This window comes from Marinomonas sp. ef1, from assembly GCF_002806845.1.
GTDB lineage: Bacteria > Pseudomonadota > Gammaproteobacteria > Pseudomonadales > Marinomonadaceae > Marinomonas > Marinomonas polaris.
In genome coordinates this window covers 1-57,399 of sequence record NZ_NHTT01000014.1, presented here as the reverse complement: position 1 = coordinate 57,399, position 57,399 = coordinate 1, and the positions used below count along the sequence as shown (strand labels likewise).

Below are 57,399 nucleotides of genomic sequence, written 5' to 3'. Positions count from 1 at the left end.
AGTTTGTTAAATCATCTTGTAATGCTAACGAATGCAGAGCTGCGCTGGTTTTTTGGCGTTGCACTTCGTAAATATGACAAACGAGCCAAATAGAGCAATACACTAGAGTGAAGTTGAATATCGTTCTATAAGGCATGAAGACTTGAGTGTCAGTACGAAAGAATATAACCATCGCAGCCGATAGCACAATGATGGCGCTGAAAATGAAACCTTTTCTTAAGCCAAATAAACTGTAGTACCAAAAAGGTAAAGCTAATCCCCAATAGGTTGCTCCGGCTACAAGCTCCATGACTGCAATCGACAGAAGAATATTTGTGGTTAAGGAAATGAGAAGAACGTAGCTGTGCCAAGGTCGATAAAGGCCATTGGATGACTTATAAAGACAAAAGCCAGCAAAGGCAGCGACAGCGAGCTGCATCGTGCCAAGCCCAAGTTTCTGCAATGTGATCATATTGAGCACAAAGTAGACGCTATTCAAAACACAAATTAGCGTGCTAAGCCATTTGTGGAATTCTTCTGGTGACACAGAGGAATGTGGGTAACGACGTGTACTCATTGATGATTCAACTTAAGAGCAATGGAAGTAAATAATGGTCAGTTATAAGGTGTGCTCTTAAACCGCCTCGGTAACACTTATCGATCCATAATGTACTAAGTTGCGTCCTTCATTTTTTGCAGTGTAAAGGTTTTTATCAGCGACGCGTAAAAACTCTCTGAATGATTGCCCTTTTTTTAGTTGTGCTATGCCAATGCTCACGGTGATTTTGATGTTTTGTTGGTGAGTTCTAAAAATAGAGTTTTCTACTGTTTTGCGAATAGTTTCCGCAAAATCAAATGCTTGAGTTTGGGTGTAATTATTTAAGACAATAAGAAACTCTTCTCCGCCTATACGATATACTTGATTGCTATTTATACAGTAGTGTAGCAGTTCGGTCATTTCAATTAGTACTGAGTCGCCAACATCATGTCCAAACTCATCATTGACGCTTTTAAAATGATCGATATCTATAATCAGCAGGCGGGTTTCTTCTTGCTCTTCTTTCTGAAAAGGATCTACAGCTGCTTTATTGAAGTGATCAAAAAAAAGTCTTAACGCGTGACGATTTTGCGCCCCCGTTAGTGGGTCTTGGAAGGCCATTTTTTCTAGTAGTAGGCTGCTTTTTGCATGTTGGGTTTCATATAAATAACAAATAGCGTAAGACAGAAAATAGGCTAATACGAAGTTAAGAACAGATCGATAGGGAATGAGATCCTCGTTGTCGGATTTAATGAATAAAATAGCAAGAGCTGGTATGGATAAGAGAATAGTATAGAAAAGTCCAAGTTTTGGACCTGCAAGTAGGCAATATAGCGGTGGTAAGACAAGGAGCCAGTAAATAGAGCCAGCTCTTAGATCGGCAAAGTAAAAAGCATAAATGACAGCAGCAGTCATTGAGATTATTAGCATGTAGGTATGCCATTTTTTTGTTTTTTCTTGCAGAGCTGTTCTAAAAAAATACAGATTCAGTAGGCCAAAAACAGCATCAATAATGCCAATGGTAATTTGATTTAAGATGACAACATTAAGAAAGCAGTAAAAGATCATGATGACACCCGTGACTAGGCTCAGCCACTTATGCAGGGTGTCTCTTGTTTCCAATAATAAGAAGTTTGTTTGAGTCGTCATTTCGTCACTTTCTGTATATAAAATAATCAGCAAGGATTCTTAAGGGGACATATTCTCTCTTAAAAATATAGACGAGTTTTATCTATTTAAGTAACAATTTGTTACCGATGGCGGTAAAAGAATCGGCAGCATTGATTAATGACTGTGCAGTTAAGGATTCAACGCCATAGACTTCTACTTTAGTTTGGTATTTTTCCCTGAGTGTTTTAGCGAGAATATCGAAGTCGCCATCGCCAGAAAGCAAAACAAGGACATCGCTGTCTTTACCATGCTCTATGCCATCGATAGCAATACCCACATCCCAGTCGCCTTTTGCTGAGCCATCCGAGCGTTGAATGAAGGGTTTCAATTTCACTTCAAAGCCAATCGCTCGTAGGATATTTTGAAATTGTCGTTGTTTCTCATCGCCTCTGTCTATGGCGTAAGCGATGGCCTTTACGACATTTCGACCTTCAGTCGCTTGTTGCCAAAAAGTGTTGTAGTCGAAAGAGCGTCCAAACGCTTGTCTCGTGGTGTAATAGACATTTTGAACATCGACTAAAATCGTCACATTTGTCATGGTATTCCTAGGCAGTATGAGTGAAAAACAGAGTGGGGAAAGAACACGTTACAAGCATTCGTATTGAAAAGAAATCATAAAACTGGATAAGAAGAGGGCGATAATTTTAAAAGCATCCCCATTATGCTTATTAGACAAATTTTTATTGAATAACGGAGTGTTTATATATGTCCGGATTTGAACCAGATAATCGTCTTAGACCGTTAACGCCACGAGAGGAAAACGCAAAAAGTAATGTGGTGATTGCCTATGTTTTTATGTTGTTAGGCATATTCACGGGTGTCTTTTGGTTTATTGGTGCCATTTGGGCCATGGTAAAAGCAGACGAGGCCCGGGGAACATTCTTTGAAGATCATTACGCCAATATCATTGGTACTTTTTGGTGGGGGATCTTTTGGAGCGTTATTGGCGTGATACTGACGTTATTTTTTATCGGCTATATTTTGTTGTTTTGTGTTTGGATTTGGTCGATTTTTAGGATGGTGAAAGGTATTGCCAGAGCAACGTCTAATCAGTCTTATCGGGAAATGTTTAATCCTTTTTAGATTTTTGATGGTTTTTACAGCCCATGCGTGGAGACACTTGGGCTGTAAAATAGAGTCTTGTTAATATAGTAGCGCCTTGCTAATTGTTCAGTAACGTCATTTTACTGTCTTTATAAAGCGTACCTTTGTTTGCCATTAACACTAGCTCTTTTAGACTGAGAGCCGAAGAAGGTTGCATAGTTAGGCTCAGTTTTTCAGGCTGCATTAAAAACGTTAATAATGTTTCGGCAACGTGTTTCGCTTCTTCCGAATCTGCTGGTGCAAGCCCCAATGCTTGGCTTGCGTATCTCAGACTGTTCGACTGATTTTCTGGTGAATCTCGCAAAACAGCCGATTGAGGAAACAGATGAGTGATTAGTCCTGATTCTTCGTATTTCACCTCTAAAGAATGCAATTCAATGGCGTCACCATAGATGATGGGTAGCGCTTCGGGTTGGCCTAATGCAAACGATGCGAGTACGTCAGAACGTAGATCAGACATGACGATGCCATGATCCAATACGTTGATTTTAGAAGACAGATCTAGCTTGCCAATACCCTTTATGTCTAGTTTGAATTGAGACGAGACTTTTTCACCCTCAATCTTGGAAGTAAAAGAGCCTTTACCAAGTAAGGTTTCAATTCCACCTGCACGCATTAGATTTCGTGTATCACGGGATAAGCTGCCGATTGGGCTTTCTTGTATCCAAAATTCTACATCTAAATCAGGGTATTTGATTGGGTAGCTATTAAACGAAATTCTAGCGAAGCGTAGCCAAGGTGCATTTTCATTACCAAAGCTGACATTTTCTAGGGAGGGCGTCAGAGTGAATGGATCAAGGTGAATGCTTTCATAATGGACAAAAGGCGCTAAACCAGATTGATTAAGCTGTTCTTGAATTTTGTCTTTGGCGTATTGCGTCCCAAAGCGCTGAACAAGATAGATGATAAAAATTGCCATGCAAGACAGTAAAATAAAGTAGGTTATGGCTTTGCCAAGACCGTTTTGAAGCTTAGTTGAGATGTTCAATTTTAAATCCTAAATTTTAAACATGTTTCTGTGTTGGAATAAAACATGCAGGTATTATTAAGCAATGTCGCTGTCAAAAAGCGACCTATTCGGAACATTATCTAATAAAGGACAATCGAATGCAGTTTAAAAAAAGTGTCTTATTGGCAGTATTAGCAACGACGACTTTTTCAGCGCCATCATGGAGCGCCGAGTCTGTTGATTTGTTGATCAAAGATGCTACCGTTTTGACTATGGATAACAGTAAAACGCTATATCACCATGGTGTTGTTGCGATTAAAGGAAATAAAATTTTCGCTGTAGGTGATGCGTCATTAGCCGCACAATTTGATGCGAAAAAAGTATTGGATGTGCAAGGCGATATCGTAATGCCAGGCTTAATAAATACTCATACCCACGTATCTATGGCGGTTTTACGTTCTTTAGCAGATGATGTGCCAGACCGTTTGCATCGTTATATTTTCCCTCTGGAAAACAAGCTAATTACCCGTGATATGGTGCGTATTGGCGCTAATCTTGGCAATGTCGAGATGTTGCGTGGCGGTGTTACTACCTACGCCGATATGTATTATTTTGAAGATGAAGTCGCCAAAACCGTTGATCAAATCGGCATGCGTGCTGTGCTTGGTGAGACTGTGATTAAGTTTCCTGTTGCAGATGCTAAAAACGCCGAAGAAGGTATTAACTACGCGTTAAGATTCATTGAAGAATACAAAGACCATCCGCGTATCACACCAGCGTTTGCGCCTCATGCTCCTTATACAAACACCACTGAAGTGTTGCAGCGAGTAGCTGAATTATCCAAAGAGAAAAACGTGCCAGTGCTGATCCATTTAGCCGAATCTCACACCGAGCAAGAAAAAATTGCCGAGCGAGCTGACGGTAAAAGCCCTGTTCAATATATGCATGATATTGGTGCTTTGAATGATCACTTAGTTGGCGCTCATATGATTCTAGTAGACGATCATGATATTGAGCTTGTTAAAGAAAGTGGCATGGGCGTGGCGCATAACATGAGCGCAAATATCAAGTCGGCGAAAGGTGTTTCGCCTGCTCTAAAAATGTATGACGAAGGCGTGAGAATTGGCTTAGGGACTGATGGCCCAATGTCTGGCAATAATCTAAGTACTATTGCTGAGTTTGGGCAGGTAGCTAAAGTCCATAAATTGGTTAACCAAGATCGTGCGGCTATGCCACCTATTAAAGTCATTGATATGGCAACCATGGGTGCAGCAAAAGCGCTGCATATGGAAGATCGTGTTGGTTCATTAGAAGTTGGAAAATTAGCAGATATTATCGTCGTGGATACCAAGGCTCCGCATATGGTACCTATGTATAATCCTTACTCTGCCTTGGTTTATTCTGCTTATCCTAGCGATGTTCGACACAGTATAGTTGACGGCAAAATCCTTATGGAAGACAAGAAAATACTCACCGTAGATGAAGCTGCGATTATTAAAGAAGCCGTGGAATACACTCAAATTGTGCGTGATACTGTGATAGCGAATGGTGACGAAGTTCTATAGATACCTTTGCACGACTGCTGCTAGTCTTCGATCATGAGGCCGTGCACAGCTCTTTACTACTTCATAGTTCTTATTTTTTTATCTCGAGAAAACCTCTTTTTACCTCAAAAATAGAAAGAGGTTTTTTATTTTGGGCTTCTTTTATCCAATCGTTACGAGCACGCTGGGATATTCACGAAAAATGCGTACCATAGAGATAATTGACTAATATCCAGTCTGTATTTACAAGGAGCGCGTTATTTCATCTTTGATTCCCTCGCAAGACGACTTATGGTTTTTGCCTTTAGGCGGCACCGGTGAGATCGGTATGAACATGAACCTTTATGGCCATGACGGGCAATGGTTGATGGTCGATTGCGGCGTTTCCTTTAACGAGCCATTGACGCCTGATGACCTGCGTACCTCCGAAATCGTTTGTGCTGATCCGAGTTTTATTGCTGAACAAAAAGAACGTTTAGCCGGCATCGTCATTACTCACGCCCATGAAGATCATGTGGGGGCTTTGCCTTTTTTGTGGCGACGTTTCAAATGTCCGGTTTACACCACGGCTTTTACTGCAGAAGTTTTGCGTCGTAAGTTGGTTCAAGTAGGCTTAACCGATCAAGTGCCGATTATCGAAGTGAAAGAAAACGAAACCAAAAAGATTGGCGTGTTTAATGTCAAATGGTTGGGATTGACTCACTCGGTTCCAGAGCCTTATGCGATGACTATCGACACGCCTGCAGGATGTATATTTCATACAGGTGATTGGAAAATTGATAAAAAGCCAATTTTGGGTGATGCGTTTTCTCCCGCAGCCTTTCAAGCATTAGCCAAAGAAAACATTCTCGCCATGGTGTGTGATTCAACCAACGCGCTAAAAGAGGGTTTCTCGCCATCTGAAAGTGATTGTTATCAGGGCTTATTAAAAACTATAGAAGCAGAAAAGAACCGTGTTGTAGTCGGTTGTTTCAGCAGTAACGTCGCACGTTTAGTGGCATTGGGATTAGTCGCAAAAGAAACCGGTCGTTATCTTGCTTTGATCGGAAGATCGCTGACAAACATGGTCAGTGCTGCACGTGCTACAGGTCATTGGCAGGATGATTTACCGATTATCGACGCTACGCATCTCGGCTATTTACCAAGAGAAGAAGTCTTGGCGGTGGTCACAGGAAGCCAAGGGGAACCAAGGGCGACCTTGAACCGATTGGCCGCCGATAATTGTTTTGATTTGAGTCTAGAAGCCGACGATTTGGTAATTTTTAGTTCCATGCGCATTCCCGGCAATGAGCAGGCCATAGACAGATTAGCCGAGCAATTTAAAGGTCGGAAAATCCGCACCTTGCAAGCTCATGAAACCGACTTGACCATTCATGTGAGTGGCCATCCTTGCCGCGAAGAACTCAAACAGCTTTATACTTGGGTGCAGCCGCAATTGGCGATTCCAGTTCATGGCGAGCCGAAACATTTGGATGCTAACGCTGACGTGGCGAAACTCAGCCATGTGCCGGATCAGTTAATCGGTCGAAATGGCGACTTATACCAGCTAGCGCCGAACGTTAGTATTCGACGTCAGCAAGTAAAAGTCGGTCGTATTGCGTTGCTCAGGTAACGCTAAATAAAACGAATGACAAGGCGAGAAGCTACTTATCGAGTTCATTGAAAATCGGTGCAAACACGCTTTTCGCTGGTTTGCCAGGGATCTCCTTGGCTAGCCTTGGGACTAAATAACCTGGCAGCTCGACAGCCACTTTCCCCATCAAGCGTTGAGCATCTTCGATTGAAATATCAAAGTGCGCCGCGCCTTCAACTGGATCTAACGTGAACATGTAGTAAGGCAAAATCCCAGCATCGAATACAGCTTCGCTCAAATTGACTTGAGCTTCTACCGAATCGTTGACGCCTTTTAATAGAACACCTTGATTGAGCAAGGTAACGCCCGTTCTTTTCAGCTTATAGGCTGCCTGAGCGAGCTCTTCGTCCATTTCATTGGCATGATTAATATGCCACACCATCACGATGTCGAGGCGACTTGCTTTGATCCACGCTAGCATGTCATCGCAAACGCGAGATGGAATCACCACGGGCAAACGCGAGTGAATGCGTAGGCGTTTTATTTGTGGCAACGCATCAAGCTTGCGGACTTTATCGGCGAGTAAAGCGTCTTTCATCATCAAAGGATCACCGCCACTTAAGATCACTTCGTTGATTTGAGGATGGGCTTTTAAATAGTCGATTACCGAGTCCCACTCCGCTTGCGCTAGTTGATTGTCACCGTAAGGAAAATGACGACGGAAACAGTAACGGCAGTTTACTGCGCAAGTGCCAGTGGTAATAACCAACAAACGACGTTTGTATTTATGCACTATGGCTTTTTGTGGATTGTGTTCGGCTTCTTCTAATGGGTCTTTTGTGTAACCCACGACTTTTTGCATTTCAGCTGTACTAGGCAGAATTTGCAGCAGCAGAGGATCGTTAGGGTTGCCATATTCAATGCGCGACAAATAAGGGCGCGGCACCAGTAATTTGAAGCTCTGATGTGCTTCTATGCCTTGTTGAGCAAGACTTTTTGGCAGACCTAAGTGCTCAACCAGTTCTGGTAAGGAGGTTAGGGCCTGCGACAGGTGCTGCGACCAGCTTAAATTGTTCTTTGTTTGAATAGGGATCACGTCAAATATCTGCAAAATTGTGTTCATTTGGGTTATGATTGCGCCAACTTATTTTGGCCTACTCGGCCAGTGGCTCTCAGAGATCTTTGCAAACGCTCTTTTTACTTGTCTATTTAACGGTTCTAAATGACATAAAAAGAAGTTTGCAGAGATCTTGGGACTGACATGATACGCCAGTCAGAGCCTTTTCTCTAAAAATATACTGTGAGGATGTATGGCTAATATTTCTACCAGCGAAATGCGCAGCGGTTCTAAAGTAATGGTCGACGGCGATCCATGTGCGATTATCGATAACGAACACGTTAAACCAGGTAAAGGCCAAGCCTTTAACCGCATCAAGCTGCGTAACCTAAAAACTGGTCGTGTTTGGGAGCGTACTTTTAAATCTGGTGATACGCTAGAAACAGCTGACGTAATGGACACCGATATGGAGTACTTGTACACCGATGGCGAGTTCTGGCACTTCATGGCTGTAGATGGTTCTTTTGAACAACACGCAGCAGATGAAACAGCAGTAGGCGACACGATTAAGTGGCTGAAAGAGCAAGAAAAATACGTTGTAACTCTATACAACGGTGCGCCATTGGCGGTTGCTGCTCCTAACTTCATCGAACTGGAAGTAAAAGAAACGGATCCAGGTGTAAAAGGCGATACGGCTAACGGCGGTTCTAAACCTGCTTTCTTGGTGACTGGCGCTATGGTTCGTGTACCACTGTTTATCAACATCGGTGAAGTTCTTCGTGTTGATACTCGTACTGGCGACTACGTTTCTCGCGCAACAGGTAAGTAATTCCTGAATTTGCATAATTAATATGAAAGCCCCCGATAGGAAACTATCGGGGGCTTTTTTTGCTTCGCTGTTCCGTCCTGAAATAGGTTATGCCTAGGCTTTTGGTTGGTCTGAATGGTTTAAGAGTAGTTATGAAATGAAAATTTAAGGTGCTTGGTAGGAAAAGCTAATTAAAAAATTAAGAAGCTATGAGGAAGTGTTTCTCATCATAACTTCTTAATAAAAGGGAGGCCTATCAAAAATGCAGTTTAATTAGCAGGTTTCCATTTAGCTGCTTTATCAAAGAAGTTTAGTGTTTCAGCTTCTGCTGCATCCATTTGGTCTTGAGGGAAATAGCTCGTTTTGACAATGACAGTATTTTCATCTTGGTTCACGTAAATGAACTGACCTTGTAAGCCGATTGCTGAATAAGCATTTGTATTTGGCATGGTCCACCATTGGTAGCCGTATCCACCTAATTTAGGGTCTTCTTTATCTACCGGGGCTGTTGATAATTTAACCCATTCTGGTGAAACAATTTGTTTGCCGTTGATCTTGCCGTTATGCAGCATCATTTGACCCACACGAGCAAAATCACGAACGGTTGCATTGAAGCCTGCGCCAGTGAATTCTCGTCCAACACCTGGCTGTCCATCCATGATGAAGAAGCCATTTGATTCAGCACCTATTGGCTCCCATAAATGTTGCTGCATGTAAGAGGCCACATTACTGCCATCGCTGACACGTTCAAGCAACAAGCCTAACACTGCCGTATCGATGGTTTTATAGGCTAAGAAAGTACCTGGTTTATGAAGGCGCTTGATGGTTTTTGCTGGCTCAACAAAGCGCGCTACGTTTTTAACTAAAGCCAAAATATGGTTCTTAGCTGCTATGCCTGGATTGGCAAAGTCATAACGCTCTTCGTAATCGACACCGGATTTCATAGCAAGTATTTGACGAATAGTCACGCCTTTATAGGCACCTTCAGATAATTCAGGTAGGTAAGTGGTGATATCGTCGTCTAATGATTTAATACGACCTTCTTCAAGGGCAACACCAACCAAGATAGAAACCATAGATTTGGTCATTGACCAAGCCATGAAGTGCGTATCTTGGTTGCTGTTGTTGCGATAGTTTTCATAGACGACTTTGTCGTCTTTAATAATGATCATCGCATTGGTATAGGTTCTGTCTAAGAATTGCTCTGGTGTATAGTTGTTACCTTCATACTCGTAGGTAAAATCTAGTGGCTTATCATTGTGAACAAATGGGGTGACGTTTCCTGAATGGCCAACTTGGCGGGTTGTGAATAACGTATCCATTGAGCGAAATGTTAGCGTATTAACATCGCCATCGAGCATTGCCCAGCGTAAGTTTTGGATGGCAATAGGAACTTCAGATACTGGACCAATTCCCGCAACCATTGGGTCTACTTCTGATGCTGCGTGTGCAGCTATTGGGAGTAGAACGACTGAAGATAGTAAGCTTGCGCCCATAAAACATTGCATGTTTTTTATTTTTGTTTGCATGTCTGTCTCTCTCTCATTTTGATTAAAGTTTATCTAGACAATTGTTTGTCTATAAAACAAATAATGCTCAGTTCGCTTCAGCTTGTCATATCCCAAATAGGATAGACCAAACTATCATTAGCTTATTTTTTGTGAGAAAGGCGTATTTTCTAGTTGGCTTACATGGGGAAGTATTGAAGACCACAGTATTTTTACTAGTTCTGGTTGGCGGGTGACTCCCATTTTTGAAAAAATACTTTTTAGTTGGATTCGTGCGGTGCCAACGGTTATGCCTTTTTCTATAGCGTATTCCGTCAACGAAAAACCATTTGCTAAAGCGCTCGCTAGTTTTACTTCTGCAGGTGTAAGGCTGAATAAGCGACCAATATTCTGCTCTGAAAGTATCACTTCATTATGGCTATTGGATAAAAATAGGGCAAAAGTGAGAGGCTGTTTGGATTGTATCAGGCCGACTGATATAGAAGACAAAATAGGGGTAAGTAGCAACTGTATTGGACTAGTTTGATGCTCCCCAATTCTAGCAAGAGGGTGAGATGTTATTCCTGTAGGCGATTGTGTTTGGCGCAATAGCTGTATGAAAATGTTTCTGTCTGCCTTGTGTTCAAAGCGCAATTCGTTATCTATCAATTCTAGGTAATCTGATTCCGATATTATGGAAGCTGCACTGCTATTAAACCAGCTAACTTTGCCATACTGATTTATTAGCATGATCCCTGTGGTTAATTTATCTGCGATTTGTTTAATAATAGTATTGCTGCTCGATAGCGTCTGAAATTGATCATACAAAAGAATGGTTTGTTGTATATGAGGTGCAAGTTGCTGAAGTAATGATTCGCAGTTGTGGTCAAAGATGCGCAAATCACCGTGTTTACGGTGAGCAATTAAGTTGAGATAGCGATTAGGAGAAATTTTCATTTCTAGGGAAATCGCCAATCCTAATCCTGCCTTCGCGAGCCGCTCTTGGAAATCAATATATCGTGGACAGGAGTCAGAGAAGAGCTCTTCATCGCGGATTATGGCTGGGTATTCGCTAAAATCATAATCTAGACGGGGATTATCAGAATTATTAACCCATTTATCGTGCAAGTCTGCATTTATAGTCGACTGGGAATCGCGCATCAGCCAAATTTCAGATGGATTAGAGTTGTCCGATAGTTCGTGTATTTGAGCAGCAATGCTTTCCACTTCTAACTTTTCACGTAGCTCATCAAGAATACTTATCCATCGATTTGGGTGCTGTACGCAACTATAAATCTTCGGTAAAAGTTGATTCAAAAAGCTTTCAATCATGATGGCCTCCGCGTTGTCAAACAACTAGGTGCCAGTATTTTCCTTAAAGATGAATCAGTTCTCTATCAACAAGATGGCGACTGTATTTCCGTAAGTGTAGATCGATTTTAGGCACTTTGTTTATTATTTTTAGTTCGACCTTTCTAAAACATACCTCATGAAACTATTAAAGAGAAGTATTGTTTATAAAATAAACTATTTATATTTTTGATTATTATTTTTTATTACATCGATGTTTTTTTACCATAAAGGTAAGACATTGTTCCTGAATCGATTTTGCTGTTTTTAGATAGCGTGTATATGAAAAAGCTTCGATAGCGGACCATCGAAGCTTTTAAAGTAATGTATTATTAGGCTAGTTTTTAGCAGAAATCGCTTTATCTACAGAGAAAGAGCCGGCGCCGCTGAATACTAAAGAAACGGCAACAATCAAAAGTGTTAGTGCGTATTCATAGCCGTTGTTTGCCATGAACAAACCGTTTGAAATATGCACAGAGAAGATTGCCATTAGCATAGTGAAAGCAATAACTGCAGAAGCTGGACGAACAAGCAAACCGATAACAAGTGCCAAGCCACCAAAGAATTCTGCACTACCTGCTAAAAGAGCCATCAGATAACCAGGTTCTAGACCAATAGATGCCATCCACTGACCAGTGCCTTCAAGACCGTAACCGCCAAACGCACCAAACAATTTTTGCGCGCCATGTGCCATTAGGATTAGACCCACTGGAATACGCAAAATTGTGCTAGCGATACCAGAAGTTGTGTTAGTGATTTTTTGGATTAACGATGTTGTCATTTTGATTTACCTTAGTGTTGGGTTGGTGTTACTTAATATGTAGGCACTATATATAAAAAAAACAGAATAGTGTAACGGAGTATTTTGAGGTTAATGATCAAAAAAATTGAACTATCGAAATGATCTACGATTTTGATGCCAATATTTGACTGAAACCCTCTTGTTATTGAGAATCTCTACTAATTTTATTGGATTCTCTGTCACTATGTATTACGACGGCTTAAAGGCTAATTTAGATCAGTTATAGGCAAAAAAGTAGCAGAGTTTGCAGTCTATAGAATGGTAGCGTGTTGTTATCTCTATAAATAACAATAAACAGGATAAAACATGTCTAAAGCATTAATGGGAAAAGTCGCCGTTGTGACTGGTGGCGCATCAGGAATAGGTCTTGCTAGTGTCGAAGGCATGATAGCTGAAGGTGCTCGGGTCGTGATCGTGGATCGTGATGAGACAGCATTACAAGCTTTGCAAGACAAACATGGCGATGCAGTCATCACCCTTGCAGTAGATTTGTTGGATCCTGCCGCTTGCTCGGCGATGGTTCCGCGGATTTTAGAAAAAGCCAAAGTGATCGATATTTTTCACGCCAATGCCGGCTTGTATGTTGGTGGTGATTTAGTTGATGCCGATAACGACGCCATAGACCGAATGCTAAATCTGAATATTAACGTTGTCATCAAGAACGTGCGTGATGTTTTGCCGCATATGATTGAACGAGGTGTGGGCGATATTTTAATAACCAGTTCCTTAGCGGGTCATTTTCCGACACCTTGGGAACCGGTTTATGCCTCATCAAAATGGGCGATGAATTGTTTTGTGCAAACGGTGCGTAGACAAGTCAGCAAGCATGGGATTCGCGTTGGCTCGGTATCTCCCGGCCCAGTTATTACTTCTTTATTATCTGATTGGCCTGCGGAAAAACTCGCAGAAGCCAAGTCAAAAGGTAGTTTAATGGAAGCCAGCGATGTGGCTGAAGCGCTCATCTTTATGCTTACGCGTCCTCGTCATGTGACGATTCGGGATGTTGTGATGCTTCCGTCACAATTTGATTTATAACTCACCATTAAGCTTATTAAATCTATTTAAATTAAAAAGGGAATGGTCATTCGACCATTCCCTTTTACTTTTCTACTGTATCTTATTCTGGAGAGCTTATAGCTTAACAATCAGCTTGCCGGTATTTTTACCGTCAAATAACAGGTTAATGCCACTAGTTGCGTTTTCGATTCCTTCAATAACGTGGGTACGATATTTCAATTCTCCTTTGCCTAACATAGATCCCAGCGCTTGGCCGTATTCAGGGATACGATGGAAATGATCTGGCATGGTGAAGCCTTGGATCGATAGGCGGCGTTTGATGATGCCAACCCAACTTGGCCCTGGTGCTGGTTCGGCTTTTTGATAGTCAGCGATTAGGCCACACACAGCAATGCGACCATGAGGATTCATGCGTTCAAAGATAGGACCTTGTGCCAAACCACCCGTATTTTCAAAGAAAAGATCGATGCCGTTTGGCGTCGCTTGCGTCAATTGTTCGACAAAGTCTGTATCTTTGTAATTAATCGCATGATCAAAACCAAGTTCTTTTGTTAACCATTGGCATTTCTCATCAGAGCCCGCCACGCCAACAACCGTTAAACCAAGGTTTTTAGCCATCTGACCGACAAGAGATCCAACTGAACCTGCTGCCGCTGTGACGATAAGCGTCTGACCTGCTTCTGGTTTAAGCACTTCAAACACACCGTGATAAGCAGTAATACCGGGTAGGGCAATGACGGATAAAATTGCTTCAGCAGGCAGCTCTTTTGGAATGACGTTTAAGCCATTACCATCACTGATCGCATATTCAGTTAGACCCATAAGCCCCATAACACGAGCGCCAACTGGGAATCTTTCATTGTTGGATTTAACGACTTCACCTATGCCACTGGCGCGCATGGTGTCACCTAATTTTACGGGGGGAATGTAGCTGTTTTCATCCGCGCTCATCCAACCGCGCATGGCTGGATCTAAAGAAAGATGAGAGAGTTTTACCAATACTTCGCCTTCTGCTGGCGTTGGAATGTCTTGAGTAACAATATTGAAAATATCTTCGGTGATTTCTAATTCAGGACGTTTTATCAGTTTTACGGAATGGTAAGACATAGAGATGAATCCTTTTGTGCATGAATTTCTATTTATCCTGAAATACAGTCTAGAGCATTTTTGTTGATCTAAAGGTTAAGATTAAAGAAGTAAATGTGCAATCGCTCCAATTTTGTTAAGTCTCTGCTCTCATCAGACTGTTGATTATGTCGCATAAGCTGATCAATTGTTGATAAGTACTGTGTTTATCCCCAGTATTTTCCAGCGGCCAACCGCAGTTTATACGGAAGCAATCGTGATAAAAGTCGTGGGTACTGAAACAAGCACCGCTGCGTATGTCGATGCCCTGTTTATTAGCTTCTTTTTCAAGCTGTACAGCATTTAAACTGGGGATCTGTACCCAAAGTACGATTCCGCCTTGTGGGGCACTGATTTTTGCATTGGTGGGCAAGTATTTGATTAAAAATTGTTGATAACTGTGTATGTGTTGATTCAAAACCGTACGTATTTTATTCACATGAGAGCGATATTCACCGGTGTTGATAAACTCCGCCATACAAGACTGTATAAGTCCATTCACACCAAAGCTGGTTAAGGAATGTTGATTGATATAAGACGTTAAATATCGACCCGGAACACACCAACCAAGTCGCAGTCCAGCGGCTAAGGTTTTTGAAAAAGATCCGCACCAAATCACATATCCCTCTTTATCCCAATATTTTGCTGGCAGCGTTTGTTGTTTCTGGTGGCTTAATTCGAAATAGACGTCGTCTTCTATCATCGGTGTTTTGTATTGCGCGGCAAGTGTTGCTAGAGCTTGTTTTTGTTCAACGGGCAGTGTCATTCCAGTTGGATTCATGTTCGATGTGCTAAACAGAGAGGCTTTTATCAAACCTTGTTGCATCAAGGTTTCTAGATGGTCTAAATCTAAGCCTTTCTCACTAATAGGGATTTCAATCACTTTGCGAGATAGGGCACTTAGTAAATCGAGCAAGCCACTAAAACAAGGGGAGCTAATGGCAATAGTGTCGCCTTCTTTGGTAACGCTTTCTATCGCCAGTCTTACTGCATCAATACAGCCATTGGTGATCACAAAGTCGGCTGCTGAAAAGGCTAGATTGTCATGGCGGAAATGTTCCGCAAGGGCGCTTCTCAGGCCTTTGTCGCCTTGTGTTTCTGGGTATTGAAAGAGATGCTTTCCTGCTCTTTGAGTGACACGTTTAATGCTGCGTTGCAGTGCGACACTAGGTTGTAATTCTGGCGAAATCATCGAGGTGCCAAGCGGGCTAAAAAGCGCCGAGGCAGGGTTATAGCCATTTAACGGCGCAAAGCGTTTTGGATCCCGTTGTTCAATACTTTTGATGTTAAGACTTGGAAAGCTGATTGCTTCAATTTGGTTGGCAACAAAGTACCCAGACTGCGGCTGCGCATAAATCCAACCGGTTTGTTGAAGGTAATCATAGGCTTTAGTCGCCGTGGTCATGCTGACTTGATGCTGCTTCGCCATGGTTCGTAGTGCTGGCAAACGGCTTCCCGCAGGCAGTCGTTGTGCTTGTATGTCGTCGATATAATGCTGAGCAAGTGTTTCGTAAAGCGCCATAACATTCCCCCAAAGTATTTCCTTTCTTTGAATTGTACTCTTATTTTTATCAAAAATTGAATCTGTGTTCTTTTTGGTTTTCTAGTGATACTTCTTTCTAAAGGAAATGCTTAGTTATGTTCAGTTACACGCGGTGTTTCTGTGAGATAGGCGGTAGTTTCGAATAGAAACACCGCGTGTAATTGAGCGCCTTCGTTATTGTTTACAACAGATTTTATTTACTAGGAACGAATAATGAAACTACGAGACTTTGGGTTGCTGTTTGCCTTGATGGCGTTATGGGGATTGAATTTCAGTGTGATCAAGCTTGGCGTGAATAGTGTTCATCCTTTAGTACTCACCGCGTTGCGATTTAGTTTTGCGGTGTTTCCTTTGATCTTTTTTATTAAGAAGCCAGATGTGCCGTGGCGTTATTTGATCGCTTATGGCTTATCTTTTGGTGTCGGCGTTTGGGGATTAACGACCTTATCTATTGGCGCTGGTGTTTCGGCAGGAATGGCCTCTTTGTTATTGGATATGAGTATTGTTAGTAGTTTGCTGGTGGGTTGGTTGTGTTTAAACGAAACCATTACTCGCAATAAGTTGCTTGGCGCTGGATTGGCTTTACTTGGACTTGCTTTGATCATCTACTCCGAAGGTGGTTCGGTGACTGGAAAAGGTTTAGTGCTGGTATTAATGGCGTCGGTGTTTTGGAGCATTAATGGCTTGATTGTAAAACGCGCGAATACCAAAGCTATTTTTGCCTTTAATATCTGGGGAATGTTGTTTGCACCTTTGCCTTTGTTGTTACTAGCGGTTATTTTTGAAGGAACGCAAGTCGTCACTGAGTTGCCGAATCAATTTACCCAATGGACGCTGTTTTCCGCTTTGTTCCAAGCTTACCCGACGACACTATTAGGGTACTGGTTTTGGAATAAGATGATAATGAAATACTCAGTATCCAGTGTCGCGCCAATGACGTTACTGGTACCTGTGTTTGGTATTTTTGGTGGTTATTGGTTTTACAATGAGCCAATAGAAACGAATCAGATAATCGCTGCTGTGCTGATTTTATTAGGTCTGTTTGTCGGGCAAATGGCATTGCCGAAATTGAGTTTCTTTAAAAGACTGAGAGGTGATTCATGCAAGAAATCCACTATGTCCTGATATTAATTGGTGCTTTTGTCGCTATGGCGAGTCCTGGGCCTGCGACATTGGCGATTGCATCTACGTCAATGAGTCAGGGGCGAGTGCAAGGTTTGGCGTTAGCATCAGGCATACTCACAGGCTCGCTATTTTGGTCTTGTTCGGCTGCCTTTGGTTTAGGTGCTGTGCTGTATGCAAATGTCTGGCTATTCGAAAGCTTACGTTATGTCGGCGCAGTCTATTTATTATTCTTAGCTTACAAATCTTGTCGTTCGGCAATGACGAATAAATCAGATACGAGCAAAATGTTGGCCACGTTAGAGACTAAACAAACGTCTTTGCGCACTGCTTATTTTCGTGGTTTGGCTATCCACTTAACCAATCCTAAAGCGATTCTGTTTCTAGGATCGTTATTCGCCATGGGTATGCCGAGTTCGGTTTCCACACAAGGCTTGTTGTCCGTGATTGTCTTATTAACGATTCAAAGTGCCTGCATAAATTTCGGCTACGCTGTGTTGTTTTCGAATCCAAGAATTCGCCAAGGCTATTTTAAAATGAAACGCGGCTTTGATGCTGTCTTCGCACTTATGTTTGGTGTGGCTGGTATTAAAATCTTGCTGAGTAAAGTAAATATGTAACTCTGAATTTGTTATCATACATTCTATTTTCAGAGTGCTTTTCTATGTACGACGCTTCTTTATGGCAACCTAGCGCTGATCTTTCGATTTTGCAAAAGCGTGCGCAGTTACTGAAAGCTATTCGCGCTTTTTTCGATGCGCGTGAGGTGATGGAGGTGGATACTCAATGTCTGTCTCTGGGTAGTATTACTGATCCACATATTGAAGTCTTAACCAGTAAGACGCGCTCCCAAGGTGAAGACCTTACTTACTATCTTCAAACTTCCCCAGAGTTCGCCATGAAGCGTTTATTATGCGCAGGCTCTGGTTCTATCTATCAGTTGGGAAAAGTGTTCCGAGCCGAGGAAATTGGTCGCCGACATAGTATCGAATTTACTATGTTGGAATGGTATCGAGTCGGTTTTGATCACTGGCAATTAATGGATGAGATCCAACAGTTGCTGTCGGCACTATTGAATGAAGAGGCGCTGACTTGCGAACGACTCAGTTATCAAATGGCGTTTTTACGTCATACCGGACTTGATCCTTTCACCGCGACATTGTTCCAGTTACAAGAGTGTGCTCACGAACACACAGAATACGGTTTGCAGGAAGATGATCGCGATACCTTGCTTGAGTTACTTTTCTCGAGCGTGGTAGAACCGGCTATTGGTAAATACGTCCCTTGTTTTATTCATAGTTATCCTGCTTCTCAGGCCGCACTTGCCAAGACTCATCTTGATGAAAAAGGGCTGTTAGTAGCCGCACGATTTGAGCTTTACTGGCAAGGAATGGAGCTAGCGAATGGCTACCATGAACTCACTGATGCTAAGGAACAAGCAAGACGATTTGCTGAAGATAAAGAAACACGCAAGGAAATGCGCTTGGCGAATCGACAGTTTGATGAGCGATTAATCACAGCACTAGAAAACGGCTTGCCAGATTGTGCTGGCGTTGCGTTAGGAGTGGATCGCTTGTTGATGTTAATGTGTCATAAATCGCATATTGCTGAGGTGTTGCCCTTTGCTCATGCTAGGGCTTAATAATTTTACTCAAGGTAGCGCTTTTTGAGTTGAAATAAATGTCGAGATAATAATAACAAGGTATTTTAGGTGAGTGCATTGAAAGAAAAATACGGCTTTAGCATAAGATGGCTTTTTTCATCTAAACAGTTAATTTGGCTGTATCTTGGTGCCTTTTTTGTGGTGGTTTTGTTGATTTGGAAAGGCGGTGAAGCCCTGCGTAATCAACAAATCAAAGCGTTGCGTATTGATTCTTTTGAGCAGTTAAACCAACTTGCCAGTGTGTTGGAAAGCGCGATTGCCAAGTACCAACATATGCCGACGTTATTGGCGTCTAATGACCGAGTAAGAAAAGCCCTGCGAGACGGTTTCGACTCGGACATTAATCAGCTTAATCGTGAACTTGAGCAAATTAACCGCATCACCGAAGCCTCAGACAGTTATATTTTAAACACAGATGGACTAACGATAGCCTCGTCTAACTATCGAGAAGTTACTAGTTTTGTCGGTCGTAACTTCGCATTTCGACCTTATTTTAAAGACGCGATTCAAGGAAAACCGGGTCGCTATTATGCGCTTGGTACGACATCGAATCGCCGCGGTTATTACTTCTCTTATCCTGTCTATGAAGGCGATTCGATTATTGGTATTGCCGTTGTAAAAGTGGATTTGACCCAATTCGAAAAACGTTTTGCCAATCAGCATTATGAATTTTTGTTACTCGATCCGGATGGCATTGTGTTTAGCAGCTCGCGTGCTAACTGGTTGTATCGGGTATTGGGCGAGTTGTCTCATACTGAGTTGCAGCGTATTGCTGATTCACAGCGTTATTATGGTAAATCCATTGAAAAGCTGGCAATTGTTTATCAAAAGCCTTTTGATGAAAAATCGCAAATTGTTGATGTGTTAGAAAATACTGTTATAGATGGCACCGAAGAATTAGAGCGGCTGTCGTTTTTAAGGATGAGTCGCCCGATTCGCTTATTAGGCTTTCAAATTTCTATCCTTGCGCCTTTAAAAATCATCAATGAAGAAATCTCTTTATGGCGTACCATTTTTGCGGGTGGCGTGACTATTACAGCCTTGTTATTGGGTTTGGCTATGTTGCGTCGGCGCATGTTACGAGAGCGTTCTGATGCTAATGAAATGACGCGCCACAACCAAGCGTACATTCGTGAAGTGATTCAAAATACACAAGCGGGTTTGGTAACCTTGGATGAGCACCACAAAATAGAATCTTTTAATCCGGCGGTTGAAAAGTTGCTTGGTCAGCCGTTATCTTCTCTAGTTGGGCAGCCACTTGGCGTTTTATTTCAACCCGACGAGCAAGATGCGTTAGTTTTATCTTCTCATAATGATTTTCTGGAAGCTGCTAATGATTTAGGTATTAAAGTGCTGACGCGAGAAGGGCGCTTATGTTATTCCGATCAAACAGTTCCGGTGGAAATGACCTTATGTAAGATGCAATTGCCTAATCGCCTAAGTTATTTGGTGACTTTTCATGACATGACCGAGCGTAAACGTTACGAGCAAGATATCACTCAAGCGCGTATTGAGCTTGAAGAACGAGTGAAAGAACGAACGTTTGAACTACAAGGTGCCAATACTCGTCTTCGCCATGAAATTGAAGAGCATAAAGGTACGCAACGAGAGCTGATCCAAACAGCCAAGCTTGCGGTATTAGGGCAATTAAGTGCGGGTTTGAATCATGAGTTGAACCAGCCTTTGACTGCGATTCGAGCTTTCGCAGGGAATGGATTGAAGTTTCTGGATCGCGGCCAGTACGAACAAGCCCATGCTAACTTGCAGCATATTAGTCAATTGGGTCATCACATGGGCGATATTATCGCTCGCTTTAAAGTATTTGCTCGTAAAGGTGACGTTCATCAAGGCCCTATTGCCGTACAGACTGCCATTATGGGGGCTATGAAAATTATGAGTCCACGCTATAAAGAAGTAGGTATTGAGCTGGTAGTCACGGAAGATCAAGGCTTTATTGTGAATGGTGACATGGTCTTTTTGGAGCAAGTGTTGGTGAATTTATTGGCCAATGCTGCTGATGCAATTTTAGAAACACCGAATAACCCACGACGAGTCCACATTGAGCAAATTTCCACTGTTAATCAAGTGATTATCTGTGTTAAAGACTCGGGCAATGGTTTGAGTGATGACGCTATTCGGCATCTTTTTGAACCATTCTTTACTTCTAAATCTTCAGGGTTGGGATTAGGGCTAGGCTTGTCGATTAGCCAGCGTATCGTCGAGGCGATGGGGGGGCAAATTAGCGCGCAAAATCGAGATTCTGGCGGTGCCGAATTTTGTGTTAGGCTACCTTGCTTTAACCACCACTTATCTGAATTCCAGTCTCTTTCTAGAGAGTCTAAAGAATCTATAGATCCTAAAGAGGAAATCTAATGCCGGACAGCAAGCAAGTAATATTAATTGACGACGAGCAAGCGGTTCGTATGGCAATTTCTCAGACATTACAGCTTGAAGATTTTGATGTTATAGAGTTCGCATCGGCTCAAGGCGTGATTGAAAAGTTGTCTCTGGATTGGTCTGGCGTGATTGTAAGCGATATCAATTTGCCTGGCAAAAGTGGTTTAGAGCTGTTTGACGAAGTTAAAAAGATTGATGCGGAAATCCCTTTTATTCTAATTACTGGCCACGGCGATATTAGCATGGCGGTGAGCGCTATTCGCGACGGTGCTTACGATTTTATTGAAAAGCCGTTTTCCAATGAAGACTTTCTAGAAGTGGTGCGTCGTGCCTCGGAAAAACGTCATTTAACCTTAGAGAACCGCAATTTACGTCTGGAATTGGCTGCGCAAAATGCGCCAGGTCCGCGGATTATCGGCAACACGCCAGGTATTCATCGTTTGCGTCAGGCGTTGTTGCATGTAGCAGATACCGGCGCGGATATTCTTATTCAAGGGGAGACAGGCACAGGTAAAGAGCTGGTGGCGCGTTACATCCACGAGCATAGCTCTCGTCGAGGTCACACTTTTGTGGCGATTAACTGCGGCGCAGTGCCTGATTCTATTATGGAGTCTGAATTATTTGGTCATGAAAAAGGCGCTTTTACCGATGCCAAAACACAACGTATCGGTAAGCTTGAGCATGCCAACGGTGGAACGCTCTTCCTTGATGAAATTGAAAGTATGCCGATGTCGATGCAAATTCGCTTGTTGCGGGTGTTGGAAGAGCGTCGCTTAGAGCGTTTGGGTTCCAATACAGCGATTGATCTGGATTTGCGTATTCTGGCCGCGACCAAGGTTGACCTGAAGCAACTGAGTGAAGGCGGCACATTCCGTGAAGACTTGTATTATCGACTCAACGTGGTGCGAGTAGATATTCCACCATTACGAGAGCGAAAAGATGATATCTCTCTACTGTGGCAGCATTTTTGTTTAGTGGCGATTGCACAATATAAGCGAGAGTCTGAGCCACTGTCGGCGGCGCGAATGCACAGCTTGTTGAGTTACGATTGGCCGGGGAACGTGCGTGAGTTACGTAACCTTGCCGAGCGTTATGTGCTGATGGGGGAAGCAGGTTCGTTTGAGTTTGATCAGATCATTATCAATGAAAATAATCCCGGTGTGATGACGCTCCCTGAGCAGTTAGAGCGCTTTGAAAAAACTTTATTAGAACAAGAGCTGCTGCGTCAGAAAGGCTCTATTAAAGACACCATGGATGCGCTTGGTTTGCCGCGTAAAACGCTTTACGACAAGATGCGTAAATATGATTTAGATAAAGATATCTACAAACAGTAATTAGTACTCTTCTATCTTCTATATAACTTACAAGAATGGGCGAGCAGAGATTTCTGCAGCCCATTTTGCTATTCTTTCGACTTCATTCCTTTTGATCCCCTGTCGATTATATGGCCTTATCTGCACTGCTTTTTGACCAAGTTTCTCCGCATGTATTTACACTTCTTGTTATTGTGTCTGGACTAACGTCTTTTTTTACCGCCAGCTTTGGCGCAGGAGGTGGTGTTATGTTGCTTGGTGTCATGGCACAAGTATTACCACCACAACTAATAATTCCGCTGCATGGTGTGGCGCAACTTGGTTCAAATGCTGGACGCGCAGCGATGAGTTGGCGACATATTGATTGGAAACTTATTAGTACGTTTTTACCCGGAGCGATGCTGGGTGCTTTCATTGGTAGTTTTGTCTTAGTTTCTCTGCCGCCAGCTATTATGTATCTAACGATTGCTTTATTTATCTTATATTTATGTTGGGGGCCGAAGCTTCCTAAGATGGTATTGGGTAATTGGGGAACAGCATTTGCTGGTGCTATCACTACGTTCATTACGCTTTTTGCTGGCGCAACTGGTCCATTAGTAGCAGCCTTTGTAAAGCAAATTCATGCGGATCGGTTTCGCACAGTTGCAACCTTTGCTATGGCGATGTCGTTACAGCATATTTTGAAGGTTGGGGTATTTAAGGTTGCAGGTTTTCCGTTAACAGCTTGGTTGCCTTTATTGGTATGTATGATTATCAGCGGTGCGATTGGTACTTGGGTTGGTCTTCGAGTATTAAAACGTATGCCAGATCGTTACTTTCATCGAATTTTTAATATTGTTCTTACTTTAATGGCGTTACGTTTAGTATGGCAGTCCTTTGCCTTACTATGACGTTTGTAGATGGCTTGATATTAGTCGCCTAAGACCAAACCTTCTCGTCTTGGGTCAGCCCCACCAAGTAAGCCGCCTTTCTCTACGACAATACCCTGTACACCAGAGTTTAAATCTTGCACAGATACTTTAAAACCCATGTCGGTTAGAGCCTTAGCGTAGGTTTCTGCTTCTGTGCCTTTTTCAAGATCGTAGGTGCCAAAGCGGTTGAGCATATTTGGCAGCGTGATGGCTTCCTGAATGTCCATGCCCCATTCAAGATGAGCAATAAGTGTTTTTGCTACGTAGCCGATGATACGAGAACCACCTGGTGAGCCAACAACCAAATAAGGCTTGTTGTCTTTCATCACTATGGTTGGTGACATAGAAGAGCGAGGGCGTTTGCCGGGTTCTAAGCGATTGGCAATTGGGAAGCCATCTTGGTGAGATTTAAATGAAAAGTCTGTCAGTTCATTGTTTAGTAAAAAGCCATTACTCATTAAATTCGAGCCAAAACCATTTTCGATTGTGGTGGTAACTGACACAGCATTGCCGTCTTTATCTACAATAGAAATATGGCTTGTGGAAGGTAACTCGATGGCAATGTCGTTAGCTTGTTTAATTGGATGACGCCACTCAGGTTCACCAGCTTCAACGCTTTCAAGGGCTTTGCCTTTAGTAATGAGTTTTGCACGCTCGGCTAAATAAGGTTTGTCCAATAAACCTTGTGGCATAGGTACAAAGTCTGTATCAGCTATGTAACGACCGCGATCAGCAAAGGCAAGACGCGATGCATCGCCGATGATTTGCCACGCTTCAGGTGAGTTTGGACCTAAAGCCGCTAGATCAAATTGTTCGGTAATACCAAGAATTTGGCCGACCGTTAATGCGCCAGAACTTGGTGGCCCCATGCCACAAATATCATATTCCTTATAAGGCAAGCACACCGGAGCTCGCTCTTTTACGCGATAGCTGAGAAAATCTTGTTCGGATAAAACTCCTGGGTTATCTAGCGCTCCACGTACCTGAGAGACAATCTTTTTCGCAATTTGTCCTGTGTAGAATTCATCAGCTCCATACGTAGCGAGGAAGCGTAAGGTTTCATAATATTGGGCGTTTTGTAAGCGGCTACCTGCTTCAAGTGGGGTGCCATCGAGATTAAAAAAGTAGGCTTTGGTTTCTGGATAACGAGCTAAGCGCTCCTCACTGCCTTTAATCGCATCTGCTAAGCGAGGAGATACAATAAAGCCTTCTTGCGCGAGCTTAGTTGCTGGTGCTAATAAATCTTCCCAAGGCATGGTGCCATAGCGGTCGTGCAATTCGCCCATCAATTTGACTGTGCCAGGCGTGCCGACAGAACGACCGCCAACAACGGCATCGTAGAAGGACAGTGGCTCACCATTTTCATCTTGGAAAAGTTCTGGTGTGGCTTCTTGAGGTGCTGTTTCTCGGCCATCAAATGTAGTGAGTTTTTGATTTGCTGCATCGTAATACACAACAAAAGCGCCGCCGCCTAAACCAGACGATTGAGGCTCAACTAAGCCAAGTACCATTTGTACCGCAACCAGAGCATCAATAGCAGAACCGCCAGCCTTTAACACATCGTAACCGGCTTTACTGGCTTCTGGATTGGCGGTAGCGACCATGAATTTCTGAGCGTGAGCTAGACTCTTCTTTTCGATACCACTCGCTTCTTCTGGCGCAACGCCATCAGCTGCTTGTTCTGCAGCTATACTGAATTGACTAACGGCAAGCAAAGGAACGAGGGTTAAGGCTTGTAACCAGCGCTTTTTTAGCATCATAAAATCCTTATTGATGAAAGTGGAAACTGTCTGGTCCCATCAAAACAAAAATACGCTGCTGCGTGAAGCCATAAAATAAACAATGATGTGATTTTAGAGAAAAGAAAACGAAAATGTCGCGTATCGTTCGTTTTGTGTAGGTATAAAAAAACGCCCCGGAGGGCGCTAAACTTTATAAATTTTTTGCATGTGTTGCTAAGAACACTTAGGACTAGAGGAATTGTTATTGAACGATTTCTGGTCCCATAATGCTGTACGGTAGCGCAGTAGATAGTGCAGGGATGTAAGTTACCATCACTAAGAACACCATCAATACTAATACGAACGGCATCGCAGCTTTCACCACTCGGGCTAAGCTCATACCCGTTATACTCGAGGTAACAAACAGGTTTAAACCAATTGGTGGCGTGATCATACCGATTTCCATGTTAACCACCATAATGATACCTAGATGAATTGGATCGACACCCAGCTCCATTGCAATAGGGAACACGATAGGAGCAACGATAACCAATAAACCTGATGGTTCCATGAACTGGCCACCAATCAACAACAAAATGTTAACGGCGATTAGGAAAGTGAACCAGTTAAAGCCAACGTCGAGCATCCATTCAGTGATTGCTTGAGGGATACGTTCTGCCGATAAGGTATGAGCAAACAACAAGGCGTTGGCGATGATAAACATCAACATAACCGTTGTTTTAGTACCTTCTAGCATTACTTTGCGAGACTCTTCACCGAACAAAGAAGGGAAGAAGCCGCGTAGCATCATGGACAAGTTACGTCCCCAGATTGGCGTGCCTGCAGCTAAGCAAGAGCCAACAGATTCTTCTAGTTTGCTTGAACGTTTATAGACATAGAAAATAGCGATAGCAATCGAGATGATGGCGCCCCACAATGCACGATCACCGCCAGTGACGGTTTCACTGTCTGCAAAAGCGAAGAAGGACATGATCTCCCACACAAGGAAGAAAGATACGCCATACACTGTACCGTTAAAACCAACACGGGCATGTGGTGCATCGTTATCGTTTGTCCATGTTTGGCCTTTTAAAGGACCCATGTCGCGGTAAACAAACAAGGCAATAAACATAGAGTAAACAGCAGCAACAACCGCCGCTTCAGTTGGTGTAAATACACCACCATAAATACCACCCATGATGATTACGACTAGGAACAATCCCCAGCCTGCTTCTTTACCACCACGAATTAGATTACCAAAACCTTTCCATTCTTCAGAAGGAAGGTTTTTGATACGAGCGACCACGTAAATCGCCAACATCAGCATACCGCCAGCAATTAACCCAGGAATCACCCCTGCTAAGAACATACGGCCAACTGAGACGTTTACAGAAGCCGCATAGACCACCATAACGATAGAAGGCGGAATCAAAATACCCAGCGTACCTGCGTTAGCAATGATACCGGCTGCAAAGTCTTTTGAATAACCTACTTGAACCATACCTGCAATAGCAATAGTACCAATGGCTACAACGGTTGCTGGAGAAGATCCAGACAAGGCTGCGAACATCATACAAGCCAATACAGACGCCATTGCCAAGCCGCCACGGAAGTGACCAACACTGGCAATTGCGAAGTTAATTAAACGCTTCGCTACGCCACCCGTCGACATGTAAGACGAGGCAATGATGAAAAACGGGATAGCCAACAACGTATAGTGCTGACCAACCCCAAACAGAGAAATCGCGACTGACGATAATGAGTCGTGAGAGAAAAAAGCAATAAACAGTATGGACGATAAGCCCAATGAAATACCAACCGGCAAGCCAATAAACAACAGGACGATTACTAATAAAAATAGAATGATTGATTCCACAATGATGCTCCTGCGCTAGTCTTTCAAGACGTTTTGGTTTTCTTTAACAAGATCTTGTGCCTCATGGCCACTGATCAACATGTCGCGTTTGCCGCGGGCAATATCGATGAATGCTTGTAAAGAACGATAAGAAAGTAAAGCCAAGCTGATTGGTAGAACAACAAGAACTATCCAGCGGTGAACACGAGGGCGTAAACCAAACATTTCTTGTACAAATTCAGGGTAACGAAGCTCTTCTGAACCTATGCCAATTTTGAACATTTTCAACCAATACTCGATAGCGCCACCACTAACGTCTACGCCAAGCATTGCTAGCCACGTAGAGTCTAGTAGGATAAGTCCGTAAAGCATGGCTGCTGCAGCACCAAATAAAGACAATGCTTTTGCGATGCGTTTTGGTACCGCATTTAAAACAATGTCGACACCTAGGTGAAGGTTGGTTTTAATACCGTAACTCATGCCTAATAGAATTAGCCAAGAGAAAGCCACCATGTTGAATTCAAGCGCTGCGTCCCAGCCAGTATTAAACCCATAACGAGCGATTACCTGACCAAAGGATACCGCCATGATTGACGAAATAACGAGGATCAGTAGGTTTTCTTCAGCTCGTTCCATGACTTTTGGGAAGCGCTTTTCTAATAGCCAAAGAACAATAATAAAAATAAGTAAGTAAAGATGCGGCCAATGTGCCATGGGGGTCTCCTTAACTAAGTGGACCAGAACAAGTTAAAGTGCAGCTTTGTGGGGTTTCTCGTAGGTTCTAGGATCAGTCGCTGATGAGAGATTGCGGACCAAGAAAGCACAGAATAAAACCACAAGAGCTGACCTGTTAAGGTCAGCTCGCTGCGGGATAAAAATAGATTAAGCGCCGGCAGCAGCGTCAATCAAATCTTTACCAATGTAGCTTTCAAATTGTTGCCAAACAGGTTTCATTGTATTCACCCATTCTTGGCGTTGCGCTGGAGTAAGTGTATTGATCTTGCCGCCAGCTTTGATTATGTTTTGACGGTTTTCTTCTTCCGCTGCTTTAACACTCAAGTTTGCTTCTTGTGTTACTTCATCCGCAATTTGAGTGAATTGAGCGCGGTCTTCTGGAGAAAGGCTCTTCAAGAATTCAGAAGATGTCATGAACAAGTAAGCCAACAACTGATGGTTAGTATCGGTTGTGCTGTCTTGAACTTCGTAGAATTTTTGCGTGTAAATGTTAGACCAAGTGTTTTCTTGTCCGTCTACAACGCCAGTTTGTAACGCGCCGTATACTTCAGAAAACGCCATAGCTTGAGGAGATGCACCCATTGCCGCGATCATTTGTTTTGCAACATCAGACGTTTGTACGCGGAATTTCATGCCTTTTGCGTCGCTAGGGACCAAAAGTGGTTTTTTGGCAGAAAAGTATTTCATACCAGACATCCAGTAACCTAAACCAACAAAGCCTGCGTAGTCATCCATTTCTGTTAATAGCGCTTTACCTTCTTTGGTTTTAGTAAAGCGAATTGCATGGTCCATGTCTTTAAAGATGAAAGGAAGGTCAAACACGCCATATTTATCAGTGTAAGAACCGAACTTAGAAAGTGATGGAGCAAGCAGTTGAACGTCGCCTAAAAGTAGAGCTTCAAGTTCTTTTGAATCACCAAATAGTGTGGAGTTAGGGAAAACTTCAACACACAATTTTCCATTCATTTCTTTATTTACACGTTCTGCGAAGCTATTTGCAGCAACCACTTTAGGATGAGTGGTACCGCCAGTTACGTGGCTGAATTTTACAACGCGCTCACCTGGATCGCAGGCAGCAATCGCAGTAGTAGCAGAAAGAGCAAGTGCTAAAGATGTTAGAGCAAGGCTGATTTTTTTCATTTTTATAAAACTCCAAAAACTGAATTATTATTGTGTACCGGTTTTTTAGCCTGATTTTTTCTGGTTTTTCGCCAGATACAGACAAAGCAAAACAGGTGGTGCTATTCATACTGTTTACACAATCTGTGCCAAGTCTTTATGTTTTGTTTAAGTGTTTGATTTTATTTGTAAAATTATTTTATTTGTGGTTTTTAGGCTTTATGAAAGAAATTTAATAGGGGGGATTACACTCATAATTAAATTCTTAATGGGTGGTTATTCACCCATTTTCACTTAAGAGTTTGTGTTAAAAGCTTTTTGAAGGTTTGGTGCATGGCTTTCTTTCCAGATAATTGCGCTTTTAGACGGCTCTGTTCGGTATTACGGCCTAAAGCGGCTTCGATTAATAGTTGGTGGGTTGGATCCTTGGGGGTTAACTGGCCTGTTAAAGCAAGAGACAGTGTCGCTTTGAGGAAAACAGGGCGAATACTGTCAAACTGACGATGATGTTCTACAAATAGCTCTATATCCTGCAAGTCCTGCAATGACAATTTAGCCAGCACGGGAAGTTCGTTTTGTTGATAATATTTTTGACCTAGAATAAGCATAACCAAATCGGTTGATAAGTCGGTATATTGCAGCAGCAAGTTAATTAGAAACTGTTCAATAAATCGTGCTTGCCATTTGTAGGCTAGCTTAGTGGCGTGCTCCGTCGTTGGCTTCACCATCATCAAAGAGTAGCTGCCACTTGCTTGGTCTTTGGCAGTTCCCAATCGAACAGGTACGTAACCATTCTTTAACCAAAAAGACACCACATCGGGAGTCGCTGCAAAACTGCTGCATAGAAAATCGCAACGATCATTGGCTGCGGTTTCGATATGCGTAAGTAGTTGACTCGCCAAGCCTTTATTTTGTTGGCTTTGTTCCGTTGCAATTCGGCTGATGCGCCAGTAACAGTACTGTCCGGCGTTTTCAACGCCTTCATGAGCAAGTAGAGATTGTGGTACTAAATGTCCTCTTGGTCGACGTTTCCCTTGCATGACTTCTTGGCAGAGTGAGCTTGGCAGGTTGCCTTCTTCGGTAATAATCGCAACGCTTTGGGCATTTCCTTCTGATAGATAAAGATATGTCGACACGGAAGGGTCGTCTAGCACCCAGCGCAAGTTGTCAGGCGAAGTTTGATAGTGAGCGCTTACCAATAATTGAAAAGTATCGGCGAGCAAGTTAGTGTTTTCTAGCCAATCAGCGCCAGTAAGATGACTAAAGTTTGTCGGCTTAGTCATACTTTTATTAGTACTATTAGGTGCGTCAAAGTTAGCCTCTGGATTCGCTAAAAAGAAGCAATCATTGATCCAGTTTTCCAGTGGGTCATTTCCCCCCCATCGAATTGGCAGGCTCAAAGTTAGTTGCTGCAGCGCCAATGTTTTAGAAGTTTTTTGTGATTCTAAATAGTGGCAAAAGCGAATGCCAAAGCCTTTACCAGCGCCTTCATAGCCATAGTCTGTGGTACTAAAAAGACAATGCTCAGCTTTCTGATTTAATTCTATAAGCATGGGCAAAGGAATCATGGACGCTTCATCAACAAAGAGAAAATCCCAGTGAGTCGAGTTACTTATCAGAGCATCAGGAGCGAAAAAAGGCAGAGTAGCTTTGTCTTGATCAAGCACCTGCTCAAAGCGAGATTTAAGACTTACAATAGCGTCCTGATTAGGCGCGGTGATCGCTACACGTTTTCCTTCTTTGACTAGCTTTGCCAAACTGTCGCCCAATAAGGTGGATTTGCCTCGGCCACGTGGTGCAATTAGTACATAGGATTTGGCTAGTTCTGCAAATAAACACGACTGAGCTTCAGCTTGTTCTTGGGTTAGCTGCGCGTTAGGTTCTATTGGTTTTAAAGCCGGTAACGGGTTTACGCTGTGTTTTTTATTCTTGCCAGAGAGTAATAATTTAAAAGGTGATGTCGCGTCTTGTAATTTATCGAGCAGGTAATGTTTAAAGTGCGATGTCACTTGTTCTGGCTCATAAGGCCAAGGTAAATATCTCGACAAGTCTTGATCTGCCATTGATAACCACTCGACATCAGGCAGTGCAATGGCAAAGAGGCCATTGCCTCGAACCGTACCAGACAAAATAGCCAATGCACTGGCAGATACGCCATGAGTCAAATCCACCAAGATAGCGTCATGGTTGCTGCCTAGTTCTTGTCGGACTTGTTTAAAAGAACAGGTTTTAAATTGTTTCGTTTTTAACGACGGAACGAGTAACTCGTCATACTGGCTCACATCATGAGCGGCAATTAGTGGAGTAGAGAAATTTTCACACAGACGAAGAAAGTCTGACAAAACCTCGCGAGGCGAGCCCTTTAAAATAAAACAGTGGCGGTGGTTGTCATACATAAAAATTAAATTTCCTAGTGATCACATTATTAGAGACCTTCGCCTCGTTTTGGCTTTGCTCGTGACATCATGCAAAGGCCTCTATCATACTGTGACCACAAGGAAGCGCCAGCGCTTGTTAAGTTTACGCGATAACAAATAAGTCCATGAAGCGATTTACCGCTGTACTTTCAAGAGCAGCTTGATCCTTACAGAGTGAGAAAATAGCTTGGCTCTGACGGTTTGGAAAACGTGTTGCCAAGTTGTTTTTAAACTTCTGCTCTAATAACGGAATGCCTTCTTCACGACGACGACGGTGTCCGACTGGGTATTCCACCACTACTTCTTCAGTGCTGCTACCATCTTTAAAGAACACTTGAATTGCATTGGCAATTGAACGCTTATCGGACTCTAAATATTCAGCAGTGAAGCGTTTGTCTTCGACGATTTCCATCTTGTTACGCAGCTCATCAATGATCGGGTTTGCCGCATGGAAGTCATCTTCATAATGTTCGGCGATTAAATTACCAAAGGCCAATGGCACAGCCGCCATGTATTGCAAGCAATGGTCGCGGTCGGCGGCGTTGGCTAATGGGCCGGATTTGGAAATAATACGAATCGCTGATTCATGAGTACGAATAACGATCTTGTCGATCTCTGCCAAACGATCTTTCACTTGAGGATGCAAAATCACAGATGCTTCGGCAGCGGTTTGAGCATGAAACTCTGCAGGGAAAGAGATCTTGAACAAGACGTTTTCCATCACGTATGTACCGTAATCTTGTGAGAAGGAAAACTTGCGTTGCGCTTCTGGTTTAATAGCTTGGTCTTTGTTGGTTTTAGAGAAAGACACGTCATAAAAGCCCCACTGATCGGCCGTTAGCACACCAGGAATGCCCATTTCGCCTCGCATCGACATATCCGCTAAGCGAACTGCACGAGAAGTCGCATCGCCCGCTGCCCAAGACTTACGTGAGCCTGCATTTGGCGCATGACGATAAGTACGCAGAGCAGAGCCATCGACCCAAGCTTGCGAGATTGCTGCCATAATTTGTTCTCTGTCGCCGCCCATCATTTTGGTTACTACAGCAACAGAGGCAACACGAACTAATAAAACGTGACACAAACCTACACGGTTGAAAGAGTTTTCTAGGGCAATAACGCCTTGAATTTCATGGGCCATTACCATGGCTTCTAACACTTCACGCATGGTCATCGGGCTTTCACCCTTCGATAGTCGAACTTGTGAAAGATGATCCGCTACCGCCAAAATGCCACCTAGGTTATCGGAAGGATGTCCCCATTCTGCTGCCAACCAAGTGTCGTTGTAATCCAACCAGCGAATGATACAACCAATGTCCCATGCCGCTTTTACAGGGTCGAGAGACAAAGACGTGCCCGGTACACGAGCACCATTTGGAACAACAGTACCTTGTACTATTGGGCCAAGGTGCTTGGTACATTCTGGGAAGCGTAGGGCGAGTAAGCCACAGCCCAAGGTGTCCATTAAACAGTTACGAGCAGTGTCTAGGGCCTCTTGGCTTTCTACTTTAAAGTTCAGTACATAATCCGCGATGTCTTGAATGACTTGGTCGTAATCCGGGCGGTTGTTTAAATCTACGTTGTTGCTCATTTCTTTTCCTTAATCGTTAAATTTTAATGCTGATGTTGGGTTAATGACGGTCGTCAATATCAACCCATTCAGAATGATCTGGTCCAATATAATCGGCGCTTGGTCGAATAATGCGGTTGTTCGACCGTTGTTCCATGACGTGAGCAGCCCAGCCAGTGACACGAGAGCAAACGAAAATTGGCGTAAATAATTTGGTTGGAATCCCCATAAAACGATAAGCGCTGGCGTGGAAAAAATCCGCGTTGCAGAAGAGTTTTTTCTCGCGCCACATCACGGCTTCGCAACGTTCTGAGACCGCATATAAATGATCGTCGCCAACGTCTTCGCTGAGTTTTTTTGCCCATTTTTTGATGATGTCATTGCGTGGATCGCGTTCACTGTAAATAGCGTGACCAAAGCCCATGACTTTTTCTTTATTGGCAAGTTTTTGCATCAACGCCGCTTCGGCTTCGTCAGGGGTTTTCCATGGTTCTATCATGTCCATCGCAGCTTCATTTGCGCCACCATGAAGTGGGCCACGTAAGCTGCCGATACCGCCAGTAACGCATGAATACATGTCTGACAAGGTGGAAGCACAAACACGAGCGGTAAAGGTTGAAGCGTTGAATTCGTGCTCAGCATACAAGATCAAAGACGCGTTCATCACTTGTGTATGAAGAGCGCTTGGTTCTTTGTCATGCAGCATGGTGAGAAAATGACCAGCCAAAGAAGGTACGTTGGCATTATGAGTATTAACACGTACGCCATCGTGGGTGAAACGATACCAATAAACGACCATCGCAGGCAGCGTTGCGACCAATCGATCAGCGGTATGTAAGGCTAGCGATGGTTGCTTTTCAAAAGCGAGTTCTGGTTCAAGATTGCCTAAAAAAGAACAACCGGTGCGCATCACATCCATTGGATGAGCGCTTTCTGGGATAAGTTCCAAGACGGCTTTTAGCTCTTCAGGCAAGCTGCGTAAACTCATCAGTCTTTGTTCGTAGTCGTGTAACTGAGTACGGTTAGGTAACTTTCCGTACAGCAGGAGATAAGCGACTTCTTCAAAGCTCGCTTTGTCCGCTAAGACATCAATGTCGTAGCCGCGATAGGTTAATCCGGAGGCCGCTTTGCCAACGGTGCAGAGTGCGGTTTCGCCTGCGCTTTGGCCGCGTAGACCTGCGCCAGAAAGTACTTTAGCCATTTTCCTACCTCATATTTTTATTTGTTTTGAGATTCGTTGAAAATATTTAAACGCTTTACCAGTTATTATCTTAAGTTCTTATTTCTTGGGCTCTTATTTCTTGGGCTCTTATTTCTTGGGCTCTTATTTCTTGGGCTCTTATTTCTTGGGCTCTTATTTTTTAGGCTCTTATTTCTTAGAGAAGAGCGCGTCTAATTTGTCTTCATATTCATGGTAGTTGAGAAATTCATAAAGCTCATTACGAGTTTGCATACTGTCGACTACGTTGCGCTGGTGGCCGTCGTTCAATAAATGCTGATATACGTTTAGTGCGGCTTTGTTCATTGCGCGAAACGCACTCAGTGGATAGAGCACCAAATCCACGCCAGCGCTGGCCAATTCTTCTTTACTGAATAAAGGTGTAGCGCCAAATTCGGTGATGTTTGCTAAAACCGGCACCTTCACGGCAGCAACAAATTCTTTGTATTGATCCAAAGTGATCATGGCTTCTGGGAAGATCATATCCGCGCCAGCTTCGACACAAGCAATGGCTCGCTCGATGGCCGATTCCATACCTTCCACAGCCAAAGCATCAGTGCGTGCCATGATGACAAAGTTGTCATCGACACGAGCGTCGACGCAGGCTTTCACGCGATCGACCATTTCGTCTTGACTGACAATGGCTTTATTCGGGCGATGTCCGCAGCGTTTTTGTTGTACTTGGTCTTCAATATGCACTGCCGCCGCGCCAGCTTTTTCCATTTGCTGAATGGTTCGAGTGATATTAAATGCGCCACCAAAGCCGGTATCGATATCGACTAGTAATGGCAAATTCGAAGCGGAAGTAATACGCCGCACGTCTTCTAATACATCGTGTAAATCTGTCATGCCAAGGTCTGGCAAACCATAGGAGGCATTAGCAACACCGCCGCCAGATAAGTAAATGGCATGATGACCTGTTTGCTCTGCCATCATGGCGCAATAAGCGTTCACGGCGCCAACAACCTGTAATGGGGATTGGGTTGCGACGGCTTGTCTAAAACGGGCGCCTGCTGAAAGTATTGTCATTATTTTCCTCTCTTTAGAACGATTTTAATTAAGTACGGGAAGCGACAGAGGAATGCTCCATCGCTTGCTTTAATAGCTGGCTGGCGCGGCTGATATGGCGGCGCATGAGTAGTTCTGCTAGATCACCTTCGTGATTTGCAATCGCATCGAGAATGGCTTTGTGTTCACGTAATGCTTGGCGTGGATCGCTGCGTTGATCCGCCGTGTGACGTCGATACATGCGAATTACCGCGTACAATTCTTCTGTTAATAAACGAATAAGCTTGGCGTTGCCGCTGGCGTGAATGATACGTAAGTGAAAATCGTCATTCCCGCCTTGTTGTACGTAGTGTTCATCTTGGTTGGCATCTAGGTGCGCTTGATGTTTATCGAGTAGTGAATACAAACTGTTTATTTCGTCCGCTGGCATAGTGGAGGCAGCTAATCGAGCTGCCATGCCTTCTAAGGCCTCACGCATAGTGAAGGTGTCGAGCATATCTTGTGTGTTTAGTTGGATAACACGAGCGCCAACATTAGCGGTGCGCGTAACCAGACCAAGCCCTTCTAATTTAACGATAGCTTCCCTTAATGGCCCACGAGAGACGCCATATTGCTTGGCAAGTTCTGGCTCTGAAATCTTGCTGCCTTGGGGAATATGACCCTGCACAATAGCGTTGGTGAGCTGCTGGGCGATGTCTTCAGACAGTGTCGCGGATTTGATCGAAATAAGGTTGTTCATAAATGGACAAAATGCTTTATTGTTGACAATGTGACTAGTTATAGTCGTATTTTTTCGATTTATCAAGTTGGATTGTCGACAATTTATTGGTTCCTATCTTATCCTTTAGTCGTACGTGTGAGCGTGATAGAGGAGAGATAAGCTACTAACATTGTGTTTATTAAGTGATTTTTGGGCTTTATTGATTAGAAACGCTTGGTTGAATATCAAAAGCTGATAAAGTCGGGAGAATCATTTGAATATTGTTATGATCAAATGTGTCGACAATCGCTTTGCTAGGCTTGTTCGCTTGGCGGTTTGTTTGATTACCCAACAAGTAGGGGAAACTATGAAAAAAATTAAAAATGAAGCGGCTCTAAGTAAAAAAGCCATTCAAGTTGGCGAGAACTATGCCCTTAAACGAGGTTATGCAGGTTTTTCTTCAACCATGTCTGCTAATGAAAAAACCGAGGCAATTTATCGTTTATTAGTGCTTGATAAGTTGGTAGTGGGTTTGCCTGCGGACAAAGAAGACTTGCCAAGTATGAAACACAAACTGGCGTTGTGGATTCAGAAGCTATTACCTAAAGATGATCCACTTCTTAAGTAAGAGTTACTGGGTTAATAATTAAGAGTTGCTGGGTTAATAACTAAAAGTCCAGCGGAAGAGTGGTGATATTTTTTACTTCACGCATGGTGAAGTGACTTTGCGCTTCTTGTATGTGTGGCAGTTGCAATAACTGGCTACGCAAGAAGTGCTCATAGCTTTCAATGCTGTTGGAAACCACTCTTAAGCTGTAATCCATTGCACCAGAAATCGTCCAACACTCGACCACTTCGGGATAGTCGACAATGGCTTGCTCGAACTCATCCAGCATTTTTCGGCCATGGGAAGAGAGTTTAATATTCACCAAGACGACGATGCCCAATCCCAATTTGTTTCTGTCTAAAATCGCTTGCGTCGAACGAATGTAACCATCTTGTTCTAGGCGATTAATACGTCGCCAGCAGGGCGATTGTGACAAGCCGATCTTATCCGCTACTTGAGTCGCACTCAGGCTGCCATCGTGTTGCAGCAAATTAAGAATCTTACGATCGGTTGAATCTAGCTGTTCCATGGAATCCATCTCTTAAAAGTCGAGATTAACATAATGGATTCGCCTACTTCATTTCAATACTTTATTTATAAAATGTTATAACGTAACATATTTGTTTTTGATGTTATTAGTCTGTCTGCATTTTTAGAGGAAGTTATCTTGAAGGTGAATCTTAGTTTACAAAAAATGTCGCAATCGGTTGATTTAACGAATATTGATCTCAACTTCGTTGATACAGAACGAATGGATCAAATTAGTTTAGATAAAAATCCGCGATTAATGGGGGTGGTGAGATCCTCTCATCAAGACGTTTTTGCTGATATTTATCAAAACAACATTAGTATGGCGATTTGGCAAAGGCCGCTTGGTCTGTTGTCGCAATATGCAGAATCTTTATTAGTATCTGCGCCGAATTTTGTTTTCAAATCTCAAGGAAATTCAGCCCAACTTAACACCACGTTAACTAAGCTTCTGCCTGAGGCTCAAAATAAAGCCTTGTTTGTGGAAGACGTGACGTTATTGGTCGACATGTTTGCGTGTTTATTTGACCTTAAAGAAGTCGGTTTGCGCCTAAATGTGCTCTCCAACGCTATGTGCCCGCGTTTTCATGTGGATAAAATTCCCTGTCGATTGGTATCAACTTATGTCGGAAGCGGTAGTGAATGGCTACATGAGGCTCATGTGATAAGAGATCGCTTGGGGTTAGGCGGTCATGTGGCGGATCACGATAGTGGCCTGCACGAAAAAGGGCGTATTAATGAATTAAAGGCGGGTGATGTGGCGTTAATGAAAGGTGACGAATGGCCAACGTCATTAGGCCGAGGAGTGGTTCATCGTTCGCCTTCGGCAAGCCTTGAGAATAAGCGATTGTTTTTAAGCTTGGACATGATTTAACAAATCACCTACTTCTTCCTTGAGTGGTGTTTGAAAAAATCACCATTCAATCGGTTGGTTATTCCAATCAAGATAAGCCGCTTTGTTATCCATGGTGACACTTCCCATGATGTATAAAAGTTGAGTCGCTACAAAGTCTGCAGTGAAGAGTTTGTCTTTCGGCACCGATCGTTGGAAAGGTTTAGAAAGTGGTGTGTCTGTAGTGCCTGGGTGAAAAGCGATGAGCTTAACGTTTTTTGCTCTTCTGGCGTATTCCACGGAACTGGTTTGAATCAGCATATTCAATGCCGCTTTTGAGGCTCGATAGCTGTACCAGCCGCCGGTTTTATTATCCGAAATGCTGCCAATTCGAGCACTAAATAACGCCACTTGAGTAGCTTGTTCACCTTGTAAAATGGGTAATAGCTGGCTCAACCACAGCATGGGAATAATAGTGTTGGTGTGAAATATAGCTTCTAGCTGAGAGGCTCTGATTTCTTCTAACTTTCTTTCTGGCATCATGCTGTTGTTGTGTAATATGCCATTGCAAATCAATACTTTGCTTATCTTTCCAGAATAGGCGGAAAGGCTTTTACAGATCTGCTGAATACTGTCTTCACTATAATCAGACTCTAGCCATTGTGTTTTTGTGGCGGTTTCAGAGTTTGGTAAGGATCGACTGACGGCAAATACGCCAAGGCAGTCTTTATCCGCTTCGAACTGTTGTATCGCTGCTTGTGCAATCGCACTACTCGCACCAATCACCAAGGCATAAAAGGATGACATACTAAGACTCCGAGAATAGGCAAAATAAACTAGATGGTTTACAGGTCGCAGCGGTCTTTTAAACAGGATTCACAACGCGGTTTTCCTGTTACAAAAGATGATATTTGGTGGCGGTAGCGCGCAAAGAATTTGTAGCCCATGTCCGCAAAAAAACGAATTACCGGCCAGCGGAGCGTTTGCATCCATTTGTGTTTTCCGACCAATTTCCAAGCAAGGCAGGTTACGTCTAATCCTTTGATGATTTTTCCATTGGCGAGTTGGCCATGCAGTAATCTATCAGCTTCGACCTTATCAATATAAGGGAACCTCTCACTGAAATTCTTAGCGTGAATGTCTTCTAGCTGCAGTTTTTTTTGCGTATCTAATGACTGTAATGTTTGCATTTCAGCGGCGCAAAGAGGGCAATGGCCATCGTAGAAGATTGTTAGCATGTATCATTACTCTTTTAGTGTGGTTATCGAGTAATGATACGTAGCGAAGAGAGAGTTAGATCAGTTTGTTATTGCAGGTTTCGCGATGGCAGGCTTAATAGTGTGGATACAGAACCAGCAAATGCATAATAGAGGTAACCGACGTTAAACCAAAATTTAGCGAGGTGTAATACGGCTTTGCATTATTGGCTTGCTTTAACCAACGAGCATCAACCCAGAAAATAGTTATTAGGCTGAGTAACAAAAGTACAACCGACAGTTCTGGTGTTTTTAACAGCAGGGAAACCCAAGCGCCGAATACGGTTGCAAAAGAGCAGATAAGTAGTTTTGCGCCGTTACGACTTTCAGGTAATTCTATTAATCGTCCCCACATTGTTCCGCCAATAAAGCTAACAATAACAGCTGCATAAGCTGCAAAAAGTGTCACTCCAGATTTACCAAGGAAGCTACCGTTAGTTAGGCTCAAATACGTCGCAAAGAGAAATGGAAAAATACCCAATATTGCTAATGTAGCCACTACTGGCTTATAAGAACGCATGCCGTTACCTTTAAATAAATGCTATATGTAAATGAGAATATGTAAACAATACGAATTATCTAACAAAATGGACTTTAAAACAGCAATCCAGTTCCTTATTTTGTCCTATTTTTGTGCATAAAAGTGTAAAGATTTTTGTTATGGCCATTTGGCTGGGATATGCAGGTGTTATCTTGCCTGCCGGTTTTTGAAAAAGGGTAAAGAATACTTATTCATTGCTTGCGTGGAATCGCCATTGAGCGAAATAGGGTCAACGAGTACAATGGACGGCTATTATTACTTGAACATGATGCCAGATTGGCTTTTATGTCCTCATTAACGAATTTTGCTTAAGGTGTGTTTAGAAATGCCAGCTAAAACAATGGATGAACTCGTCTCCCTATGTAAACGTCGCGGATTTATTTTCCAAGGCAGTGAAATCTACGGTGGTATGCAAGGTGCTTACGATTACGGTCCGCTAGGTATTGAATTAAAAAACAACCTAAAAGCCGCTTGGTGGCGTTCAATGGTTTATGAGCGTGACGATGTAGAAGGTTTGGATGCTGCGATTATCCAAAACAAATACGTCTATAAATATTCTGGCCACGAAGATACCTTTACTGACCCAATGGTTGACTGCCACGAGTGTAAGTCTCGTATGCGCGCTGACCACATGAAAGACATCAAAGTATGCGATAACTGTGGTTCTACCAATGTTACTCCGCCTCGTGATTTTAACTTGATGTTCAAAACCAACGTTGGCCCAATGGTGAACGAAGAGTCTTACACTTACCTTCGTCCAGAAACCGCACAAGGTATCTTCACTAACTTCAAAAACGTTGTTGATTCGACTTCTCGCACTTTGCCATTTGGTATCGCGCAGATCGGTAAATCATTCCGTAACGAAATTACTCCGCGTAACTTCATCTTCCGTGTTCGTGAATTCGAACAAATGGAATTAGAATTCTTTTGTAAGCCAGGTGAAGATGAAAAATGGCATGAATTCTGGGTTAATGCTCGTAAACAATGGTGGTTGGATCAAGGTCTAGCAGAAGAGAATATCCAGTTTGAATATGTGACTGGCGATGACTTAGCTCATTATTCAAAATCTACTGTGGATATCTTGTACAAGTTTCCACATGGTTTTGAAGAATTAGAAGGCGTTGCTAACCGTACAGACTACGATCTAGGTTCTCACACCAAAGCACAAGAAGAGTTCGGTCTTTCTGCGAAAGTGAAAAAGAACGAGCATTCAACGGCTAAGTTGGCGATTCGCGATCTTGAAGAAAATAAATGGGAAGTGCCTTTCTGTATTGAACCTTCTGCTGGTCTAGACCGTGGTCTATTGGCTGTAATGACAGAAGCTTATACGGAAGAAGAGCTACCAAACGGCACTTCTCGTACTGTACTTAAGTTCAAACCGCACCTAGCGCCTATCAAAGTGGCTATTATGCCGCTTAAGAAGAACAAGCCAGAAATCGTTGCTCTTGCTAAAGAATTGAAAAACAAGCTTCAGAAGCTTGGCCTTGGTCGTATTCTTTATGAAAACACCGGTAACGTAGGTAAAGGCTACCGTCGTCATGACGAAGTGGGTACGCCAATCTGTGTGACTGTCGACTTCGACTCTATCGAGCAAGAAGGCGCACCAGTAACCGTTCGTGATCGTGACACTATGGAACAGATTGTTGTGAACGCGGCAGATCTTCCAGCTTACGTGATTAACTACTTCATCAACCAAAACTAATTTGGTTTGAGATAAGTTTGATGTACTAGTCAAATTTATGAATAAAAAGCCGTTACGATGGAAATCGTAACGGCTTTTTTGTTTTGAAAGGACAGTTTTATTAGAAATTGTAAGTTGCGGCGACCATTACAGTACGGCCTTGGATAATACCTCCTGTTGTACTTCTGCCACTTTGGAAATATTCACCTACATAAGCTACGTCGCCGTTGGTATTTGTGTACGTTTCAAATTTAGCAAAATCTTTATCTAGCAAGTTGTTTATACTTGCATTAACAACGAGTGCTTCTGATACTTTATAAGCGCCACCTAAATTGAACACTGTATAAGATTTTAAGTTGCCTGCGGCTTCATAAGCAAGCTTATCATTTCCGGTTAGATTTGATGATAAGCCTGTAAATCGTTGAGCATCGCCACGGTATTCACCGCGTAGCCACAAGTTCAGTTTTTCGTTAGCTGTCCAGCGTAAACTGGCGTTGGCCATATGCTTGGGAGTATTACCTAATTTGCCGTTTTTCTTGCCTGCTTCTGTAATTTCACTGTCTGTCCAAGTGTAATTAAGTCCTAGATTCCAATCCTTAATTAACTCGAAGTTGGCAGCTAGTTCTGCTCCCCATGTTTTGGCTTCATCAATGTTAATGTCATAAGTCGCGGTGGGATTGACTGAGCAGCTAGAAATGGCGTTAACGGTACAATCACCGCCGCTACTAATTCGATCTTTAATCTGATTATGGAAAAGCGTAGCTGATGCCGTGGTTCCTCTATGGTTATCGAAAAGAACACCTATCTCTGTATTAGTGCTAATTTCTGGCTCAAGGTTAGGGTTACCTATAGTTATATTAGTGCCTTGACCGCTAACACCACTCACGCCGTTAGACAGTTGTTCTAGACGAGGGACACGGAAGCCTTGGTTGATGCCACCTTTAAGAGTTAAGTTATCAGTACTGTTCCAAACTAAGTAAACACGAGGGCTAAAGTTACCACCAAATGCATCATGATCATCGTAACGACCACCCAGTGTCATCGCAACCGTATCGGTAATGGACCATTCGTCTTCAAGGAATACCGCTAACATGGTCTGATCGAGTGTATTTGGTATCAACCCATCCTTTAATTCAGCATCCCAATATTGTCCGCCAAGTGTTATCACATGAGAATCTGAGGAATAATTGACGTATTTGGTATCCAATACTGTGTTCGTGGTCTCTAACAGGCGATCATCGCCAATAATAATATTAGGGAAACCTGTAAAAGCATTGCCAATATCGGCATATTTACCAGGAATAGTGCGTCCTAATGTTTCAGTTTTACTGACACTTAGACTTGTTTCCAACTTGCTGTCAGAGAATCGACGAGTGTGTCCAACGGCAACTTGGTCTCGATTAAAACTGAGTTCATCTTTATAACCGGGCAATGTGCCAGAGCCGTTTTCAAGAATGGTAGCGTCTCGACCTCCTAGTCGACCATCGTCGTTATTGTAATGCGTTTTTGCTGTATCTAGGTCTAACCATATGTCGTTATTGGTGTTTGTAGTTAATGTAAAAAGAGCTCCAATATTGTATTGTTGTGTTTCTGCTGGCGCTGGATTACGGCCGCTTTTTGATGCCCCTGGTGCTAAGATCCAATCTGATGCTTCGCGATTATAAATGCTACCGCGAACTGCAACTCCTAATTTATTGTCAATTATTGGACTGGTCACGTACAGATCTGTTTTTTGAGAGGCTCCCCATTTAGAATCTTCTGGTAACCCCATCTCTATGCGTATAGAGCCGCTTGGTTCTGCCGCTATTTTTCTTGTAATGATATTGACTACGCCGCCTATAGCATCTGAGCCGTATAGGGTCGACATCGGGCCGCGAATTACTTCAATCCGCTCAATAGAGGAAATCGGGGGCATAAAGCTTGTTAACGCAGCACCGAATCCATTTGGAGTGACGCTACCTGCAACGTTTTGGCGGCGGCCATCAATCAATATCAAGGTGTAGTCACTCGGCATGCCGCGTATACTGATATCTAACCCACCTGTTTTTCCTGTTCCTCCGCGTACATCAACTCCCTCTACATCAGCTAATGCTTCTGCTAAGTCACGAAATTGCTTGGTTTCTAAGTCTGCGCGAGTCACAACAGATATGCTTGCTGGCGCATCAGAAATTTGTTGTTCATAACCAGAAGCAGATACAACCAATTTATCTAGGTCGACAATGCTTTCTTCTGCTAGCAGCGTTGCAGAATACGTTGTGGCGCTGATTAGTGCGGCTAAAGTGGTCAGTTTATAATGGCGAGTTGAAGGGGTCATTATGAACAATTTCTCCGTAGTAGAAGTAGAGTTTATCTCGTATAATTTGTCATACAAAAGATATTAAGAATGCTTATCATTTGTATTATCTGATAATATTCATTTTTTGTGGTGGCACGTTCTGTTCCTCTTTTTGCAACACCTACAAGAGACCTCAAGATCAGCTGGTTTTATGGGGGCCGTATTAAAGCGAACAGAAAAGCAAAATTTGGACTGCATCTTAGGGATGTTTATAGGTAGATCAGGGGAAAAGTGAATGTACGATCTGAACGAAGTTAGGACATTCGTTTCTGTGATGGAAACGGGCAGTCTTAAAGAAAGTGCTCAAAAATTGGGGGTATCTAAGTCTACCCTGAGCCGTCGTATTAGCCATTTGGAACAAGCATTAAATCAGCCGTTATTACGCCGTCAAGCCAATCGGCTTTTCGCTAATGAAGCAGGAATTAAGTTTTTACCTTTTGCAAAAAAAATGCTCAATGTCGCCGATGAAGGTCATAAAGCCGTCGAAGAATTAAAAGATGAAATTAGTGGATCTTTAGTGGTTTATGTTCATACAACCTTGCTTCGAGGTTGGTTTTCTTGGCTAATGTTTGATTTTTTGGATGAGTTTCCTCAAGTTAATATTGAGGTACGTACAGGTAATCAGCTATCTCAAGAGATAAAAAGTAATGATGTTTGCGTTTGGGTGGGGGAGCCTATCAACGATCAACTGCGCTCAGAACAGATAGGCACATTAAGCCAAGGTTTATATGCTAGCGCCGAATATTTAGAGCGAATTGGAATGTTGAAACATCCAAGTGAGCTAAATCAATATGCTTGGGTCGATACGCTTAAAAATGAGCAAAACAACATAGTACTAGAGCATGAAACGCAGGGAGATGTGTCTTTTGATTTACCTAAGTCTCGTCTTACAGTGGATCAATACATACTTCACGCTGAGGCTATTATCCGAGGAAAGGGTGTAGGATTATTGCCACATTATTTTGCTGAAAAACATTTAAAGCGCCATCCTGAAGTGTTTGTCTCTTGTTTACCTGAGTGGAAGGGCAAATCATTACCTGTTTACCTACAATATCCTTTTGGTCATTTACCGAAAAAAATGCACACATTGATTCAATACTTAAGAGAAGAAGCGAAGACCTTTTATTAAGTCTAGAGTGTTAATTCTATTGTCTTGTTAGCAGCACTTTTACTGCCCAAAAACAGAGAGTAAAAGTGCTGAAAAGAACAAAGGCGAATAGAGAAATTAAGGTGTTGTTTGCCACCAAGTCGTTAGAGGGGGCAAATCGTTAATAGAAAAAATACGACCAAATTCAGGTGTACTTAAGGTCACATTTCGACGTTCTGATTCAGCAACCACTCGGTCAAACGGATCATGCCATGTATGAAAAGCCAGATCGAAAGTGCCATTGTGAATCGGCATCATCACTTTTCCTTGTAAGTCGATATGAGCCTGAACGCTTTCTTCTGGCTTCATGTGAATATCGGCCCAGTCTTTATCGTAAGCGCCCGTTTCTATCATAGTGAGGTCAAATGGCCCGTACTTATCGCCCGTTTCTTTAAAACCTGAAAAATAACCAGAGTCGCCACTAAAGAAAATGCTTTCCTGCGGCGTTTTGATGACCCAGGCTCCCCATAAGGTCGCATTGCCATCGCCCATGCCGCGCCCCGAAAAATGCTGAGTAGGCGTAAAGGCTACCAAACCTTGACTGGTTTGAAGTTCCTGCCACCAATCGAAAGTAATAATTTTATTTGCCTCAACGCCCCAATTAACTAAGTCACCATCAACGCCTTTTGGCACCAAAAATTGCTTCGCTTTGGTTAATAAAACCTTGATGCTCGCTTTATCCAAATGATCGTAATGATTATGGGAAATCAACACCTTATCAATAGGCGGTAAGTCTTCTAAACTAATGGGTGGCTGGTGGAATCGTTTTGGGCCAGCAAACTGAAAGGGCGACGCACGATCCGAGAATACAGGATCAATCAGCCAATATTCGCCATACACCTTGAGCAAAATAGAAGAATGCCCAAGCTTAACCAGATGCAGCGTATCATTACTCAGCATATCTAAATCTACTCGGCTAACAGCACGTACCGGAATATTGATGTTTGGCGTAGTATCGACTTTTTTCTCAGTAAAAAAGCGCACCCACAAAGTAGCCGTGTCTGCAAAAGACATAGGCTTACGCGGTGCAGTATTGTGAAACTTAGCGTCTTTATAAGGCGCGGACGTGACTTCCTTGATGGGATTAACTTTGGACATAATGTTCAGGTTAACGATATAAACCGCTAGAACAAGCACAAGAATCAAGGCAAGAAAGAGTTTGATCACAAACATGGAAAAATCACTTTTAGGTTAATAGCAGCTTATAATTTGGGCTTATACTTTAAATTCAACATTAGAACTTAGCTAATAATACGCAAGCATCAAGACTTCAGATCTTTAAATGGGGAAAGTACTTTGGGTGACGGTGATGTAAAACGACTTTCGCGGTTAACCGCGATTGCGACACAATTACAGGCGAAATCGTTAGTTACGGCGACTGAGTTGGCGGCTCGGTTTTCTGTAAGTGTCAGGACGATTTACCGAGACATTCGAGCATTAGAAAGCTCGGGTATCCCTATTTATACAGAAGAAGGTAAAGGCTATCGAATGGTAGACGGCTATCGTTTGCCGCCTATTATGTTTACCGAAAACGAGGCTAATGCTTTGGTGATGGTTGAGCAGTTGGTACTTCATAATAAGGATTCTTCGCTGGTAAAAGATTACTCTGATGCCATTGATAAAATTAAGTCGTCGCTCAATAGTGAGAGCAAAGCGAAGGTTAATCTTCTCTCTGAACGAACGCAATTTAGCCAAATGAAGATGCAAGAGAAAAACAGCGATAATTTATCGACGCTACAATGCGCGTTAACGAACTTTTTTCTCATTGATATCGGCTACACGGATGAAGCCGGTCTATTGACGCAAAGACGTATTGAACCCTTTGCTTTATTAAGCACGAGAAATAGCTGGATACTGGTTGCATGGTGTCGTTTACGACAAGATTTTAGAAACTTCCGCTTAGACAGAATACAAAACCTTGATTTACTCTCCGAAACATTTGCGCCCCACGATATGACGCTAGAAGACTATTTTTGTCGTTATGGTTGATGGTTTCATCGTTATTATAAATAAGTTTTACCCCTGACATAGGGCTGTCATTAGGTGATCATAAAATGTATTGAGACATACATTCAAAAGCTTTTATTTAATGAGGAGTAGCCTAATGCTAAAAGCAAAAGCACAGTGTTTATGTGGCGCGGTGACCATTATGGCCAATCAGATTAATCCAAAATTCACCGTTTGCCACTGTGATTCTTGTCGTGGGTGGAGTGGTGCGCCTTTTTTTGCGGTTCAATGCGGTACTGATGTGATTATTGAAGGTCAAGACCACATCAAAGAGTATGATTCTTCGGCATGGGCTTCACGGAGTTTTTGTGCAGAATGCGGTACGCATTTATTTTATAAGTTGAAAGAAAGCGGCGCTTACAACATGTCGGTAGGTATTTTCTCAAACCTTGATGGTATTGAAATGGACATGCAATATTTCAGCGATCAACGTCCTGATTACTATTGTTTTTCTAATGAAACGAAAGAAATGACTAGAGCAGAAATTATGGCGTATTTTGCTTCTGCTGTTAGTACGACAGCTAAAGAGTGATTTGATAGTGTCACTATTTTTGCTGCTGATAACACCTTCTCTTCTTCGTGTCATTTAGGAAACAAAGCCCCGTCTCTGGGGCTTAATATTGCTGTTGAAAAGGTATTTTGTACTTTAGTTTTTTGTACTTTAGCCTTTTCGTACAGGAGTCAAAGAAGGGGATACATGCCTTACAGAATCATGGCGGCAATCCAAGCAAAGATCATCATGCCGAAGTTAGCGTGCATAAAGGTAGGAATAACCGAATCGCGAACGTGATCATGTTGACCATCGGCATTGAGTCCAGAGGTCGCGCCAAGAGTAATAGTTGAAGCTGGTGAGCCCGCATCACCCAGTGCTGCAGACGCACCCAACAATGCAACCGCCGCCATTGGCGAGAAGCCTAAAGTTAGTGCGAGAGGAATATAAATAGGCGCTAGAATTGGCACACTGGCAAATGAATCACCAAAGCCAATCGTAATAAACAACCCAACAATCAACATGATAGCCGCTGCTAAAGCTTTGTGATCACCGATCATTTCAGCGGAAGCTTGTACCAAAGGTTTGATTTCCCCAGTCGCTTCTAACACACCCGCAAAGCCAGACGCGATGGTAATAATTACCGCAATCTGCACCATCATTCGCATGCCTTCAGTGAAGACATCATCCTGTTGATTCCAACGAAATATGCCTGAAATCGATAGAATCATAAAACCTATCATGGCACCCACAAGCAGCGAATCAAACGTGATTTGGAACACTAAAGTGACTGATATAGCGATTAGTGTCATGACCAGCTGGAAGGGTTTCAACACAGTGTCTTTGGTTTTATCAAGATGCTGCTGAGCCGCTTCATTTGTCGTGTAGTCACGAGGTTTGCGGTAAGAGAAAAATATCGCCACCAACATACCGGCAAGAATGCCCATAACAGGCAAAAACATGGCTTTCGGGACCATGTCAGCCGTTACCGCTAGACCATATGCAGAGCCGACCTCATTGACGTTTGCCAACAAAATTTCATTTAAGAAAATCGCCCCAAAGCCTGTAGGCAGTAATAAATAACTAGAACTTATTGAGCACGCCAAAATACAAGCAATAGCGCGACGGTCAATACGCAGCTTATTAAAAATAACCAAAAGAGGCGGAATCATCACAGGAATAAAAGCGATATGAACTGGTACGGCATTTTGAGATAAGATCGAAGCGACCATGAAAATTCCATAAAGCAGCCACTTCACTTTGTTTTGGTGGCGAGTATCTTCATTGCCCAGCATGCTCACCAACTTTCTAGCGAGCAAATCGAGCACACCGCTGCGAGCAAGAGCAACCGCAAGAGCACCCACCATAATGTAGGTCATACCGACTTGCGAACCGACCAACAAATTGTCATTGATCGCCGCAATGGCTTCTTGAGTGGAAAGCCCACTGTGCAAACCACCCACCAAAGCGGAAGCGATTAGAGCAATAGTGACAGGAACTCGCGCAACACAAAGGAAAATCATCAGTCCAATCGCCAACACCACAGAGTTAATTGGCAAACTACCAGGATTCAGAATTCCAAAGCCCAAGATTAGACACACTACACAGGCAATACCAATCACCTTGAATGGTGGCGTATTAGGCACATTCGTAACTTTTTCGTTCATAGCTTCCACATTTTGTATTTGGGAGGAAAGGTTCAGTGCTTTAGTCACAGCTGAATGCCTTTTAGAGAGAACTATTTTCTGAAGAAAATGAGCGCGACTAATTTAATTTCTAATCGGCCAACTGTAAACGCTTTTGTCTGATTAATGTTCGTCGAGGCTTTTGTTTATTGAATATAGGCAGTTTGGCCGTTTAAAAAATGGAAAGAGTATTAGTGTCATTATTGACTTAAACGAAATAGAAAAATAAGGTGCATCAGAGACAAATGCCACCATTTAAGGACGATCATGCCGATACAGCCAATTACCCAAACCATGTGGGCTGAAATACTAAATATCCAAGCTGAAGCCTATTCAGCAATCGAACCTGAAAGCCTAGAAGTACTGCAAAGCAAATGGCAGCAATCCCCAGACTGCTGTTTTGCCTATTTAGGAGAACGAAGCTGGTTAGAAGAAAAAAGTGAGCTAGAAGAGCAAAGCGGGCAAGAAAAGAACATATTGGGATATTTATTGGCTCATGCTTGGCACGGTGAAACGCCGCCCAAATTATACCAACCTCTACCAGAAGGAAGCCATGGCCCTATATTGTTTCTGCACGACCTAGCACTATCAAAACGTGCCGTGGGAAGGGGAGTGGGCTCTCAAATGGTTAAGCATTTACTTGATACTGCAGTCTCGTCTGGCTTTCAAAAAGCCTTACTGGTTTCTGTACAAGACTCAGTACCATTTTGGCAAAAACACGGCTTTGTTGAAATGACGGATCAACAAGCTAGCGAGAGTTACGGTGAAGATGCCAAAGTCATGATGCGAGCGCTTTAAGGTGTTTGGTCTCATCATCTGGTTCCGCAAAGTGAGCTCGGAGCTTGATTACGTAAACTATCTATAACTGTCGCTAATCAAGAAGTCGTTCGGGGGCGTCCATTTCCTCGTGTAATATACGAACAACAAGTATTTCAGTTTCAAGTACTTGATAAAAAACAGCATGATGTTCAAGTAGTAATCGACGATATCCTGGGAAAACATGGGCATAATTGGTACCGAGAGATGGGTGATTCATTAATTGTTTCATTTCTGTTTCCAACTGATCAATGCAAGTATCTGCTTGATCAACGTCCGATTCTTCACAGGTATAAACCCAAATTCCGATTAGGTCTGATTCTGCCTTCGGTGTAATGCTAAGCCTGAGCATTACTTGGCTGCATCTATTCTTTTGCGACCTGCCGTCTTGATGGCTGATATATCAAGTGGTTTAGATTCTCCGCTCGATTCGCCTTCAACGAGAGCCTGCCTAAGAATGGCAAGATGCTCTTTGGCTTGTTGATCCTTTCTAATTAGATCACGGATATACTCGCTGTCATTGCCAAAATGACCACTTTCGATTTGACTCTTTACCCAATTATTTTGTTGTTCAGTCAGCGTGATTGTTTTTCTATGCATGCCCATAGCTAGAACCCTTAGCTTTAAAAAGTATGACAATATCATACTGTTACTCTAACCGACAAAATACGGCAACGATAGCTGTTGCGATGGCGGCACCTTATACAAGGCGGCCTTTCTCTGCATCTGCCTAGTTTGCTTGCTAGATACCTATTAGGAGAGAATCTTTCTTGTGGGAGCCGCTTCGAGGAAGCTTAGGGACAAACAAAAGAGTAGAAAAACGGCATACTTAAAATCTAGTTATAGTTTGTTAGGTCTTGGCTTTTCTATAGTTCATTGTGCAGAATAAATTCAACAAGGTTTTACTTTTAAAATCGCACGATTCGATCGCTTTAATCGATTCGCACGATAAGCTATACTTTTCATAACTTTGAATGAGGGGTTTTACAATGAACACATTAACGGCAAATGACGCAAAACGAAATTTTGGCGAGCTTCTTTTAAGCGCCCAGCGTGAGCCTGTGATCATTAGTAAAAATAGTAAAGATACAGTTGTTGTTATGTCGATGAAAGACTTCGAAGAACTAGAAGCAATGAAGGTCGATTACCTCAAATACTGTTTTGAATCAGCAAAAAAAGATGTCGACAGCGGTGTCGTGGTTGATGGTGCGACTTTTCTAAACTCTCTTTGATTGTTCACTACACCGATATGCAAAATAAACACTTCAAACTGAGCCTATTGGCTCAAGATCATCTGCTTAAGATAAAAAGCTACACAGTGGAGCATTTTGCCGAACCTCAATGGCGTAAATACAAAGCCACATTACTTTCAGGTTTTCAGACGCTAGCTGATAACCCTGAGTTAGGAAGGCATTGTGATGACATACACCACAATGGTTTTTACTTCCCAGTGGGTAAACATGTTGCGTATTACATCAAAGAAACTGACTCCATCCTTATCGTTGCTGTATTAGGGCGATCTCAACTTCCTCAGAAACACCTTAAGTAATCTTAGTTGTACCTTGATATTGGGTGATGAACATTCGTATTTATCTAAGCTGAAAGACTTACTAACCACAGCGGGTTTCCAAAGCGCTTTATTGATTTCAGTACTATTCTGGCAAAAACACGGTTTTGTTGAAGTGACGAATCAACAAGCGAGCGAGAGCTACGGTGAATATGCCAAAGTCATGATGCTAGCGCTTTAAAACACTCGTAACGTTCCTAATTCACTCGCCCATAAAAGGTTTTGCTTGCCGCTTCGAAAAGTGCAATTCCAGGTTGTGAATTATAGGCGAGAACAGACAGCATACGAGTGGTCTCTCCTTGTGTTGGCGTGACTCGATGGATAGCATTTCGACCACGGAAAAGCACCAAAGCGCCGGGTTCGCTTTTCAACCTTTTTCCGACACTCCAGAGCGGGTAATATAACGGCATAGCCTTTCGAGTTTACTTCTATCCTGTGCGTTGCTCATCATGACACCTGCATGGAGACTGAAACCTGCCACTTTTGTGGCACAGCCTAGTGCAAGCCCTTGCTCTGCCATAGGTGCAGTTGTTTGCAAGGTAAAGACCTTTCGTCATTGCCGTCACCATTCCTTTCCACCCATTTCTACCAACCGAGACGCGGCTCGTCGAAAGGAAAAGGCGAGATCATTGGCGGACGAAAATTGTGCCAGTGACACCCCAATTCGACCCGTCGCCGACCACTCATAATATTTCCCCTCTTTGGTGCGAATCATGGTGGTCGCAAAGGAACTCGAGTTTCCTCCCTTCTCATTGACAATCAATTCTTCATCTCCGTCACTGCTTTCGACTTGCGCTTCAAAATCAACAAACAATTCGTCGAGCGGGACTTGTGCCGCCAGCACCAAGCGGGTGCGAGATTCATAACACGCATCAATGAGGGTCACGAATCGTCGTGCTTCGTTGATGTGATTGGCGTCCAGTTGGGGGACGCGTTCCATGATGATGACCGGAAATCGGCGGCAGAGGGAAATATAATCGGCCGCCCCGAGCGGTTGGTAGCACAACTCGGAAAAGTCAAACCAGGCGCACCGGTCATTCAATCGGGCGACCTGGACGGTGCGACCAAAGAGGACGGGAATGATCTCGGCCTCAGTTCCGGATGCAGTGCCACCAAATATTTCTTCCAACTGCGCCTGCATGCCCCTATTAATACTATTATCGCCATGAACGTCCTTGTTTGACCAAAAATAGGATTGACCATCCGCTCGACTTTCGAGTCGATAATCCTTCTTGGAATCCTCCATGGAAATAATGTCGGACGTGTCTTTCAACATGTCGATGAATGGCAAAAAGAGGGAGCGGTTTATGCCTCCCTTATACAAGGCATCGGGGGCTCGATTCGAGGTGGCCACCATCACGACATTCCAATCCAATAATAGTGAAAACAGTCGCTTCAAAATCATGGCATCTGCAATGTCTGTCACTTGAAATTCATCGAAACAGAGGAGTTGGGCTTCTTGTGCCAATTGTTGCGCAATGATGGGAAGTGCATCACCTCGTGGGTGCTTCTGGTTGTAGATAAAGATTCGATGATGGACGTCTAGCATGAATTCATGAAAGTGGACGCGGCGTTTGGTAATCTTTGTGTGTTTATGGCTGTTATTATTACAGCAAGAATCATCATCAGGAACAGTAACCGACGCGTAAAAGAGATCCATTAAAAAGCTTTTGCCGACCCCGACCGGTCCATAAATGTACATGCCTCGCGGTGGTGTACCAAAAAACCACAAATGGAACTTCTTTCGAAGAAAGGACTGGGCGGATGCCAGAGATCGCGCCAGTAACAGTGGATTGCTGCTTGTAGCGCTGCTCTCTGTCGGATCGTCGATGCGTACGGGTACTGGTGGGAGCAAGGCAAGAGACTCGTGCAGGGCATCGAATTTTGCCGCCAGAGCGACTTGCGCGTCATCTCGTCGCACCTCCCCCGCGTCCACTTTGAGTTCATAAGCCGCTGCCACGGGTCCTGTCGAGAAGCACCGCCGAGCGACGCGATGTTGTGCTATTCTTTTCTTCATCATCATGATTGTCTTCATCGTTTTCGTCTTCATCGATTTATCTTGTCCCGTGTGGCGCTGAGGCGGCGTCACAAACCTAAGTTGATTGTGTTTGTGTTCATAGTTATACCAGCGCGTAAACGTTAACACCCACCGCCTGCCTCTTCTAGACTTTTGTACCCATGAGAAGCCCCATCCGGGCGTTTTAAACAGTGATCCAGCAAAAAGGTTGTCGTTACCCGCTCTGGGGCAACTGTATGATGTCGTTACGCCCAGTTCATACGCTTTTGCTCGCGAGTTTGGCGAGTTTGGGGTCAGATCAAAAACTAATCATTTTGGCGAATCATGTGATGCTTTATTGACTAATGCTCATTGTCATCATGTGACATTGTGTTTCTAGTTTCTTGATCTGACCCCAACACTTATTGGTGTTCCTCTTTAGGTTTTGATCTTTTAAACCTCAATGGCGTAAATACAAAGCCACATTACTTTCAGGTTTTCAGACGCTAGCTGATAACCCTGAGTTAGGAAGGCCTTGTGATGACATACACCACAATGGTTTTTACTTCCCAGTGGGTAAACATGTTGCGTATTACATCAAAGAAACTGACTCCATCCTTATCGTTGCTGTATTAGGGCGATCTCAACTTCCTCAGAAACACCTTAAGTAATCTTAGTTGTATCTTGATTTTGGGTGATGAACATTCGTATTTATCTAAGCTGAAAGACTGACTAACCACAGCGGGTTTCCAAAGCGCTTTATTGATTTCAGTACTATTCTGGCAAAAACATGGCTTTGTTGAAGTGACGAATCAACAAGCAAACGAGAGTTACGGCGAAGATGCCAAAGTCATGATGCGAGCGCTTTAAAGCGCTCGTAACGTTCCTAATTCACTCGACCATAAAAGGTTTTGCTTGCCGCTTCGGAAAGTGCAATTCCAGGTTGTGAATTATAGGCGAGAACAGCCAACATACGAGTGGTATCGCCTTGTGTTGGTGTGACTCGGTGAATGGCATTTCGACCACGGAAAAGCACCAAAGCACCTGGTTCGATTGCCAATTTTTTGACTTTTTTCTGTCCCGCGAGAACTTCACTAACACCGCTATAATTCATCTCGCCAGCATCGGCGTCACGCATGTTTTCAATGTATTCAAACACACCGCCGCCCTTAGGCTTTTGAATTAACAAAGTAATGGCAAATGACGAGTTATCGAAATGCCAGCCCAACTCTTGGCCTTCGCTGGCGTAATGCAAATTGATAGAAGAAAGATTATCGGCGTAGTTATACAGCGCCTCTTCATCTAACACATTAGCAAGAAAGGCTCGAAATACAGCCGAATCATAAAGCCGTCGTAATGGCGAATCGCCATCAATTTGATCGTCCGTAATACAGCCTTTAGACGAAATGACCTGTTTGTTTCTCGCATGATCAGCGTCATAACTTGGATCGACATTCGTTAAGTAAACGTTATGGGTGGACTTCGTATACCAAGCAAGATTCTTCTTCATCTCGCCTTCCTCAATAACGGCTTGAATCGCCTTATGATTTAGGAAATCAGGCAAGACCAAAGCCCCGTTTTCTGCCAAAGTCTTTTTACAATCTTCTCTAAAGTCATTATCTTCAATAGGGTAAGTTGTCTCATTAATAATATTGCATAACGACATTAGTGTTCCCCTTTAGTTTTTGATCTTTTATATTGCCAAGGATATCGTCCAGATTAATGAAGTTAGCAAAACAGTTAAATCAATATTTTATACACTCATCATTAATTTTTGCTTAACAATAATGTTAATAAGTGACCACGTTTTGCACAGCCTTCATTCTACGAGAGCATCATGTTAAAACTGCCTAACCTGAATAGCTTAATCACTTTTATAACCGCAGCGCACACAGGCAACTTTGCGAAAACGGCAAAAGCCTTGTGCATAACGCCAGCGGCCGTCAGTCAACAAATAAAACAGCTAGAATCTCATCTAGACACAACGCTGTTTGAACGCTCAAAACTGGGTGTGGAACTGACTCAGGCAGGTCAGCAATACCTATACTTTGCCAACCAAGCGATTGAAAGCCTGCAACGTGGACAAGCCAGCCTAGACCAATTAAAGCAGCAAAGGATTTTTACACTGCACACATTACCCTCAGTTGCTAGCTTATGGTTAATGCCCAAAGTACTGCACATAATGGAACAACACCCAGACCTAGAAATACGAGTGGAAGCCAGCCATACATCGGTAGACTTCAACTTGAGCCGCTGTGATGCAAGCATCAGCTTTGGTAAACAAGACAAATCACTAAACCACGATTTTCTATTCCAAGACGAAGTACACCTCGTCGCCAGTCCATCACTCGTTAACGGAATAGCGCAGGGGGATTTAGATGCATTACTTGAAAAACCAATGATCCATATCGACTGGGGCGACGAGAATCCATACCTACCCAACTGGCAAGACTGGCTAACCGCCGCAGGTTACCGCAACAGAAAACCCAACAAAGGCCCACAATTCAACCTCTCCAGCATGGCGATCGACGCCGCCATACAAGGCAAAGGCCTACTACTCGGCCAAGGACTCTTCATCCAAAACGCCCTGAAAACAGGGCAACTCATCACACTCAGCCCAATCACACTTCCCCTAAGAAAAGCCTACTACCTCATCTATCCAGATAGAACCAAAAACAAAGACGGAGCGATGAGACTGATAGAGCGGTTGAAGAAATCCGCAGCATAAGCTATTTCTTATTCAGGAGTAATTTAAATACATCAAAAACCAAACTTTTAGTTTCAGGTGCTAATTTTTCAGAAAATGAAAAAATCGCCATCAAACACCAAATACTATAAATAACTGGAAGCATGTTTTTTATTTCAGGAGGGATTTCTGGTTTGTATATCCATATCACTACTGTCCATACTATTAATGGGATGGATATGATTGTTGTCATTGAAAGTACTGAAAGTAATCGTTTTAAATTGCTTGATTTTTTTGATTTTTCTTCTGATTGAAAAAAATTGATAGGGATTTTGTTTAGGTCTGAATAGTTCCCTGATAGAAATGTGTTCAGAAGTGATTCTGTTTTTCTTTGTAACATTTTTTTAGAGTTACTTTCTGGAAGTAAAATATATAGTTTTAAGCTTTCTACATACTTCGATGAAGCCAAAAAATGATCTTCTATGTGTGTGCTTAAAGGACCTGTAGTCTCAAAATACAGATTCATTTTTTTAACTAACTTTGATAAATTATCTAATCTTTTGATAAGTTTCTTCTTTGTTTCAAATTTTGTATTTTTCTGATCATATTTTTTAATTTCAGTTAATAGAAATATTAATTCATAAATTATTTTATATGGGGTTAAGTGTGATTTATTACCTTTTTTACTAATTGAATTTGAAATAAAGATGAAAAACATTAACATTAAAATAGATGGTACGATTGAGAATAACGCTCCAGGTATAAATAACCAAATAAATAGTAATTTTTCAAGAGTGGAATCTGAAAATATTTCATAGCTAAATAAAAAAATAAGCGGTATTAGGAACGTGAAATAGTTTAATGAAAATGTATATGAGTAATAGGTGAAATTCTTTTTTACGGGTTTTATATCATTAGTAAATCTAGCGGATGCTATAAATGGCATTACTAAAGTATATAAAGGCACCGATAGAGAAACAAATAAGCTAGAGAATTTTACATATATATGAGAGCTAATATAATCTCTTTTTGAAAGAGCGCTTCGGATAAAAGGTTCTGATTCTACTAGAAAGTCATAATAAAATGAAATATAAGCTGGCACAGTAGCGAAGAGCGTTATAGCAGTGAACGTGACAATGCAGAAGTCAGATACATCCAAAAGATCATACTTTCTGGCAGAGTCCTCAATATAATTTTGGGTTTCTTCAGTGACTTCAATTATTAAATTAGAAGTGCTTTTTAACTTTTTATAAACATCAGCCAGCTTTTCTTTTTCCATTTTATATGATAGTCCTAAGTTTAAAGTTTTTCAGGCAGTTATTCGTTTTTTTTGCTTCTAGTGTTAGAGTTTTTATTAATAGTAAAAGACTTTTGAATTGGCTACCAGTGTTTAATTTGCCAACCTCGATGTCTTCCTTAAGGACGCCTC

General features: G+C 42.7%; 54 protein-coding genes and 2 pseudogenes (1 of these 56 only partly in view). 23 read left to right on the top strand and 33 right to left on the bottom strand.

Annotated elements, in window-relative coordinates:
* From CCS02_RS17785 to CCS02_RS17775, 3 genes are all read right to left on the bottom strand, one after another.
* Positions 1–556, bottom strand: the 5' portion of a protein-coding gene (locus CCS02_RS17785; RefSeq protein WP_100637326.1) for a GGDEF domain-containing protein. The gene continues 443 nt to the left of window position 1, outside the view; the window shows 556 of its 999 coding nt (coding positions 1–556); its start codon is at positions 554–556; its stop codon lies beyond the left edge, outside the window.
* A 57-nt stretch (positions 557–613) separates the two neighbouring features.
* Positions 614–1,666, bottom strand: a complete 1,053-nt coding sequence (locus CCS02_RS17780) for a GGDEF domain-containing protein (RefSeq protein WP_232728910.1) — start codon at positions 1,664–1,666, stop codon at positions 614–616.
* A gap of 82 nt (positions 1,667–1,748) precedes the next feature.
* Entirely contained in the window at positions 1,749–2,225 is a 477-nt protein-coding gene (locus tag CCS02_RS17775) for a LabA-like NYN domain-containing protein (protein WP_072840393.1), read from the bottom strand.
* Between the two features lie 167 nt (positions 2,226–2,392).
* On the opposite strand from CCS02_RS17775, the gene CCS02_RS17770 reads away from it, so the two are divergent.
* The gene (locus tag CCS02_RS17770; protein ID WP_072840392.1) at positions 2,393–2,770 is read left to right on the top strand and encodes a DUF4870 family protein; all 378 of its coding nucleotides are present in this window, start codon (positions 2,393–2,395) and stop codon (positions 2,768–2,770) included.
* Positions 2,771–2,849: 79 nt separating this feature from the next.
* Here the strand turns inward: CCS02_RS17770 and CCS02_RS17765 are convergent, their stop codons facing one another.
* Positions 2,850–3,779, bottom strand: a complete 930-nt coding sequence (locus CCS02_RS17765; protein WP_100637325.1) for a hypothetical protein — start codon at positions 3,777–3,779, stop codon at positions 2,850–2,852.
* 119 nt (positions 3,780–3,898) lie between these two features.
* Here CCS02_RS17765 and CCS02_RS17760 point away from each other — a divergent pair, with 119 nt between their 5' ends.
* Together CCS02_RS17760 and CCS02_RS17755 are read left to right on the top strand one after the other, a co-directional pair.
* The gene (locus CCS02_RS17760) at positions 3,899–5,305 is read left to right on the top strand and encodes an amidohydrolase (RefSeq protein WP_100187930.1); all 1,407 of its coding nucleotides are present in this window, start codon (positions 3,899–3,901) and stop codon (positions 5,303–5,305) included.
* Positions 5,306–5,612: 307 nt separating this feature from the next.
* Entirely contained in the window at positions 5,613–6,896 is a 1,284-nt protein-coding gene (locus CCS02_RS17755) for a ribonuclease J (RefSeq protein WP_232728909.1), read from the top strand.
* A gap of 31 nt (positions 6,897–6,927) precedes the next feature.
* Here the strand turns inward: CCS02_RS17755 and epmB are convergent, their stop codons facing one another.
* Positions 6,928–7,980: an EF-P beta-lysylation protein EpmB gene (epmB, locus tag CCS02_RS17750; protein WP_232728908.1), complete on the bottom strand. Its 1,053-nt coding sequence runs from the start codon at positions 7,978–7,980 to the stop codon at positions 6,928–6,930.
* 187 nt (positions 7,981–8,167) lie between these two features.
* Between epmB and efp the strand changes: the two genes are divergently transcribed.
* Positions 8,168–8,743 (top strand): elongation factor P, encoded by a 576-nt coding sequence (efp, locus tag CCS02_RS17745; RefSeq protein ID WP_072840388.1) that lies wholly within the window; start codon positions 8,168–8,170, stop codon positions 8,741–8,743.
* 248 nt (positions 8,744–8,991) lie between these two features.
* Here efp and CCS02_RS17740 read toward each other — a convergent pair whose 3' ends face one another.
* The 3 genes from CCS02_RS17740 to CCS02_RS17730 form a co-directional block, all read right to left on the bottom strand.
* Complete coding sequence (locus CCS02_RS17740) at positions 8,992–10,251, bottom strand: serine hydrolase domain-containing protein (RefSeq protein WP_100187929.1); 1,260 nt, start codon at positions 10,249–10,251, stop codon at positions 8,992–8,994.
* 117 nt (positions 10,252–10,368) lie between these two features.
* Positions 10,369–11,541, bottom strand: coding sequence for a helix-turn-helix transcriptional regulator (locus tag CCS02_RS17735; RefSeq protein ID WP_100637324.1), 1,173 nt, complete (start codon positions 11,539–11,541; stop codon positions 10,369–10,371).
* Between the two features lie 355 nt (positions 11,542–11,896).
* A complete protein-coding gene (locus tag CCS02_RS17730) occupies positions 11,897–12,340 on the bottom strand; it encodes a DoxX family protein (RefSeq protein ID WP_072840378.1) in 444 nt (147 codons plus the stop codon).
* A gap of 327 nt (positions 12,341–12,667) precedes the next feature.
* On the opposite strand from CCS02_RS17730, the gene CCS02_RS17725 reads away from it, so the two are divergent.
* On the top strand, positions 12,668–13,396 hold the full coding sequence (locus CCS02_RS17725; protein ID WP_100187927.1) for an SDR family oxidoreductase: 729 nt from the start codon (positions 12,668–12,670) through the stop codon (positions 13,394–13,396).
* A gap of 96 nt (positions 13,397–13,492) precedes the next feature.
* Here CCS02_RS17725 and CCS02_RS17720 read toward each other — a convergent pair whose 3' ends face one another.
* Positions 13,493–14,485, bottom strand: a complete 993-nt coding sequence (locus CCS02_RS17720; RefSeq protein WP_100637323.1) for an NADP-dependent oxidoreductase — start codon at positions 14,483–14,485, stop codon at positions 13,493–13,495.
* A gap of 115 nt (positions 14,486–14,600) precedes the next feature.
* Positions 14,601–16,025 carry an aminotransferase-like domain-containing protein gene (locus tag CCS02_RS17715; RefSeq protein WP_100187925.1) on the bottom strand — a complete coding sequence of 475 codons (1,425 nt, stop codon included), beginning with the start codon at positions 16,023–16,025 and terminating at the stop codon, positions 14,601–14,603.
* A gap of 234 nt (positions 16,026–16,259) precedes the next feature.
* Between CCS02_RS17715 and CCS02_RS17710 the strand changes: the two genes are divergently transcribed.
* The 6 genes from CCS02_RS17710 (at position 16,260) to CCS02_RS17685 (ending at position 23,431) form a co-directional block, all read left to right on the top strand.
* On the top strand, positions 16,260–17,171 hold the full coding sequence (locus CCS02_RS17710; RefSeq protein ID WP_100637322.1) for an EamA family transporter: 912 nt from the start codon (positions 16,260–16,262) through the stop codon (positions 17,169–17,171).
* Entirely contained in the window at positions 17,147–17,788 is a 642-nt protein-coding gene (locus tag CCS02_RS17705; protein WP_100637321.1) for a LysE family translocator, read from the top strand. Before CCS02_RS17710 ends, CCS02_RS17705 begins: the two co-directional genes overlap by 25 nt.
* A 44-nt stretch (positions 17,789–17,832) precedes the next feature.
* Positions 17,833–18,810, top strand: a complete 978-nt coding sequence (gene epmA, locus CCS02_RS17700) for an EF-P lysine aminoacylase EpmA (protein ID WP_100637320.1) — start codon at positions 17,833–17,835, stop codon at positions 18,808–18,810.
* Positions 18,811–18,879: 69 nt separating this feature from the next.
* Positions 18,880–21,204: an ATP-binding protein gene (locus tag CCS02_RS17695; RefSeq protein ID WP_100637319.1), complete on the top strand. Its 2,325-nt coding sequence runs from the start codon at positions 18,880–18,882 to the stop codon at positions 21,202–21,204.
* Positions 21,204–22,562: a sigma-54-dependent transcriptional regulator gene (locus CCS02_RS17690; protein ID WP_072840370.1), complete on the top strand. Its 1,359-nt coding sequence runs from the start codon at positions 21,204–21,206 to the stop codon at positions 22,560–22,562. Before CCS02_RS17695 ends, CCS02_RS17690 begins: the two co-directional genes overlap by 1 nt.
* A gap of 110 nt (positions 22,563–22,672) precedes the next feature.
* Positions 22,673–23,431 carry a sulfite exporter TauE/SafE family protein gene (locus tag CCS02_RS17685; RefSeq protein ID WP_100187921.1) on the top strand — a complete coding sequence of 253 codons (759 nt, stop codon included), beginning with the start codon at positions 22,673–22,675 and terminating at the stop codon, positions 23,429–23,431.
* Positions 23,432–23,451: 20 nt separating this feature from the next.
* Here CCS02_RS17685 and ggt read toward each other — a convergent pair whose 3' ends face one another.
* From ggt to CCS02_RS17640, 9 genes are all read right to left on the bottom strand, one after another.
* Complete coding sequence (gene ggt / locus CCS02_RS17680; RefSeq protein WP_232728907.1) at positions 23,452–25,209, bottom strand: gamma-glutamyltransferase; 1,758 nt, start codon at positions 25,207–25,209, stop codon at positions 23,452–23,454.
* A 226-nt stretch (positions 25,210–25,435) separates the two neighbouring features.
* Positions 25,436–27,049: a TRAP transporter large permease gene (locus tag CCS02_RS17675; RefSeq protein WP_072840368.1), complete on the bottom strand. Its 1,614-nt coding sequence runs from the start codon at positions 27,047–27,049 to the stop codon at positions 25,436–25,438.
* A 15-nt stretch (positions 27,050–27,064) separates the two neighbouring features.
* A complete protein-coding gene (locus CCS02_RS17670; protein ID WP_072840367.1) occupies positions 27,065–27,742 on the bottom strand; it encodes a TRAP transporter small permease in 678 nt (225 codons plus the stop codon).
* 168 nt (positions 27,743–27,910) lie between these two features.
* A complete protein-coding gene (locus tag CCS02_RS17665; protein ID WP_072840366.1) occupies positions 27,911–28,903 on the bottom strand; it encodes a TRAP transporter substrate-binding protein in 993 nt (330 codons plus the stop codon).
* A gap of 269 nt (positions 28,904–29,172) precedes the next feature.
* Complete coding sequence (locus tag CCS02_RS17660) at positions 29,173–31,278, bottom strand: tRNA(Met) cytidine acetyltransferase TmcA (protein WP_100637318.1); 2,106 nt, start codon at positions 31,276–31,278, stop codon at positions 29,173–29,175.
* A 124-nt stretch (positions 31,279–31,402) separates the two neighbouring features.
* Positions 31,403–32,890, bottom strand: a complete 1,488-nt coding sequence (gene prpD / locus CCS02_RS17655) for a 2-methylcitrate dehydratase (protein ID WP_100187918.1) — start codon at positions 32,888–32,890, stop codon at positions 31,403–31,405.
* 40 nt (positions 32,891–32,930) lie between these two features.
* A complete protein-coding gene (gene prpC / locus CCS02_RS17650; protein ID WP_100187917.1) occupies positions 32,931–34,070 on the bottom strand; it encodes a bifunctional 2-methylcitrate synthase/citrate synthase in 1,140 nt (379 codons plus the stop codon).
* 168 nt (positions 34,071–34,238) lie between these two features.
* Positions 34,239–35,117 (bottom strand): methylisocitrate lyase, encoded by an 879-nt coding sequence (prpB, locus tag CCS02_RS17645; protein WP_072840362.1) that lies wholly within the window; start codon positions 35,115–35,117, stop codon positions 34,239–34,241.
* Positions 35,118–35,145: 28 nt separating this feature from the next.
* Positions 35,146–35,835, bottom strand: coding sequence for a GntR family transcriptional regulator (locus CCS02_RS17640; RefSeq protein WP_100637317.1), 690 nt, complete (start codon positions 35,833–35,835; stop codon positions 35,146–35,148).
* Positions 35,836–36,163: 328 nt separating this feature from the next.
* Here CCS02_RS17640 and CCS02_RS17635 point away from each other — a divergent pair, with 328 nt between their 5' ends.
* Complete coding sequence (locus CCS02_RS17635; protein ID WP_012068645.1) at positions 36,164–36,424, top strand: DUF5062 family protein; 261 nt, start codon at positions 36,164–36,166, stop codon at positions 36,422–36,424.
* A 40-nt stretch (positions 36,425–36,464) separates the two neighbouring features.
* On the opposite strand, the gene CCS02_RS17630 is transcribed toward CCS02_RS17635, so the two are convergent.
* A complete protein-coding gene (locus tag CCS02_RS17630; protein WP_100187915.1) occupies positions 36,465–36,932 on the bottom strand; it encodes an Lrp/AsnC family transcriptional regulator in 468 nt (155 codons plus the stop codon).
* Positions 36,933–37,076: 144 nt separating this feature from the next.
* Between CCS02_RS17630 and CCS02_RS17625 the strand changes: the two genes are divergently transcribed.
* Positions 37,077–37,805: a DUF1826 domain-containing protein gene (locus CCS02_RS17625; RefSeq protein ID WP_232728912.1), complete on the top strand. Its 729-nt coding sequence runs from the start codon at positions 37,077–37,079 to the stop codon at positions 37,803–37,805.
* Positions 37,806–37,844: 39 nt separating this feature from the next.
* Here CCS02_RS17625 and CCS02_RS17620 read toward each other — a convergent pair whose 3' ends face one another.
* The 3 genes from CCS02_RS17620 to CCS02_RS17610 all read right to left on the bottom strand — a co-directional run bounded on the left by CCS02_RS17620 (position 37,845) and on the right by CCS02_RS17610 (position 39,539).
* The gene (locus tag CCS02_RS17620; protein ID WP_100187913.1) at positions 37,845–38,570 is read right to left on the bottom strand and encodes an SDR family NAD(P)-dependent oxidoreductase; all 726 of its coding nucleotides are present in this window, start codon (positions 38,568–38,570) and stop codon (positions 37,845–37,847) included.
* 38 nt (positions 38,571–38,608) lie between these two features.
* Positions 38,609–39,001, bottom strand: coding sequence for a thiol-disulfide oxidoreductase DCC family protein (locus CCS02_RS17615; RefSeq protein WP_072840358.1), 393 nt, complete (start codon positions 38,999–39,001; stop codon positions 38,609–38,611).
* A gap of 94 nt (positions 39,002–39,095) precedes the next feature.
* Positions 39,096–39,539, bottom strand: a complete 444-nt coding sequence (locus CCS02_RS17610; RefSeq protein ID WP_100637314.1) for a DUF3429 domain-containing protein — start codon at positions 39,537–39,539, stop codon at positions 39,096–39,098.
* A 346-nt stretch (positions 39,540–39,885) separates the two neighbouring features.
* On the opposite strand from CCS02_RS17610, the gene CCS02_RS17605 reads away from it, so the two are divergent.
* Positions 39,886–41,262: a glycine--tRNA ligase gene (locus CCS02_RS17605; RefSeq protein ID WP_072840356.1), complete on the top strand. Its 1,377-nt coding sequence runs from the start codon at positions 39,886–39,888 to the stop codon at positions 41,260–41,262.
* 100 nt (positions 41,263–41,362) lie between these two features.
* On the opposite strand, the gene CCS02_RS17600 is transcribed toward CCS02_RS17605, so the two are convergent.
* Positions 41,363–43,555 carry a TonB-dependent receptor domain-containing protein gene (locus tag CCS02_RS17600; RefSeq protein ID WP_100637313.1) on the bottom strand — a complete coding sequence of 731 codons (2,193 nt, stop codon included), beginning with the start codon at positions 43,553–43,555 and terminating at the stop codon, positions 41,363–41,365.
* Between the two features lie 256 nt (positions 43,556–43,811).
* Between CCS02_RS17600 and CCS02_RS17595 the strand changes: the two genes are divergently transcribed.
* The gene (locus tag CCS02_RS17595) at positions 43,812–44,705 is read left to right on the top strand and encodes a LysR family transcriptional regulator (RefSeq protein WP_100187909.1); all 894 of its coding nucleotides are present in this window, start codon (positions 43,812–43,814) and stop codon (positions 44,703–44,705) included.
* 96 nt (positions 44,706–44,801) lie between these two features.
* Here CCS02_RS17595 and CCS02_RS17590 read toward each other — a convergent pair whose 3' ends face one another.
* The gene (locus CCS02_RS17590) at positions 44,802–45,896 is read right to left on the bottom strand and encodes an MBL fold metallo-hydrolase (RefSeq protein WP_100187908.1); all 1,095 of its coding nucleotides are present in this window, start codon (positions 45,894–45,896) and stop codon (positions 44,802–44,804) included.
* Positions 45,897–46,019: 123 nt separating this feature from the next.
* Here CCS02_RS17590 and CCS02_RS17585 point away from each other — a divergent pair, with 123 nt between their 5' ends.
* Entirely contained in the window at positions 46,020–46,712 is a 693-nt protein-coding gene (locus tag CCS02_RS17585; protein ID WP_100187907.1) for a helix-turn-helix transcriptional regulator, read from the top strand.
* Between the two features lie 115 nt (positions 46,713–46,827).
* A complete protein-coding gene (locus CCS02_RS17580; protein WP_100637312.1) occupies positions 46,828–47,262 on the top strand; it encodes a GFA family protein in 435 nt (144 codons plus the stop codon).
* 170 nt (positions 47,263–47,432) lie between these two features.
* Here CCS02_RS17580 and CCS02_RS17575 read toward each other — a convergent pair whose 3' ends face one another.
* Complete coding sequence (locus CCS02_RS17575) at positions 47,433–48,773, bottom strand: Na+/H+ antiporter family protein (protein WP_100187968.1); 1,341 nt, start codon at positions 48,771–48,773, stop codon at positions 47,433–47,435.
* Positions 48,774–49,172: 399 nt separating this feature from the next.
* On the opposite strand from CCS02_RS17575, the gene CCS02_RS17570 reads away from it, so the two are divergent.
* Positions 49,173–49,703 (top strand): GNAT family N-acetyltransferase, encoded by a 531-nt coding sequence (locus CCS02_RS17570; RefSeq protein WP_100637311.1) that lies wholly within the window; start codon positions 49,173–49,175, stop codon positions 49,701–49,703.
* 73 nt (positions 49,704–49,776) lie between these two features.
* Here CCS02_RS17570 and CCS02_RS17565 read toward each other — a convergent pair whose 3' ends face one another.
* Together CCS02_RS17565 and CCS02_RS17560 are read right to left on the bottom strand one after the other, a co-directional pair.
* Positions 49,777–50,073, bottom strand: coding sequence for a type II toxin-antitoxin system RelE/ParE family toxin (locus tag CCS02_RS17565; protein WP_072840349.1), 297 nt, complete (start codon positions 50,071–50,073; stop codon positions 49,777–49,779).
* Complete coding sequence (locus CCS02_RS17560) at positions 50,073–50,327, bottom strand: type II toxin-antitoxin system ParD family antitoxin (RefSeq protein ID WP_072840456.1); 255 nt, start codon at positions 50,325–50,327, stop codon at positions 50,073–50,075. The genes CCS02_RS17565 and CCS02_RS17560 overlap by 1 nt, the downstream gene beginning before the upstream one ends.
* A 383-nt stretch (positions 50,328–50,710) precedes the next feature.
* On the opposite strand from CCS02_RS17560, the gene CCS02_RS17555 reads away from it, so the two are divergent.
* The 3 genes from CCS02_RS17555 to CCS02_RS17545 are packed head-to-tail and all read left to right on the top strand — an operon-like array spanning position 50,711 to position 51,469.
* The gene (locus CCS02_RS17555; RefSeq protein ID WP_072840348.1) at positions 50,711–50,953 is read left to right on the top strand and encodes a type II toxin-antitoxin system Phd/YefM family antitoxin; all 243 of its coding nucleotides are present in this window, start codon (positions 50,711–50,713) and stop codon (positions 50,951–50,953) included.
* A 17-nt stretch (positions 50,954–50,970) separates the two neighbouring features.
* A complete protein-coding gene (locus tag CCS02_RS17550) occupies positions 50,971–51,270 on the top strand; it encodes a type II toxin-antitoxin system RelE/ParE family toxin (protein ID WP_232728906.1) in 300 nt (99 codons plus the stop codon).
* Positions 51,271–51,283: 13 nt separating this feature from the next.
* On the top strand, positions 51,284–51,469 hold the full coding sequence (locus CCS02_RS17545) for a hypothetical protein (RefSeq protein WP_198515415.1): 186 nt from the start codon (positions 51,284–51,286) through the stop codon (positions 51,467–51,469).
* A gap of 16 nt (positions 51,470–51,485) precedes the next feature.
* Here the strand turns inward: CCS02_RS17545 and CCS02_RS17540 are convergent, their stop codons facing one another.
* The 3 genes and pseudogenes from CCS02_RS17540 to zapE all read right to left on the bottom strand — a co-directional run bounded on the left by CCS02_RS17540 (position 51,486) and on the right by zapE (position 53,338).
* A complete protein-coding gene (locus CCS02_RS17540) occupies positions 51,486–51,698 on the bottom strand; it encodes a hypothetical protein (RefSeq protein WP_232617220.1) in 213 nt (70 codons plus the stop codon).
* Positions 51,662–51,841 (bottom strand): annotated as a pseudogene (locus CCS02_RS22570) (IS91 family transposase); the annotation flags it as partial. The gene CCS02_RS17540 and the pseudogene CCS02_RS22570, both read right to left, overlap by 37 nt.
* A 9-nt stretch (positions 51,842–51,850) precedes the next feature.
* A complete protein-coding gene (gene zapE, locus CCS02_RS17530; RefSeq protein WP_198515414.1) occupies positions 51,851–53,338 on the bottom strand; it encodes a cell division protein ZapE in 1,488 nt (495 codons plus the stop codon).
* Between the two features lie 413 nt (positions 53,339–53,751).
* On the opposite strand from zapE, the pseudogene CCS02_RS17525 reads away from it, so the two are divergent.
* Positions 53,752–53,955, top strand: a pseudogene (locus tag CCS02_RS17525) (type II toxin-antitoxin system RelE/ParE family toxin); the annotation flags it as partial.
* A 215-nt stretch (positions 53,956–54,170) separates the two neighbouring features.
* On the opposite strand, the gene CCS02_RS17515 reads toward CCS02_RS17525, so the two are convergent.
* Positions 54,171–54,950 (bottom strand): HalD/BesD family halogenase, encoded by a 780-nt coding sequence (locus CCS02_RS17515; protein ID WP_100637310.1) that lies wholly within the window; start codon positions 54,948–54,950, stop codon positions 54,171–54,173.
* Positions 54,951–55,121: 171 nt separating this feature from the next.
* Between CCS02_RS17515 and CCS02_RS17510 the strand changes: the two genes are divergently transcribed.
* Complete coding sequence (locus CCS02_RS17510; protein ID WP_100637309.1) at positions 55,122–56,012, top strand: LysR substrate-binding domain-containing protein; 891 nt, start codon at positions 55,122–55,124, stop codon at positions 56,010–56,012.
* A 1-nt stretch (position 56,013) separates the two neighbouring features.
* Here the strand turns inward: CCS02_RS17510 and CCS02_RS17505 are convergent, their stop codons facing one another.
* A complete protein-coding gene (locus CCS02_RS17505; protein ID WP_100637308.1) occupies positions 56,014–57,249 on the bottom strand; it encodes a hypothetical protein in 1,236 nt (411 codons plus the stop codon).
* Positions 57,250–57,399: the final 150 nt, after the last annotated feature.

What these genes read in the sequence shown, in the direction of transcription:
- CCS02_RS17780 (WP_232728910.1), bottom strand. Translation starts at nt 1,666, where the DNA reads ATGACGACTCAAACAAACTTCTTATTATTGGAAACAAGAGACACCCTG.
- CCS02_RS17775 (WP_072840393.1), bottom strand. Translation starts at nt 2,225, where the DNA reads ATGACAAATGTGACGATTTTAGTCGATGTTCAAAATGTCTATTACACC.
- CCS02_RS17770 (WP_072840392.1), top strand. Translation starts at nt 2,393, where the DNA reads ATGTCCGGATTTGAACCAGATAATCGTCTTAGACCGTTAACGCCACGA.
- CCS02_RS17760 (WP_100187930.1), top strand. Translation starts at nt 3,899, where the DNA reads ATGCAGTTTAAAAAAAGTGTCTTATTGGCAGTATTAGCAACGACGACT.
- CCS02_RS17755 (WP_232728909.1), top strand. Translation starts at nt 5,613, where the DNA reads ATGAACATGAACCTTTATGGCCATGACGGGCAATGGTTGATGGTCGAT.
- epmB (WP_232728908.1), bottom strand. Translation starts at nt 7,980, where the DNA reads ATGAACACAATTTTGCAGATATTTGACGTGATCCCTATTCAAACAAAG.
- efp (WP_072840388.1), top strand. Translation starts at nt 8,168, where the DNA reads ATGGCTAATATTTCTACCAGCGAAATGCGCAGCGGTTCTAAAGTAATG.
- CCS02_RS17740 (WP_100187929.1), bottom strand. Translation starts at nt 10,251, where the DNA reads ATGCAAACAAAAATAAAAAACATGCAATGTTTTATGGGCGCAAGCTTA.
- CCS02_RS17735 (WP_100637324.1), bottom strand. Translation starts at nt 11,541, where the DNA reads ATGATTGAAAGCTTTTTGAATCAACTTTTACCGAAGATTTATAGTTGC.
- CCS02_RS17730 (WP_072840378.1), bottom strand. Translation starts at nt 12,340, where the DNA reads ATGACAACATCGTTAATCCAAAAAATCACTAACACAACTTCTGGTATC.
- CCS02_RS17725 (WP_100187927.1), top strand. Translation starts at nt 12,668, where the DNA reads ATGTCTAAAGCATTAATGGGAAAAGTCGCCGTTGTGACTGGTGGCGCA.
- CCS02_RS17720 (WP_100637323.1), bottom strand. Translation starts at nt 14,485, where the DNA reads ATGTCTTACCATTCCGTAAAACTGATAAAACGTCCTGAATTAGAAATC.
- CCS02_RS17715 (WP_100187925.1), bottom strand. Translation starts at nt 16,025, where the DNA reads ATGGCGCTTTACGAAACACTTGCTCAGCATTATATCGACGACATACAA.
- CCS02_RS17710 (WP_100637322.1), top strand. Translation starts at nt 16,260, where the DNA reads ATGAAACTACGAGACTTTGGGTTGCTGTTTGCCTTGATGGCGTTATGG.
- CCS02_RS17705 (WP_100637321.1), top strand. Translation starts at nt 17,147, where the DNA reads ATGCAAGAAATCCACTATGTCCTGATATTAATTGGTGCTTTTGTCGCT.
- epmA (WP_100637320.1), top strand. Translation starts at nt 17,833, where the DNA reads ATGTACGACGCTTCTTTATGGCAACCTAGCGCTGATCTTTCGATTTTG.
- CCS02_RS17690 (WP_072840370.1), top strand. Translation starts at nt 21,204, where the DNA reads ATGCCGGACAGCAAGCAAGTAATATTAATTGACGACGAGCAAGCGGTT.
- CCS02_RS17685 (WP_100187921.1), top strand. Translation starts at nt 22,673, where the DNA reads ATGGCCTTATCTGCACTGCTTTTTGACCAAGTTTCTCCGCATGTATTT.
- ggt (WP_232728907.1), bottom strand. Translation starts at nt 25,209, where the DNA reads ATGCTAAAAAAGCGCTGGTTACAAGCCTTAACCCTCGTTCCTTTGCTT.
- CCS02_RS17670 (WP_072840367.1), bottom strand. Translation starts at nt 27,742, where the DNA reads ATGGCACATTGGCCGCATCTTTACTTACTTATTTTTATTATTGTTCTT.
- CCS02_RS17665 (WP_072840366.1), bottom strand. Translation starts at nt 28,903, where the DNA reads ATGAAAAAAATCAGCCTTGCTCTAACATCTTTAGCACTTGCTCTTTCT.
- CCS02_RS17660 (WP_100637318.1), bottom strand. Translation starts at nt 31,278, where the DNA reads ATGTATGACAACCACCGCCACTGTTTTATTTTAAAGGGCTCGCCTCGC.
- prpD (WP_100187918.1), bottom strand. Translation starts at nt 32,890, where the DNA reads ATGAGCAACAACGTAGATTTAAACAACCGCCCGGATTACGACCAAGTC.
- prpC (WP_100187917.1), bottom strand. Translation starts at nt 34,070, where the DNA reads ATGGCTAAAGTACTTTCTGGCGCAGGTCTACGCGGCCAAAGCGCAGGC.
- prpB (WP_072840362.1), bottom strand. Translation starts at nt 35,117, where the DNA reads ATGACAATACTTTCAGCAGGCGCCCGTTTTAGACAAGCCGTCGCAACC.
- CCS02_RS17640 (WP_100637317.1), bottom strand. Translation starts at nt 35,835, where the DNA reads ATGAACAACCTTATTTCGATCAAATCCGCGACACTGTCTGAAGACATC.
- CCS02_RS17635 (WP_012068645.1), top strand. Translation starts at nt 36,164, where the DNA reads ATGAAAAAAATTAAAAATGAAGCGGCTCTAAGTAAAAAAGCCATTCAA.
- CCS02_RS17630 (WP_100187915.1), bottom strand. Translation starts at nt 36,932, where the DNA reads ATGGAACAGCTAGATTCAACCGATCGTAAGATTCTTAATTTGCTGCAA.
- CCS02_RS17620 (WP_100187913.1), bottom strand. Translation starts at nt 38,570, where the DNA reads ATGTCATCCTTTTATGCCTTGGTGATTGGTGCGAGTAGTGCGATTGCA.
- CCS02_RS17615 (WP_072840358.1), bottom strand. Translation starts at nt 39,001, where the DNA reads ATGCTAACAATCTTCTACGATGGCCATTGCCCTCTTTGCGCCGCTGAA.
- CCS02_RS17610 (WP_100637314.1), bottom strand. Translation starts at nt 39,539, where the DNA reads ATGCGTTCTTATAAGCCAGTAGTGGCTACATTAGCAATATTGGGTATT.
- CCS02_RS17605 (WP_072840356.1), top strand. Translation starts at nt 39,886, where the DNA reads ATGCCAGCTAAAACAATGGATGAACTCGTCTCCCTATGTAAACGTCGC.
- CCS02_RS17600 (WP_100637313.1), bottom strand. Translation starts at nt 43,555, where the DNA reads ATGACCCCTTCAACTCGCCATTATAAACTGACCACTTTAGCCGCACTA.
- CCS02_RS17595 (WP_100187909.1), top strand. Translation starts at nt 43,812, where the DNA reads ATGTACGATCTGAACGAAGTTAGGACATTCGTTTCTGTGATGGAAACG.
- CCS02_RS17590 (WP_100187908.1), bottom strand. Translation starts at nt 45,896, where the DNA reads ATGTTTGTGATCAAACTCTTTCTTGCCTTGATTCTTGTGCTTGTTCTA.
- CCS02_RS17580 (WP_100637312.1), top strand. Translation starts at nt 46,828, where the DNA reads ATGCTAAAAGCAAAAGCACAGTGTTTATGTGGCGCGGTGACCATTATG.
- CCS02_RS17570 (WP_100637311.1), top strand. Translation starts at nt 49,173, where the DNA reads ATGCCGATACAGCCAATTACCCAAACCATGTGGGCTGAAATACTAAAT.
- CCS02_RS17565 (WP_072840349.1), bottom strand. Translation starts at nt 50,073, where the DNA reads ATGCTCAGGCTTAGCATTACACCGAAGGCAGAATCAGACCTAATCGGA.
- CCS02_RS17560 (WP_072840456.1), bottom strand. Translation starts at nt 50,327, where the DNA reads ATGGGCATGCATAGAAAAACAATCACGCTGACTGAACAACAAAATAAT.
- CCS02_RS17555 (WP_072840348.1), top strand. Translation starts at nt 50,711, where the DNA reads ATGAACACATTAACGGCAAATGACGCAAAACGAAATTTTGGCGAGCTT.
- CCS02_RS17550 (WP_232728906.1), top strand. Translation starts at nt 50,971, where the DNA reads ATGCAAAATAAACACTTCAAACTGAGCCTATTGGCTCAAGATCATCTG.
- CCS02_RS17540 (WP_232617220.1), bottom strand. Translation starts at nt 51,698, where the DNA reads ATGCCGTTATATTACCCGCTCTGGAGTGTCGGAAAAAGGTTGAAAAGC.
- zapE (WP_198515414.1), bottom strand. Translation starts at nt 53,338, where the DNA reads ATGAAGACGAAAACGATGAAGACAATCATGATGATGAAGAAAAGAATA.
- CCS02_RS17515 (WP_100637310.1), bottom strand. Translation starts at nt 54,950, where the DNA reads ATGTCGTTATGCAATATTATTAATGAGACAACTTACCCTATTGAAGAT.
- CCS02_RS17510 (WP_100637309.1), top strand. Translation starts at nt 55,122, where the DNA reads ATGTTAAAACTGCCTAACCTGAATAGCTTAATCACTTTTATAACCGCA.
- CCS02_RS17505 (WP_100637308.1), bottom strand. Translation starts at nt 57,249, where the DNA reads ATGGAAAAAGAAAAGCTGGCTGATGTTTATAAAAAGTTAAAAAGCACT.